General features: G+C 43.4%; 51 protein-coding genes and 1 tRNA gene. 26 read left to right on the top strand and 26 right to left on the bottom strand.

Annotated elements, in window-relative coordinates:
• Positions 1–75: 75 nt before the first annotated feature.
• The 8 genes from alaS to cysP all read right to left on the bottom strand — a co-directional run bounded on the left by alaS (position 76) and on the right by cysP (position 9,078).
• Positions 76–2,658, bottom strand: coding sequence for an alanine--tRNA ligase (alaS, locus tag B5D54_RS14940; RefSeq protein ID WP_078927361.1), 2,583 nt, complete (start codon positions 2,656–2,658; stop codon positions 76–78).
• A 151-nt stretch (positions 2,659–2,809) separates the two neighbouring features.
• Positions 2,810–3,301 (bottom strand): recombination regulator RecX, encoded by a 492-nt coding sequence (gene recX / locus B5D54_RS14935; protein ID WP_078927360.1) that lies wholly within the window; start codon positions 3,299–3,301, stop codon positions 2,810–2,812.
• Positions 3,302–3,361: 60 nt separating this feature from the next.
• The gene (recA, locus tag B5D54_RS14930; RefSeq protein ID WP_078927359.1) at positions 3,362–4,411 is read right to left on the bottom strand and encodes a recombinase RecA; all 1,050 of its coding nucleotides are present in this window, start codon (positions 4,409–4,411) and stop codon (positions 3,362–3,364) included.
• Positions 4,412–4,553: 142 nt separating this feature from the next.
• Entirely contained in the window at positions 4,554–5,045 is a 492-nt protein-coding gene (pncC, locus tag B5D54_RS14925) for a nicotinamide-nucleotide amidase (protein ID WP_078927358.1), read from the bottom strand.
• A 113-nt stretch (positions 5,046–5,158) separates the two neighbouring features.
• Entirely contained in the window at positions 5,159–6,286 is a 1,128-nt protein-coding gene (locus B5D54_RS14920; RefSeq protein WP_078927357.1) for a sulfate/molybdate ABC transporter ATP-binding protein, read from the bottom strand.
• Positions 6,283–7,146, bottom strand: a complete 864-nt coding sequence (gene cysW, locus B5D54_RS14915; RefSeq protein WP_078927356.1) for a sulfate ABC transporter permease subunit CysW — start codon at positions 7,144–7,146, stop codon at positions 6,283–6,285. Before cysW ends, B5D54_RS14920 begins: the two co-directional genes overlap by 4 nt.
• 11 nt (positions 7,147–7,157) lie before the next feature.
• Positions 7,158–8,015, bottom strand: coding sequence for a sulfate/thiosulfate ABC transporter permease CysT (cysT, locus tag B5D54_RS14910; RefSeq protein WP_078927355.1), 858 nt, complete (start codon positions 8,013–8,015; stop codon positions 7,158–7,160).
• Positions 8,016–8,076: 61 nt separating this feature from the next.
• Positions 8,077–9,078 carry a thiosulfate ABC transporter substrate-binding protein CysP gene (gene cysP / locus B5D54_RS14905; RefSeq protein WP_078927354.1) on the bottom strand — a complete coding sequence of 334 codons (1,002 nt, stop codon included), beginning with the start codon at positions 9,076–9,078 and terminating at the stop codon, positions 8,077–8,079.
• Between the two features lie 215 nt (positions 9,079–9,293).
• On the opposite strand from cysP, the gene cysM reads away from it, so the two are divergent.
• Both cysM and mutS read left to right on the top strand, forming a co-directional pair.
• On the top strand, positions 9,294–10,184 hold the full coding sequence (gene cysM, locus B5D54_RS14900) for a cysteine synthase CysM (protein WP_078927353.1): 891 nt from the start codon (positions 9,294–9,296) through the stop codon (positions 10,182–10,184).
• A 223-nt stretch (positions 10,185–10,407) separates the two neighbouring features.
• Positions 10,408–12,990: a DNA mismatch repair protein MutS gene (mutS, locus tag B5D54_RS14895; RefSeq protein ID WP_078927352.1), complete on the top strand. Its 2,583-nt coding sequence runs from the start codon at positions 10,408–10,410 to the stop codon at positions 12,988–12,990.
• 63 nt (positions 12,991–13,053) lie between these two features.
• Here mutS and rpoS read toward each other — a convergent pair whose 3' ends face one another.
• The 11 genes from rpoS to folB all read right to left on the bottom strand — a co-directional run bounded on the left by rpoS (position 13,054) and on the right by folB (position 20,785).
• On the bottom strand, positions 13,054–14,043 hold the full coding sequence (gene rpoS, locus B5D54_RS14890; RefSeq protein WP_078927351.1) for an RNA polymerase sigma factor RpoS: 990 nt from the start codon (positions 14,041–14,043) through the stop codon (positions 13,054–13,056).
• 66 nt (positions 14,044–14,109) lie between these two features.
• Positions 14,110–15,006, bottom strand: coding sequence for a murein hydrolase activator NlpD (gene nlpD / locus B5D54_RS14885; protein WP_422398704.1), 897 nt, complete (start codon positions 15,004–15,006; stop codon positions 14,110–14,112).
• Between the two features lie 50 nt (positions 15,007–15,056).
• Positions 15,057–15,683: a protein-L-isoaspartate(D-aspartate) O-methyltransferase gene (locus B5D54_RS14880; RefSeq protein WP_078927349.1), complete on the bottom strand. Its 627-nt coding sequence runs from the start codon at positions 15,681–15,683 to the stop codon at positions 15,057–15,059.
• Positions 15,684–15,687: 4 nt separating this feature from the next.
• Entirely contained in the window at positions 15,688–16,443 is a 756-nt protein-coding gene (surE, locus tag B5D54_RS14875) for a 5'/3'-nucleotidase SurE (protein WP_078927348.1), read from the bottom strand.
• Positions 16,436–17,482, bottom strand: coding sequence for a tRNA pseudouridine(13) synthase TruD (gene truD / locus B5D54_RS14870; protein WP_078927347.1), 1,047 nt, complete (start codon positions 17,480–17,482; stop codon positions 16,436–16,438). The genes surE and truD overlap by 8 nt, the downstream gene beginning before the upstream one ends.
• 44 nt (positions 17,483–17,526) lie before the next feature.
• Positions 17,527–18,006: a 2-C-methyl-D-erythritol 2,4-cyclodiphosphate synthase gene (gene ispF / locus B5D54_RS14865; protein ID WP_078927346.1), complete on the bottom strand. Its 480-nt coding sequence runs from the start codon at positions 18,004–18,006 to the stop codon at positions 17,527–17,529.
• Positions 18,003–18,704 carry a 2-C-methyl-D-erythritol 4-phosphate cytidylyltransferase gene (gene ispD / locus B5D54_RS14860; protein ID WP_078927345.1) on the bottom strand — a complete coding sequence of 234 codons (702 nt, stop codon included), beginning with the start codon at positions 18,702–18,704 and terminating at the stop codon, positions 18,003–18,005. Before ispD ends, ispF begins: the two co-directional genes overlap by 4 nt.
• Positions 18,704–18,985 carry a cell division protein FtsB gene (gene ftsB / locus B5D54_RS14855; protein WP_078927364.1) on the bottom strand — a complete coding sequence of 94 codons (282 nt, stop codon included), beginning with the start codon at positions 18,983–18,985 and terminating at the stop codon, positions 18,704–18,706. Before ftsB ends, ispD begins: the two co-directional genes overlap by 1 nt.
• A 140-nt stretch (positions 18,986–19,125) precedes the next feature.
• A complete protein-coding gene (locus tag B5D54_RS14850; RefSeq protein WP_078927344.1) occupies positions 19,126–19,929 on the bottom strand; it encodes an undecaprenyl-diphosphate phosphatase in 804 nt (267 codons plus the stop codon).
• 11 nt (positions 19,930–19,940) lie between these two features.
• The gene (gene folK, locus B5D54_RS14845; protein ID WP_078927343.1) at positions 19,941–20,435 is read right to left on the bottom strand and encodes a 2-amino-4-hydroxy-6-hydroxymethyldihydropteridine diphosphokinase; all 495 of its coding nucleotides are present in this window, start codon (positions 20,433–20,435) and stop codon (positions 19,941–19,943) included.
• Positions 20,432–20,785 carry a bifunctional dihydroneopterin aldolase/7,8-dihydroneopterin epimerase gene (gene folB, locus B5D54_RS14840; protein WP_078927342.1) on the bottom strand — a complete coding sequence of 118 codons (354 nt, stop codon included), beginning with the start codon at positions 20,783–20,785 and terminating at the stop codon, positions 20,432–20,434. The genes folK and folB overlap by 4 nt, the downstream gene beginning before the upstream one ends.
• A gap of 189 nt (positions 20,786–20,974) precedes the next feature.
• On the opposite strand from folB, the gene plsY reads away from it, so the two are divergent.
• Complete coding sequence (gene plsY / locus B5D54_RS14835) at positions 20,975–21,577, top strand: glycerol-3-phosphate 1-O-acyltransferase PlsY (protein ID WP_078927341.1); 603 nt, start codon at positions 20,975–20,977, stop codon at positions 21,575–21,577.
• 117 nt (positions 21,578–21,694) lie between these two features.
• Here plsY and tsaD read toward each other — a convergent pair whose 3' ends face one another.
• Complete coding sequence (tsaD, locus tag B5D54_RS14830) at positions 21,695–22,711, bottom strand: tRNA (adenosine(37)-N6)-threonylcarbamoyltransferase complex transferase subunit TsaD (RefSeq protein ID WP_078927363.1); 1,017 nt, start codon at positions 22,709–22,711, stop codon at positions 21,695–21,697.
• 241 nt (positions 22,712–22,952) lie between these two features.
• On the opposite strand from tsaD, the gene rpsU reads away from it, so the two are divergent.
• The 9 genes from rpsU (at position 22,953) to B5D54_RS14785 (ending at position 30,925) form a co-directional block, all read left to right on the top strand.
• Positions 22,953–23,168 (top strand): 30S ribosomal protein S21, encoded by a 216-nt coding sequence (gene rpsU, locus B5D54_RS14825; protein WP_004396009.1) that lies wholly within the window; start codon positions 22,953–22,955, stop codon positions 23,166–23,168.
• A 27-nt stretch (positions 23,169–23,195) separates the two neighbouring features.
• Positions 23,196–23,639, top strand: coding sequence for a GatB/YqeY domain-containing protein (locus B5D54_RS14820; protein ID WP_078927340.1), 444 nt, complete (start codon positions 23,196–23,198; stop codon positions 23,637–23,639).
• Between the two features lie 95 nt (positions 23,640–23,734).
• Positions 23,735–25,489, top strand: coding sequence for a DNA primase (gene dnaG, locus B5D54_RS14815; protein ID WP_078927339.1), 1,755 nt, complete (start codon positions 23,735–23,737; stop codon positions 25,487–25,489).
• Positions 25,490–25,586: 97 nt separating this feature from the next.
• Positions 25,587–27,458 (top strand): RNA polymerase sigma factor RpoD, encoded by a 1,872-nt coding sequence (gene rpoD / locus B5D54_RS14810; protein ID WP_078927338.1) that lies wholly within the window; start codon positions 25,587–25,589, stop codon positions 27,456–27,458.
• Positions 27,459–27,600: 142 nt separating this feature from the next.
• Positions 27,601–27,676 (top strand) — tRNA-Ile (locus tag B5D54_RS14805).
• Positions 27,677–27,774: 98 nt separating this feature from the next.
• A complete protein-coding gene (locus tag B5D54_RS14800) occupies positions 27,775–28,866 on the top strand; it encodes a site-specific integrase (protein ID WP_078927337.1) in 1,092 nt (363 codons plus the stop codon).
• Between the two features lie 397 nt (positions 28,867–29,263).
• Positions 29,264–29,584 (top strand): helix-turn-helix domain-containing protein, encoded by a 321-nt coding sequence (locus tag B5D54_RS14795; RefSeq protein WP_078927336.1) that lies wholly within the window; start codon positions 29,264–29,266, stop codon positions 29,582–29,584.
• Positions 29,569–29,895 carry a HipA N-terminal domain-containing protein gene (locus B5D54_RS14790; RefSeq protein ID WP_078927335.1) on the top strand — a complete coding sequence of 109 codons (327 nt, stop codon included), beginning with the start codon at positions 29,569–29,571 and terminating at the stop codon, positions 29,893–29,895. Before B5D54_RS14795 ends, B5D54_RS14790 begins: the two co-directional genes overlap by 16 nt.
• Complete coding sequence (locus tag B5D54_RS14785; RefSeq protein WP_078927334.1) at positions 29,879–30,925, top strand: type II toxin-antitoxin system HipA family toxin; 1,047 nt, start codon at positions 29,879–29,881, stop codon at positions 30,923–30,925. Before B5D54_RS14790 ends, B5D54_RS14785 begins: the two co-directional genes overlap by 17 nt.
• Before the next feature lie 47 nt (positions 30,926–30,972).
• Here B5D54_RS14785 and B5D54_RS14780 read toward each other — a convergent pair whose 3' ends face one another.
• Both B5D54_RS14780 and B5D54_RS14775 read right to left on the bottom strand, forming a co-directional pair.
• Entirely contained in the window at positions 30,973–31,803 is an 831-nt protein-coding gene (locus tag B5D54_RS14780) for a hypothetical protein (RefSeq protein WP_078927333.1), read from the bottom strand.
• A gap of 86 nt (positions 31,804–31,889) precedes the next feature.
• Entirely contained in the window at positions 31,890–32,843 is a 954-nt protein-coding gene (locus tag B5D54_RS14775) for a toll/interleukin-1 receptor domain-containing protein (protein WP_078927332.1), read from the bottom strand.
• A 937-nt stretch (positions 32,844–33,780) separates the two neighbouring features.
• Here B5D54_RS14775 and B5D54_RS14770 point away from each other — a divergent pair.
• The 13 genes from B5D54_RS14770 (at position 33,781) to B5D54_RS14705 (ending at position 47,511) form a co-directional block, all read left to right on the top strand.
• Complete coding sequence (locus tag B5D54_RS14770; RefSeq protein WP_078927331.1) at positions 33,781–34,020, top strand: plasmid-related protein; 240 nt, start codon at positions 33,781–33,783, stop codon at positions 34,018–34,020.
• A gap of 1 nt (position 34,021) precedes the next feature.
• Positions 34,022–34,366: a TraK family protein gene (locus B5D54_RS14765; RefSeq protein WP_078927330.1), complete on the top strand. Its 345-nt coding sequence runs from the start codon at positions 34,022–34,024 to the stop codon at positions 34,364–34,366.
• Positions 34,367–34,706: 340 nt separating this feature from the next.
• Positions 34,707–35,069: a conjugal transfer transcriptional regulator TraJ gene (gene traJ / locus B5D54_RS14760; RefSeq protein ID WP_078927329.1), complete on the top strand. Its 363-nt coding sequence runs from the start codon at positions 34,707–34,709 to the stop codon at positions 35,067–35,069.
• A gap of 5 nt (positions 35,070–35,074) precedes the next feature.
• Positions 35,075–36,847 carry a TraI/MobA(P) family conjugative relaxase gene (gene traI / locus B5D54_RS14755; protein ID WP_078927328.1) on the top strand — a complete coding sequence of 591 codons (1,773 nt, stop codon included), beginning with the start codon at positions 35,075–35,077 and terminating at the stop codon, positions 36,845–36,847.
• Positions 36,848–36,876: 29 nt separating this feature from the next.
• A complete protein-coding gene (gene trbJ, locus B5D54_RS14750; RefSeq protein WP_078927327.1) occupies positions 36,877–37,653 on the top strand; it encodes a P-type conjugative transfer protein TrbJ in 777 nt (258 codons plus the stop codon).
• A 193-nt stretch (positions 37,654–37,846) separates the two neighbouring features.
• Positions 37,847–38,938: a P-type conjugative transfer protein TrbL gene (gene trbL, locus B5D54_RS14740; RefSeq protein ID WP_078927325.1), complete on the top strand. Its 1,092-nt coding sequence runs from the start codon at positions 37,847–37,849 to the stop codon at positions 38,936–38,938.
• Between the two features lie 100 nt (positions 38,939–39,038).
• Positions 39,039–39,284, top strand: coding sequence for a hypothetical protein (locus tag B5D54_RS14735; protein WP_060658345.1), 246 nt, complete (start codon positions 39,039–39,041; stop codon positions 39,282–39,284).
• Between the two features lie 168 nt (positions 39,285–39,452).
• Positions 39,453–40,115: a hypothetical protein gene (locus B5D54_RS14730; protein ID WP_078927324.1), complete on the top strand. Its 663-nt coding sequence runs from the start codon at positions 39,453–39,455 to the stop codon at positions 40,113–40,115.
• Between the two features lie 948 nt (positions 40,116–41,063).
• Positions 41,064–42,131, top strand: coding sequence for an ABC-three component system protein (locus B5D54_RS14725; RefSeq protein ID WP_078927323.1), 1,068 nt, complete (start codon positions 41,064–41,066; stop codon positions 42,129–42,131).
• Entirely contained in the window at positions 42,128–42,574 is a 447-nt protein-coding gene (locus B5D54_RS14720; protein WP_139364791.1) for an ABC-three component system middle component 2, read from the top strand. The genes B5D54_RS14725 and B5D54_RS14720 overlap by 4 nt, the downstream gene beginning before the upstream one ends.
• The gene (locus B5D54_RS14715; RefSeq protein WP_078927321.1) at positions 42,564–44,387 is read left to right on the top strand and encodes an AAA family ATPase; all 1,824 of its coding nucleotides are present in this window, start codon (positions 42,564–42,566) and stop codon (positions 44,385–44,387) included. Before B5D54_RS14720 ends, B5D54_RS14715 begins: the two co-directional genes overlap by 11 nt.
• A 530-nt stretch (positions 44,388–44,917) precedes the next feature.
• Positions 44,918–46,159, top strand: a complete 1,242-nt coding sequence (locus B5D54_RS14710) for an integrase domain-containing protein (protein WP_078927320.1) — start codon at positions 44,918–44,920, stop codon at positions 46,157–46,159.
• Between the two features lie 347 nt (positions 46,160–46,506).
• On the top strand, positions 46,507–47,511 hold the full coding sequence (locus tag B5D54_RS14705) for a hypothetical protein (protein ID WP_078927319.1): 1,005 nt from the start codon (positions 46,507–46,509) through the stop codon (positions 47,509–47,511).
• Between the two features lie 149 nt (positions 47,512–47,660).
• Here the strand turns inward: B5D54_RS14705 and B5D54_RS14700 are convergent, their stop codons facing one another.
• Genes B5D54_RS14700 through B5D54_RS14690 form a run of 3 tightly spaced genes read right to left on the bottom strand, consistent with a single transcriptional unit; the run spans position 47,661 to position 55,404 of the window.
• On the bottom strand, positions 47,661–51,497 hold the full coding sequence (locus B5D54_RS14700; RefSeq protein WP_078927318.1) for a type I restriction endonuclease subunit R: 3,837 nt from the start codon (positions 51,495–51,497) through the stop codon (positions 47,661–47,663).
• Positions 51,498–51,509: 12 nt separating this feature from the next.
• Positions 51,510–52,793: a restriction endonuclease subunit S gene (locus B5D54_RS14695; RefSeq protein ID WP_078927317.1), complete on the bottom strand. Its 1,284-nt coding sequence runs from the start codon at positions 52,791–52,793 to the stop codon at positions 51,510–51,512.
• 1 nt (position 52,794) lies between these two features.
• Entirely contained in the window at positions 52,795–55,404 is a 2,610-nt protein-coding gene (locus B5D54_RS14690; RefSeq protein ID WP_078927316.1) for a type I restriction-modification system subunit M, read from the bottom strand.
• Positions 55,405–56,011: 607 nt separating this feature from the next.
• On the opposite strand from B5D54_RS14690, the gene B5D54_RS14685 reads away from it, so the two are divergent.
• The gene (locus B5D54_RS14685; protein ID WP_078927315.1) at positions 56,012–56,956 is read left to right on the top strand and encodes an LPD25 domain-containing protein; all 945 of its coding nucleotides are present in this window, start codon (positions 56,012–56,014) and stop codon (positions 56,954–56,956) included.
• A gap of 109 nt (positions 56,957–57,065) precedes the next feature.
• Here B5D54_RS14685 and tnpA read toward each other — a convergent pair whose 3' ends face one another.
• On the bottom strand, positions 57,066–57,524 hold the full coding sequence (tnpA, locus tag B5D54_RS14680) for an IS200/IS605 family transposase (RefSeq protein WP_032468702.1): 459 nt from the start codon (positions 57,522–57,524) through the stop codon (positions 57,066–57,068).
• Positions 57,525–57,671 lie beyond the last annotated feature (147 nt).

Genomic DNA, 57,671 nt, shown 5'->3' with positions numbered 1-57,671 from the left:
TACACCACTTGGTTAACTACATAAAATTACGCTCAATCAAAAGATAATTGATTGAGCGTAATTTATCACTATTTTTTATAGACGTTCAGCAATCCAAGCCTCAACGGAGGCTAAGGCCGAAGGTAATGCTTTTGCATCACTCCCTCCGGCTTGGGCCATATCAGGGCGACCACCGCCCTTACCGCCGACTTGCAATGCAACCATGTTCACCAATTCACCCGCTTTGATTTTTGCGGTTAAATCTTTGGTCACACCCGCGATTAGACCCACTTTATCATCCTCAACATTACCCAGCATGATAATACCGCTACCTAGTTGATTTTTCAGTTCATCAACCATACCGCGTAGAGCTTTATTATCAGCCCCTTCTAACTGAGCAACGAGAACTTTAACGCCCGAGATCTCTTTAACGCTATTCGTTAAACTGGCACTCGCTTGCGAGGCTAATTTATCTTTCAGATGTTGAATCTCTTTCTCTAACTGCTTCGCTTTTTGTGCCGCTTCTGAGAGTTTTTCTTCAAATTTATGTTGCTGTGTATCTAAAGCATCCAATGCGGTTTCACCGGTCACCGCTTCAATGCGGCGGATTCCAGCTGCGATCCCACCTTCAGAAAGAATCTTAAACAAGCCAATATCACCCGTATGTGAGGCATGAATACCGCCACATAATTCGGTTGAAAAATCCCCCATTGAAAGGACGCGCACTTGATCATCATATTTTTCACCGAACAGTGCCATCGCCCCTTTTTGTTTCGCCGACTCAATATCCATGATCGCTGTTTCAATTACATGGTTACGACGAATCTCGGCATTAACTAAGCGCTCAACTTCTTTTACTTCAGCAGCGGTCATTGCTTCAAGGTGAGAGAAGTCAAAGCGTAACCCTTCCGCTCTCACTAACGACCCTTTTTGAGCCACATGTTCGCCTAGCACTTGGCGAAGGGCGGCATGCAATAAGTGCGTTGCAGAGTGGTTAAGTGAAATCGCAGTACGGCGTTTAGCATCAACGATCGCTTCAACGTGATCTTCTTTGGCCATAACACCATCTTGCATCAAACCATGATGAGCAATGGCATTACCTAATTTCTGTGTGTCTTCAACTTTAAATATGCCTGATACTGTTTTTAATACACCAGTATCACCACATTGGCCGCCGGATTCCGCATAAAATGGGGTTTTCTCCAGTACGACAATCGCCTTATCACCAGCAGATAGAGCACTGACTTCTTCACCATCAATGAACATGGCGAGCACTGGGCTGCTCTCTTGCACCGCATGATAGCCACAGAATTCAGACTGGCCCTCAACCTTAATCAAACTGTTGTAGTCTGTACCAAAGTGTCCTGCTTCACGAGCACGCTGACGCTGCTCTTCCATTGCGGTTTCAAAACCCGCTTCATCAATGGTAAAACCACGCTCACGAGCCACATCATTGGTTAAATCGGCAGGAAAACCGTAAGTATCGTATAACTTGAAGACCGTTTCACCATCCAGCTCTTGTCCGGTTAACCCATCTAATGCTTCATTAAGAATAGCCATTCCCCGATCAAGAGTGCGGCCAAAGTTTTCTTCTTCGATGCGAAGGATTTTCTCAACCAAGGCTTGCTGTTTATGTAATTCTTTACCAGCACTGCCCATCACTTCAATCAGTGGGGTGACAAGTTTGTAGAAAAAGGCTCCTTGAGCGCCCAATTTATTACCATGGCGTACCGCTCGGCGAATAATGCGGCGTAATACATAGCCACGACCTTCGTTAGAAGGCATGACGCCATCGACGATCAAGAAAGCACACGAACGAATATGGTCAGCTAACACTCGCAATGATTGATTGGTCAGATCTTGATAACCAATCACTTCCGCTGCAGCTTTTATCAAGGTTTGGAAAACGTCGATCTCATAGTTGGAGTGCACACCTTGGGTGATCGCTGAGATACGTTCAATGCCCATTCCTGTATCAACTGAAGGTTTCGGTAAAGCTTCCATCTTTCCGTCGGCATGGCGATTAAACTGCATAAACACCACATTCCAGATTTCAATAAAACGGTCACCATCTTCTTCTGCCGATCCAGGAGGTCCACCCCAAATATGTTCGCCATGATCATAAAAGATCTCGGTGCAAGGGCCACAAGGTCCTGTATCCCCCATTTGCCAAAAGTTGTCAGACTCATACGCTTTACCACCGGGTTTATCACCGATACGGATGATACGATCTTGTGGAATACCGATGTTTTGATGCCAGATATCAAAGGCTTCATCATCCGTTTGATACACGGTGACAAGTAAGCGCTCTTTTGGCAACTGAAGCACTTCAGTTAGAAACTCCCATGCATATTGAATTGCATCTTCTTTGAAATAGTCACCAAAACTGAAGTTACCTAACATTTCAAAAAAGGTATGGTGACGAGCAGTAAAGCCGACATTTTCTAGATCGTTATGCTTACCCCCGGCACGCACACAGCGTTGGGCCGTTGTTGCACGCGTATAGGCGCGTTTCTCTAAGCCAAGAAAACAATCTTTAAACTGGTTCATCCCTGCGTTGGTAAATAACAGGGTCGGGTCATTAGCAGGCACCAATGATGAACTATCAACGATCTGGTGCCCTTTACTTTCAAAGAATGAGAGGAACGCGTGGCGAACCTCATCGGTGCTCATATACATGCAGCTCTTCCTGAATAACTCAAGTTAGAATTTTGCGCTATTGTAAAGCATGGATAAGACTTCGACTAGTTTTCTTAATTAAAAGCAGGAAATTGAAAGGCCCGAGATAAAAATGAGTGAAGGTAAGATGGCTTACTGGAAAAAACATTCATCAAGCAGATTCATTCTGGCCTTGATCGGATAACGCGTACTGGATTTGCTCAAAACTAAACCCACGGTACTGTAAAAAACGAATCCGCTTTGCTTGCTCTTTTCTATCGATATCAACCAAAGAATGAAATTTTTTCTCTGCCGTCTGTTTTGCTAGTTCAAACCAATCCACATCTATTTGCGTAAAAGCTGTCGAAATAACATCATCTCTCACTCGGTTTTGTTGTAAAGATTGACGAATCCGCCTCTCACCATGCCCCTTGCTTATATGCTGACGAATAACACTGAAGGTATAACGTAAATCATCGACATACCCATATTGTTGGCAATATAAGATGGCTTGCTCAACATCACGGCTTGAAAACCCTTTGCTCAGAAGCTTTTGCGAGAGTTCATATTGACTATGATCGCGGCGAGCCAATAACCCTAACGCATTCTCTTGGCAACGTCTCTTTGGCTTAGTTCCAGCCTCTCTTGGTGGGTGAAAAAACATCCAATGCTCCAATAAGAAAAAAGCCCTGCAATGCAGGGCCAGATAAACTGAGTGAACCGCTTATAACTCTTCTTCTTGCTCAGGCACAATACCGAACTCTGGCTCTTCAACTGCCACTTGTTCAGGGCTTAACAACATTTCGCGCAATTTGCTATCAATTGCTTTGGCTGACTCAGGATTTTCACGCAAGAATTTGCAAGCATTGGCTTTCCCTTGACCTATTTTATCACCGTTATAGCTATACCATGCGCCCGCTTTTTCAATCAGCTTATGTTTCACTCCCAGATCAACGAGCTCACCTTCACGGTTAAAACCTTGGCCATACATAATTTGGGTATTCGCTTCTTTAAACGGAGCCGCAATTTTATTTTTAACCACTTTAATACGAGTTTCATTCCCGACAACTTCATCTCCTTCTTTAATCGCACCCGTACGGCGGATATCAAGACGAACCGAAGCATAAAATTTTAGTGCGTTACCACCGGTTGTGGTTTCTGGGTTACCGAACATCACACCAATTTTCATCCGAATCTGGTTGATGAAGATACACATACAGTTAGACTGTTTGAGGTTGCCCGTTAATTTACGCATCGCTTGGGAAAGCATACGAGCCTGTAGCCCCATATGGCTATCGCCCATTTCCCCTTCAATTTCAGCTTTTGGTGTTAATGCAGCCACGGAGTCAACAACGATAACATCGACAGCCCCAGAGCGTGCTAACGCATCACATATTTCCAGTGCTTGTTCACCGGTATCTGGCTGAGACACAAGGAGCTCATCAATATTGACCCCCAGTTTGCGAGCATAAACGGGATCGAGAGCGTGTTCTGCATCGATAAAGGCACACGTTTTACCTTCTCGCTGCGCAGACGCAATCAATTCAAGGGTTAATGTAGTTTTACCTGACGATTCAGGGCCAAACACTTCCACGATTCGCCCCATTGGCAAACCGCCCGCGCCTAATGCGATATCCAGAGAAAGAGAACCCGTTGAAATGGTTTCAACATCCATGGCTCGGTTATCACCGAGGCGCATGATCGAGCCTTTACCGAATTGCTTTTCAATTTGACCAAGCGCGGCGGCCAATGCTTTTTGTTTATTCTCGTCCATTACTTTCTCCAGACTGTCACCCAAATGGTGAGCGGTGAATGCTTAGATAGTGTGTCGACAGGATCGTCAAGTTGCCGCCCATTATACTGTTGATTCATACAGTGTCTAGACCTGTATGAAAAAAATTGCGCTTAATATTAAGTTAACCGAGCCGTGGTAAATAATCTGCTAAGGTTTGCAAAGCATGAATAATGGCTTGCTGGCGAACTTGCGCTCGGTCCCCCAAAAAATGCCTTGTCTCAATTTTTTGCCAACCTTTGGTATCCGCCCAAGCAAAACAAACCGTTCCGACGGGCTTCTCTTCATTGCCACCATCCGGGCCAGCAATTCCACTGATCGCGACCCCGATTGTCGCTCGTGAATGCGCCAGTGCTCCTTGTACCATCTCTTGCACCACCGGCTCAGAAACAGCGCCAAATTCAACTAATGTTTCACTTTGAACGCCTATCATCTCTTGTTTCGCATCATTACTGTATGTCACAAAAGCACGCTCAAACCATGCAGAGCTGCCCGGAATGTCCGTGATAGCGAAAGCGACCCCGCCTCCTGTACACGACTCGGCACTGGTTAGCACTTGTTGGCTTCGTAATAATTGCAACCCTACTTGCTGGCTTAACGAAAATAGTGTTGTCATGTTCTTCTCCACGGATACCGATTAGGCGTATACCCTTACCACAGTTCGAAGGATGAGAAAATACAATGGGTACATCATCGTACCCATTGTATGTTCAAATTACCGAAAAGCGTTTAAATCTCAAACATCAAACTGTCAGGATCTAAGAATGGCCAGCGAATAACATAAGGAGCACTTTGTTGTTCACCAAAAAAGTAGCCGACTTGGGGGGTTGCAAAGGTGTGGTCTCCACGGGTTATCGAGTACTCACTTAATGCTCGATGAGTTAATTTGGCTTCCCAAAGTTCATCGCTTTTCCATCCGACCGGAGCCAGTTCAATACGCACTTCCGCACCAACCGGATTAACAGAAACGACCTCAAACGGTAACGATGCCTGACTGTTAGGCTTACGAGAAAGCGTTAACTCATGGCTGCGAACGTATAGCTTACCAGAGTAGTCAATGGCTTGTTCTTTTGGCGGTAAAATAAACGCCTGACCATTGGCCCATCGCTCATTTTGCCACTCAGCTTGGAACACATTCACATTACCGAAGAAATCAAATACAAACCGGCTATTAGGCTGCGCATAAAGTTGTACGGGAGAATCAATCTGCTCAATTCGCCCATTACTCATTACTACCACCCGATCTGACAGCTCTAAAGCTTCATCTTGATCATGGGTGACAAAGACACTGGTAAAACCCAATTCATTATGCAGATTGCGTAACCAACGGCGCAACTCTTTACGCACTTTGGCATCTAACGCCCCAAAGGGTTCATCTAACAACAACACTTCAGGTTTGGTCGCTAACGCCCTCGCTAGGGCAATACGCTGCTTCTGACCACCCGAAAGTTGCTCTGGATAACGATCGGCAAGATGCCCTAACTGAACAATCTCTAGTAGTTGTTTCACTCGTTGAGTAATGATCGCTGCCGCCGGTCTTTCGCGTCTATCCATTACTTGCAAACCGAAAGCGACATTATCCGCCACCGTCATATGACGAAAGAGCGCATAATTTTGAAAGACAAATCCGACTCGACGCTCACGAACATGCACATTGGTGACATTTCGATCACGAAAGTGAATCGTGCCGCTATCCGCCCCTTCTAGGCCGGCAATAATACGCAACAACGTCGTTTTTCCTGAACCTGATGGTCCAAGCAGACCGACCATCTCTCCATCGTCAATATGTAAAGAGAGCGGTGAGAGGGCTTGAAATTGACCAAAGTTTTTGGAGATATTATCTAAACGTATACTCATACCGTCTCTTGCTCACTGTTATTTTTTACTTGATTGCGCTCTTGTCGCCATTCCACATAAGCTTTAAAGATAAGGGTCAACAATGCGATAAAGGCTAATAATGAGGCGCTAGCAAACGCTGCTTCTGATTGATAATCTTCATAAAGGAGTTGTACATGCAGTGGCAAGGTATTCGTTTCACCACGAATATTCCCCGAGACAACTGCCACTGCCCCAAATTCACCAATAGCTCGAGCATTGGTTAGAATCACGCCATAAATGAGGGCCCATTTAATATTCGGTAGAGTGACTCGACGAAAAAGTTGCCACCACGATGCCCCTAAGATCACCGCCGCCTCTTCATCAGAACGCCCTTGCTGTTGCATTAATGGGATCAGCTCACGCGCCACATAAGGACAAGTCACAAAAATGGTCACCAGCAGAATCCCCGGCCAAGCAAACATGACTTGTAAATCCCGTTCAAATAACCATGCGCCTAACCAACCACTGCTGCCATACAATAGTAGATACAACAGCCCTGCGACCACGGGAGAGACTGCAAAAGGAATATCAATTAATGTCACTAGGATTTTTCGACCAGAAAATTCAAAGCGTGTCACAGCCCAAGCCAACAATACGCCAAAGATCAAATTGATCGGTACAGTAAGCAAGGCAACCAGTAATGTTAAACCAATCGCATGGCGAGTATCCGGTTCCAGCAAATTCTCGATATAACGGGATATGCCACTGGCAAATGCTTGCTGAAAGATACTGACTAATGGGATGATCAACAGCAAGGTCACCCAAAAGAGTGCCAGAGCAATCAAACTCCATTTTACCCAAGGGCTTTCACCGACACGTCGGGGTTGATGTCCACTCATCTTTTTATTCCTTAACGTCCATGAATACGACGCAGATACGCGCTTTGCCATACGTTAATGGCAAACAGCAGTAGTAAAGAGGTGATCAACACCACCGAGGCAATGGCACTGGCCGCAGGGAAATCGAACTCTTGCAGACGAACAAAAATCATCAATGACGTAATTTCACTGATATAAGGCATATTGCCTGCAATAAAAATGACCGCGCCAAACTCCCCTAAACTGCGCGTAAAGGATAAAGCCACCCCAACCAGTAGGGCTGGTCGAATAGACGGCATAATCACTTTCCAAAAGATGGCTCGATCTGAGGCACCTAATGTCATGCCTGCCTCTTCTTCTTCCTTAGATATTTCTTCTAATACGGGCTGAACGGTACGAACTACAAATGGAATACTGGTAAAAACCATCGCTAACACAATACCAAGTGGGGTATACGCGATTTTAATTCCCAGTGGTTCAAGAAGACTCCCGACCCAACCGTTTGATGAATAGAGTGTTGCTAACGTAATTCCGGCCACAGCGGTCGGTAGAGCAAAAGGTAAATCCACCAAAGCATCGAGAATTCGTTTACCATAAAAATCATAACGAACCAGTACCCAAGCTAATAGCAAGCCAAGTAACCCATTAAAAAGCGAAGCAATCAACGCCGTACCAGCCGTGACTTTATAACTGGCCACCACACGAGGATCGGCAATCACCTGCCAATATTCACTCAATGACATTTGGCTGGTTTGCATAATCAAGCCACTCGCAGGAAGCAGTAAGATTAAGCTGATAAAAAACAGCGATGTGCCAAGGCTAATACCAAAACCAGGCAAGACCCTTTTATGTCTAGGTCGAACAGCGGCAGCAGTGAGAGAATGACCCATAAACCCTCTAATCTCCATCACACATGAATTCGCCACTTGGTTAACAAGTGGCAATCATCTATTAACGACGTTGCAGTTGGTCTAGCTTTGCCCCATTCGCAAAATGTGTTTTCATTGCGTTATCCCAACCACCAACAATATTTTCAACGGTCAGGAGTTCAACTTCAGGAAAACGATCAGCAAATTCGGCCTTGATCTTTTCATGATGAATTCGGTAGTTAAACCCAGCTAACAGACGTTGAGCATCCTCACTGTATAAGTAGGATAGGTATTCTGAAGCAACTTCATAGGTTCCTTTTCGTTTTGCATTTCGTTCAACAACCGCTACTGGAAACTCAGCCAGAATTGAGGTTTTAGGCACAACAACCTGATAATCATCAACACCGTATTGCTCTCTAATATTATTCACCTCTGATTCAAACGTGATCAATACATCCCCTAATCCTCGTTCAACAAACGATGTGGTAGCCCCTCGGCCACCAGTATCAAACACTGCCACATTTGCCAGAAACTGTCTTAAAAAGGCGTCTTGTTCAGCTTGATTCTGCTTTCCGAAGGTTTTTTGTGCATAACCGAGTGCAGCAAGATAGGTATAACGAGCATTACCTGATGTTTTAGGGTTAGGAAACACCGATGAAACATCTGATCTAACCAAATCGCCCCAATCTTGAATATTTTTGGGATTTCCTTTACGAACTAAAAAAGCGGTGGTGGAGTAATAAGGCGAGCTGGCATTGGGAAATTTATCCTGCCAATTCGCATCAATCAGATTGCCACGATCATGTAGTACTTGAACATCTGTCACCTGATTAAACGTCACAACATCAGCAGATAAGCCTTGTAGAATTGAACGTGCTTGTGCAGAAGAACCGCCATGCGATTGGCGAATCTCGATATTTTTGCCCGTCTTTTCTTGCCAATGCTGTACAAATAATGGGTTATATGCGCTAAACAACTCTCGTGAAATGTCATAAGAGGAATTAAGGATGGTTTGCTCAGAGGCGGATACACTCAGAGAACCCGCCATAAATAGCGTTACTAACGCTGACTTGATAACTTTCATTTTTCCAACTCCGTAATCACTGCGCCATCATGGCTTGTTTAACGCTAGATTATGGGGAAAATGAATTATAACAAAGCGCATAACTAGAACTTTTTGGAATAACCTCTAGCAATAAATTGTATGCCCCTTTGATCGACATCCTTGTACTATAGAAATCAACCTGTTTATTTCATCACCATTACGGATCCACCCATCATTGTTTTAAGGATAAGCACGTGGCTGACTTTCCCACTATCGAAGCCTATGTCGGGCAAACCCCTCTGGTGCGTTTACAACGGCTCACCTCGCAGACGTCCAGTACAGTCTTAGTCAAACTTGAAGGCAATAACCCTGCTGGCTCTGTCAAGGATCGCCCTGCTCTCAACATGATCGTACAAGCAGAGCGCCGCGGCGACATTCAACCCGGTGATACCCTCATTGAAGCTACCAGTGGCAATACCGGCATTGCTTTAGCTATGGCGGCGGCGATTAAAGGTTACAAAATGATTTTAATCATGCCGGATAATGCAACCCAAGAGCGCAAAGATGCAATGCAAGCGTATGGTTGTGAACTGATCCTTGTCAGTAAAGAACAGGGAATGGAAGGTGCTAGAGATTTAGCCCTACAGATGCAAAGTGAAGGAAGAGGCAAGGTACTGGATCAATTTAATAACCCCGATAATCCCGATGCTCACTTTCATTCTACAGGGCCGGAAATCTGGCAACAAAGCCAAGGAAAAATCACCCACTTTGTTTCAAGCATGGGGACAACGGGCACCATCATGGGCACCTCACGCTACTTAAAATCACAAAACCCTGACATTACCATTGTCGGGCTTCAACCGGCTGAGGGAAGTGCAATTCCAGGGATCCGTCGCTGGCCAAAAGAGTACCTCCCTGGCATTTTTGAGCAGTCTCGTGTCGATGTGGTGCTCGATATTGAAGAACAAGATGCAATCAATACCGCTCGCGCCTTAGCCACACAAGAAGGGATCTGTGCGGGAGTAAGTTCTGGAGGGGCCGTTTTTGCTGCTCTACAAGTCGCCGAAGCAAACCCTGGCTCTGTCGTCGTCGCCATTATCTGCGATCGCGGTGATCGCTACCTCTCTTCCGGGCTCTTTTCTTAATCGCCATTATCGACCCAAGAGTGGTATCTCTTGACCACTCTTCTTTTCTTCTGCACGGCTTGATTGCTCAGCAATAGCGAAATTTGTTATTCTCTCTAGCTATTTTCAAGTTCGGATCAGAGATTACCCCGAGATCGGAACACAACTACTCCAGCGGCTTTCTCTCACAGTGAAAACGCTTTTACTGTCAGCAACACGACTTGGTAACCGAGTGACAAATAACATGAGTATATCCAGCGCTTCTTCAGTAGAGTCTGAGCAACAACACACCCCGATGATGCGACAATATCTGAAGCTCAAAGCAGAAAACCCAGATATTTTACTGTTTTATCGCATGGGGGATTTTTACGAACTGTTTTACGATGACGCCAAGCGAGCTTCACAGCTGTTGGATATTTCGCTGACAAAACGTGGCGCTTCCGCAGGTGAACCCATTCCAATGGCAGGCGTACCCTATCATGCTGTTGAAGGCTACCTTGCCAAGCTGGTTCATCTTGGTGAATCAGTGGCTATCTGTGAGCAGATTGGCGATCCGGCCACCAGCAAAGGCCCAGTAGAAAGAAAGGTGGTACGAATTGTCACTCCCGGCACCATTACCGATGAAGCCTTACTTTCAGAACGAAGTGATAATCTGATTGCTGCCATTTACCATCAAGAAGGTAAATTTGGTTATGCTACTCTCGACATAACTTCAGGTCGTTTTCAACTCTGTGAGCCAGCATCATTCGAATCAATGACGGCAGAATTGCAGCGCACCTCTCCGAGAGAATTGCTGTTTCCTGAAGACTTTTCCCCCGTTCAATTAATGGCAAACCGAAAAGGCAATCGCCGCCGCCCAATATGGGAGTTTGAACTCGATACCGCCAAACAGCAGCTTAATCAACAATTTGGCACTCGTGATTTAATCGGGTTTGGTGTTGAACAAGCCAAATTGGGGCTGTGCGCCGCTGGATGTTTAATTCAATACGTCAAAGATACCCAGCGCACCGCACTGCCGCATATCCGTTCGCTCACTTTCGATAGCCAAGATCAGTCCGTGATTCTTGATGCCGCCACTCGCCGTAATTTGGAACTCACACAAAACTTATCGGGCAGTAGTGACAACACGCTAGCAGAAATTTTAGATCATTGCGCAACGCCAATGGGTAGCCGTATGCTCAAGCGCTGGATTCATCAACCCATGCGCTGTATCGAGAGTTTAAATCAGCGACTAGATGCCATTGGTGAAATTAAGCAGCAAGCCCTTTTTGCCGATTTACACCCCATACTCAAACAAATTGGTGATATTGAACGGATTTTGGCTCGTCTAGCCCTACGTTCGGCTCGGCCACGCGATCTCGCTCGCCTACGTAATGCGCTACAACAGCTGCCAGAACTCAATGAATGGTTGTCTTCGCTCTCACTCCCTTATTTACAACAACTTCGCCAAGATGCACAGCCGATGGATGAGCTGTGTCAATTACTTGAGCGAGCCATCAAAGATAACCCTCCGGTCGTTATCCGAGATGGTGGAGTACTAGCGGATGGATACAATGCCGAATTGGATGAGTGGCGTAACTTAGCGGCAGGAGCAACCGAATACCTTGAACAGTTAGAAGCCGAAGAGCGTGAACGTCACGGTATTGATACGCTCAAAGTCGGTTATAACAACGTACATGGTTTTTATATTCAGGTCAGCCGAGGGCAAAGCCACTTGGTGCCACCACACTATGTGCGTCGTCAAACATTAAAAAATGCCGAACGTTATATCATTCCTGAGCTGAAAGAGCATGAAGACAAAGTATTGAACTCCAAGTCAAAAGCTCTGGCATTAGAAAAACAGCTATGGGATGAATTATTCGATCTCTTACTTCCTGATTTAGAGCGTATGCAAAATTTAGCCTCTGCTCTCTCTCAGTTAGATGTGTTACAAAACTTAGCGGAAAGAGCAGAAAGTTTAGATTACTGCCGTCCAACATTAAGCCAAGAAGTAGGGCTACATATTCAAGCCGGTCGCCACCCTGTGGTTGAACAAGTGATGGATGCTCCTTTTATTGCCAACCCTGTTGAGCTGCACCCACAGCGGAAAATGTTAATCATTACCGGTCCCAATATGGGGGGAAAATCCACCTATATGCGTCAAACAGCTTTAATTGCGTTAATGGCACATATTGGAAGTTATGTCCCCGCGGAATCTGCTCAAATTGGAGTGCTGGATCGTATTTTTACTCGTATTGGCGCATCCGATGATCTCGCCTCGGGTCGTTCTACTTTTATGGTTGAAATGACAGAAACTGCCAATATTTTGCACAATGCAACCCAGCGTAGCCTTGTATTGATGGATGAAATAGGTCGAGGCACCAGCACCTATGACGGTCTGTCACTTGCCTGGGCAAGCGCGGAATGGTTAGCAAAAAAAATTGGGGCTCTGACCCTATTTGCTACTCATTACTTTGAGTTAACCGAGCTCCCCAATAGTTTACCGCATTTAGCCAATGTTCATTTAGATGCGGTTGAACATGGTGATAGCATCGCGTTTATGCATGCCGTACAAGAAGGCGCCGCTAGTAAATCCTATGGATTGGCGGTTGCTGGTTTAGCAGGAGTTCCGAAGGCTGTGATCACACAAGCTCGAGCCAAACTCTCTCAGCTAGAACAACTGAGTTTGCCATCAGAGAGAAAAGCAACCCATGTTGATATTGCCAATCAACTGAGTTTGATCCCTGAACCCAGTGAAGTAGAACAAGCCTTGTCTAGTATTGACCCTGATGATCTAACCCCTCGCCAAGCGCTAGAAGCTTTATATCGTTTAAAGAAAATGCTGTAGCAAAATATCCAAAGAATTCAGGCACTCAACGAGTGCCTGAATGGGGGAATAGCGGGAAAGTGGTTATCCATCATTCTCAATAGTAAACAAAGCTTCCATATTCAACCCTTGTTTGAGTAAGATTTCGCGTAAACGGCGCAGCCCCTCAACTTGGATCTGCCTCACTCGCTCACGAGTTAGGCTTATTTCTCTCCCAACTTCTTCAAGAGTTGATGGTTCATAGCCCAGTAAACCGAAACGCCGCGCAAGCACCTCTTTTTGTTTCGGATTAAGTTCATCTAGCCAGTTAACCAGCGAATCTCTAATATCATCATCTTGTATCGAAAATTCAGGATCAGAATTATTTGCATCCGGTAAAATATCCAGCAACGCTTTGTCTCCATCCCCACCAATGGGGGTGTCTACCGAACTAATACGTTCATTTAAGCGCAGCATTTTATTGACATCATCCACGGGTTTATCCAGTTCTGCCGCAATTTCTTCTGCGGTCGGTTCATGATCCAATCGTTGGGAAAGTTCACGCGCTGTACGTAAGTAAATATTCAGCTCTTTAACCACATGAATGGGTAGACGGATCGTACGAGTTTGGTTCATCAATGCACGTTCTATCGTTTGCCGAATCCACCAAGTCGCATAGGTTGAAAAACGAAAACCACGTTCTGGATCAAATTTTTCTACCGCTCGGATTAACCCTAAGTTACCTTCTTCAATTAAATCCAATAAAGCGAGCCCTCGGTTACTGTATCGGCGGGAAATTTTCACCACTAACCGTAGGTTACTTTCAATCATACGTTTACGAGCGGCATCATCGCCCCGCAATGCTCGCCGTGCGTAGAGAACTTCTTCTTCAGCCGTCAGCAAAGGCGAAAAACCGATTTCACTTAGGTACATTTGTGTTGCATCTAAGCTTTTGCTTGATGCGTCATACTCTTCTCGGAGGTTAGTGTGGGTAGGTGGTTGTTCAATCACAGAGTCAGACTCTAGAGCATTGAAAACCTCGGGGTCAAAATCAAAATCTTCGACTTTAGTTACTGTTGTATTGCTGATACTCATAACGCCTCCCCTGGCGAGCTAGCAAGACATTAAAACATCAAATGTCAGATATCACTCTTAACTAGTTTATGGTAAATAGCGTTGTGGATTCACAGGTTTCCCTTGATAACGAATTTCAAAGTGTAAACGGACACTGTTGGTTCCTGAGCTCCCCATGGTAGCAATTTTCTGACCCGCTTTAATACTTTGCCCTTCTTTTACCAGCAGTTGATCATTATGGGCATAAGCGCTTAAGTAATGATCATTGTGCTTGATAATAATCAGGTTTCCATAGCCTCGTAGGGCATTACCTGAATACACAACACTTCCGGCGGCAGTTGAAATAATAGGCTGACCACGTTGCCCTGCTATATCAATCCCTTTATTTCCTTGATCACCAGCCGAGAAGCTTTTAATGACTCTTCCTTTCGTTGGCCACAACCATTTAGCTACCTTATCATTAGGTTGTTTCGACTTAATTACAGTTTTGTTATTAACATTTTCTTTACTTTCACCACCAACATACGCTTTTGTTTTTTCCGGATCAATAGGTTTTGTTGCGGTTTGGCTCACAGAGGAAGGGACTTTTTTATTATTTTGAGACGTTGATACAGGATTAGAGTTCTTACTCGTACTCGGGGTCGGTGGAGAGACGACAGGCACACTTGCCGTATTAGAACGAGCAGGAGCAGTAGACGTAGATACAACAGCAGCGCCAGCGCCAGTACCACCATAAGCTGGAGGCGTATAAGCTGGGATCCAGAGACGTATTTTCTGACCTGGATGGATGGTGTAAGGAGGCTGCAACTGGTTGTAACGAATCAGATCATTAACATCTTTGTCTGTAATATAAGATATAAAGTAGAGCGTATCCCCCTTCTTTACTTCGTAGTAACTCCCCCGATAGCTGCCTCTAGAGATGGAATTATAATCTTTATTCAGCCCCGAGACAGGAGCAGGAGTTAGCGATGTGCAGCCTAACATAAAGCCACACACTCCTACTATCCAAGCATATCGAAGCAGAAACTTGATCATTATGCTAATTCACCCGCCACTAAAGGAACAAAACGCACCATTTCGACCACATCCGTTATCCACGTATCCCCTTGACGAATAATTTTTAGTAATTGCTGCTCATCTCCCCCAACAGGGATAACGAGACGCCCACCATCATTGAGCTGTTCAAGCAGTGCTTGCGGGATCTCTTGTGCAGCCGCAGTAACGATAATGGCATCAAAAGGGGCTTTAGCAGACCAACCTTGCCAACCATCGCCATGCTTGGTGGAAACATTATAAATATCCAGTTGTTTCAAACGACGTTTGGCTTCCCACTGTAACGTTTTAATCCGCTCAATAGAAAAGACATGATCCACAAGTTGAGCCAGTATTGCCGTTTGATACCCCGAGCCCGTTCCTACTTCTAATACTCGACTAGTCGGAGTCAGCCCCAATATCTGGGTCATTTTTGCTACAATATAGGGCTGAGAGATGGTTTGCCCAAGCCCGATAGGTAAAGCGTTATTATCATACGCTTGATGCATCATGGCTTGAGAAACAAAGCATTCACGGGGCAAGGCATGAATAGCCGACAAGACTTGATGATCATCAATACCTTGGCTGATTAAAAATTCAATTAATTTATCCGCTTTCGGGTTTGCCATCGATTTATTCCTTCACCCACTCAGCCATCGCAGTCAGAGACTCATGTGCCGTAAGATCCACCAAAATGGGCGTAATGGAGACCAATTTATGCTCCACAGCATGAAAATCTGTCCCTCTTCCGGCATCTTGTTCCCGCCCTGGAGGACCTAACCAATAAATAGCATGACCACGAGGATCTTGTTGCTTAATCATGTTTTCAGCATGATGCCGCGCACCTAAACGAGTGACTTGAATTCCCTCAACTTGTTCAAATGGCAGATCGGGAATATTCACATTAATTAAACGATTCGTCGGGATCGGAGAGGACAAATGCTGCAAAACCAATTGACGAGCAATTTTTCCCGCTGTAGCAAAATGTCGCTTGCCGACGAGTGAAAAGGCTATCGACTGAACCCCTAAGAAATGCCCTTCCATTGCTGCCGCGACAGTGCCTGAATACAGTACATCATCACCAAGATTTGCTCCGTGATTAATACCACTAAGCACTAAATCAGGTAAATCATCTTTGAGTAACTCATTGAGCGCAAAATGAACACAGTCCGTTGGCGTGCCTTGCACCGAATACGTATTCGGTTCAATATTAGTCACTCGTAATGGCTGATCTAAGGTTAATGAGTTTGATGCCCCAGAGCGATTCCGGTCAGGAGCCACAATCACAATCTCCGCCAAATCCGCTAAAGCATATGCGAGAGCATGTATCCCTTCGGCATACACTCCATCATCATTACTTAGTAATACTTTTAGTTTTTTTCTACTCATAGACTCGTTCAACGGGGATCTCTTCAACTAACTCACGAATAATAGAAGTAGCAAAACTACCCGCGTCTAACGTAAATTTGAGTTTGATGGTATTGCCTTCAACTTCCCAACTGAAATGTTGAGGAATAAGCGAAATCGCACGTCGTTCATGACGCATACGATTACCTCGAATTAAAGCCATGAGCTCAGGCTCAGCATCCAGCTCTCGTTGCTCAATCAGTAATGCTTCTTTTTCGGTAGGTAAAGCATTATCTCCAGCTAGTGCCGCTGAAACTTGCACTTGTTGCAGAGCAAGCTGCTGATTAAATTCGGCTAATTGTTCAGCTGAGATCAAAATGGCTTGTCCTTCTTTTAAAGCGATATCCCCTTCAATAAAGCGATCAAAGCAACCGACTTGAATTCGCTGAGAAACAATATGGTTGAAGATCCATGAACGGGCCGCCGAGAGATACAAGCTGCGTTGATTTTGATTACGAGAACGAACGTTATCTCGCCCCCAACGACGCGCTTCCGTAACATTATTCCCATCTCGACCAAAACGCTGTTGACCAAAATAGTTGGGAACCCCTTGTTGGGCAATAATGGGTAAACGTCGCATGACCTCGTCCATGTCACTGACTTCACTCAACAACAACTCAAAGTGATTACCACGTAGATCGCCTGGACGCAGTTTCTTGTGATGCCGAGTCATCGCTAGCACTTCAATGCTGGGATATTGCGCTTCAAATGCCGCTAAATTAGGAAATTTTCCATCCGGAAGATAAACACTCAGCCACTGCTCGGTGACAGCATGACGATCTTTTAAGCCTGCCCAGCCCACGTCTTTAGACTTGACGCCACAGGCCTTTGCCAACTCATTGGCAACAAAACTGGTATTTTCACCTGTTTTGCGAATACAGACCATGACATGTTCACCTTGCCCAGAAAACTCATAGCCTAAGTCTTCAACCACTTTAAAATGCTCTGGGGCAGCTTTAATTTTTGCTTTTGCGATAGGTTGACCACACAAGTAGGCCAACGGGGAGAGAAGATCGCTCATTTAATAATCTCGTTATTTAGGCGTAAGCTCAGGGTGAGTAGTATTTATTCGACTTTAACCAATAAAACAACCGCTTCACAGGCTATGCCTTCTTTACGCCCAGTAAACCCTAAACGCTCAGTCGTAGTGGCTTTGACATTAATATTGCCAAGCTCAGTTTGTAAATCTTCACTAATGGTACGACACATTGCATCAATGTGCGGAGCCATTTTTGGTGCTTGAGCTAAAAGGGTGATGTCAGCGTTACCTAATTGGTAACCTTGTTGTTTGACACGCTGATATACATCTCTTAGCAAAACACGACTGTCTGCCCCTTTCCACTCTTCATCCGTATCTGGAAAGTGGCGGCCAATATCGCCTGCTGCAATCGCACCGAGTAAAGCGTCACATAACGCATGCAGTGCAACATCACCATCGGAATGAGCAATAAGACCTTGTTCATAAGGAATGGCCACGCCGCCAATCATTATCGGGCCCTCTCCCCCAAATTTATGTACATCAAAACCATGACCAATGCGTATCATCTTTTTTCCTTACTCCGATTTAAATAGAACTCGGCGAGAGCGAGATCTTCAGGCTGGGTAATTTTAATGTTGTCCGCACGCCCAGAAACTAATGCTGGTTTTTGCCCTATCCACTCTAATGCAGAAGCCTCATCAGTAATGATAGCTTGCTCAGTCAGGGCGTTTTCCAGTGCCGACAACAATGATTCAACAGGGAACATTTGCGGCGTTAAGGCATGCCAAAGTGCTTCTCTATCTACCGTCTGCTCAATCGTATTGGTTAGATTCCCTCGTTTCATGGTGTCACGTACAGGAGAAGCTAAAATCGCCCCGACAGGATGAGACTGAGCACACTCAATTAATTGAGTAATATCACCTTGGGTAATACAAGGGCGAGCTGCATCATGCACCATCACCCATGAACTCAATTTTTTTTGGCTGACTAAACGCAAAGCATTCAGCACTGAGTCGGCTCGCTCTTTGCCACCATTAGTACGAATCACTCTTGGATGATGAGCCAGCGGAAGGGCGCAGAAATAAGGATCGTCTTCACTGACAGCGACCACGACATTACCGATGCGAGGATGAGCCAGCAAAGCCGAAACGGTATGCTCAAGCACGGTGTGCTCTCCTAGCATGAGATATTGTTTAGGGCGATCAGCTTGCATACGTTTCCCAACACCTGCAGCCGGAACAATGGCGGTGATCAATGTCGTCATTAACGCGACTCCTCACCGATGACCCGAAAAAAAGTTTCCCCTTCTTTCACCATTCCCAGCTCATGTCGAGCCCGCTCTTCAATGGCATCTAATCCTTGACGCAAATCATCAATTTCCGCAAACATTTCTTGATTTCTCTGCTGTAAATTGCTGTTCACTTGCTCTTGAACGACGATTTCACTGGCGACTAATCGATAGTCTGCAATCCCGTTTTTTCCTAGCCATAAATGGTATTGGAGCCAACCAAATAACAACAATAACGTTATTGCAAATACTCGCATCACATCCACACTTACGGGCCATGACTGCACCATACCAGCAGCACAGTAGGCGTTATTTAATAAGAAAATGGCCTACTTATACCATAAGCACAAAACTCAGGCGAGTAAGCATACACCCTGCTTCGTCATGATATCGTCATTTACTGGCTTAGCAGAAAAAGAAACAACCCCCCGCCTAAAATCAGCCGATAAATCACAAAGGGGGTCATTCCCATTCGTGAAATCAGTTTTAAAAAAAAGAAAATACACAGATAAGCACTCACAAAAGAAGTGATAATGCCTGTGAGTAAAAAATTCACCTCAACCGGCTCACCACTCGCTACTAACTGTAAGCCTAAGTAGCCACCTGCAAGCGTAATAATAGGAATCGACATCAGAAAAGAAAAACGAGCCGCCGCTTCACGGGTGAAACCAAGATAAAGAGCCGCCGTAATGGTTGCCCCTGAACGCGAGGTGCCGGGAATAATCGCCAACGCTTGAGCCAATCCGACAAACAATGCTTGCTTCCACCCAGCTTGATATTCATCACTGACTAAGCGCGCTCGTTTATCCACAAACCACAGCAGTAAACCAAAAATGATCGTTGTGATGGCGATAACCCACGCACTGCGTAGATATAGCTCAACAATATCTTTCATTAATAAACCCAAAATACACGCCGGAATCGTAGCTAGAACGATCAACCACGCCAATTTCGCTTCTTTACTACGATCACCTTTAAAAATGGAAAGAGTAAAAGCATGAAGCAGTGTCACCACTTCATGACGAAAATATATCACCACCGCAGCCAGAGTGCCGACATGCACCGCCACATCAAAAGCTAAACCTTGGTCTTCCCACCCTAAAATAGCCGAAGGTAAAATTAAATGAGCAGAACTGGAAATAGGCAAAAATTCTGTTAACCCTTGAATAAGAGCCAGCATAAACGCTTCAAAATAATTCATTTTTTTCTCTACTAACGATTAATCGAAAACCATAATGGAACAGGCGTAAGTGATGACAAATTTGAAGCAGTAAGCCATACCTGCTCAATCGTTTGTCCATCTCCAGGAATAGATAACTGTGGACACAATTCATACAAAGGTTGAATCACAAAAGGGTAGTGATAAATGTCTGATCGTGGAATTATCGGAGTGTCAACAGAGACTACATCACCATACAAAATCAAGTCCAAATCTAACGTTCGGTCTTGGAACTTCTTTGCTTCGACCGCTCTTCCCCAGCGCAGTTCAATCTCACGCAGTTTTTTCACCAGCGCCGCTAAAGACAATGAAGTGTGTAGCTCAACCACAAGGTTATAAAAAGCATGGCTATCAAACCCCAACGAGTCACACTCATAAATGGTGGATAACCGCAGTTGCTCCCCGATTTGTGCTAATTCACGACAAGCCGCTTCAATATGCTTATGCCTCTGAAGGTTAGAACCAATGCCAATGTAGCTGGTGATCATGCCTGCCCTCGTTCAATGACGACACCTACCCCTTTAGCATGAGAAACAGCACCTGGCTTGGTTAATCGAATGCGTATCCAAGGAACAGAAAAACGGCGCATAATCAACTCTGCGACCTCTTCAGCCACGCGTTCCACCAATAAGAATCGCCCCTGTTCAATATGTTCAATCACCGCTTGGCTCACTTGCGCATAATCTAATGCCTCTGCGACATCATCACTTTTTCCTGCTGGGCGATTATCGTGTGCCATCTCCAGATCGAGCATTAATTTTTGCTTAATGGTTTGTTCCCAATCATAAACACCAATGGTGGTGATCACAGTTAACTGCTCGATAAAGACTTTATCCATGGTTGTATTACATCCTTTTTACAGGTCGGATACCCAAATTGAGTAAAAAAACGTACTATTGTGGTTAATCGAGATATCATATACCTAAACCACCTCTTGATGCGAAATTCACGTGAGAATTTTTATTTTTGAGCTTGGTTAACAAGGACTTGTAAACCTCGCCTAGCAAAATCACCATTTGAGGGTTCTATGACGCCATTGGTACTGACTATGATCATTTGCGCCTATTTACTGGGTTCCATATCCAGTGCGGTGTTGATTTGTCGCGTACTACGCTTACCAGATCCTCGCGCAGTCGGCTCACACAATCCAGGAGCGACCAATGTCTTACGTATTGGAGGGAAAAAAGCCGCAATAGCCGTTTTACTGTGTGACATGCTAAAAGGAACCCTTCCTGTCTGGGGAGGATATTACTTAAGTATCGATCCATTAATGCTTGGTTTAGTGGGCATAGCGGCTTGTCTTGGTCATATGTACCCACTCTTCTTTCATTTTAAAGGTGGAAAAGGCGTCGCTACCGCATTAGGGGCCATCGCCCCCATTGGATTCGATTTAACAGGAATGGTCATAGCAACGTGGTTAGCCGTTGCCGTCATTTTTCGTTACTCATCACTGGCCGCTCTTATTACCGTCCTTTTGACCCCTTTTTACACTTGGATGGTCAAACCACAATATACCTTACCCGTTGCCATGCTCTGCTGTTTGATAGTCCTTCGCCATCAGCAAAACATTAAACGTCTTTTCACTGGTACTGAGCCCAAAGTGGGAGAAGGCAAACCCTCTAACGATTAGTTTTAGTAAGCTAGTCGACTTGCTCACCCGCCTTAAATTCAACATGAATATCTTTGCCGCTAGCAGAGCGATTTAGGTAGGAAAAATATACGGCCACCAAAGGTGACCGTCGTATGATTAAACAATTGCGGAAAGTTGATCAATCGGCCAACGAGGTTTTGCTTCAATACTGAGATCTGTCACATCGCCATTTTTTAAACGTTGCATACCTGCATAAGCGATCATTGCACCATTATCAGTACAAAATTCGGTACGAGGGTAATACACTTCACCCCCAACTTTTTTCGCTAACTTCGCCAATTCTTCACGCAGTTGTTTGTTAGCACTCACCCCACCAGCAATCACAATGCGCGTCATTCCCGTTTGCTCCAATGCACGTTTACACTTAATCACTAACGTGTCACATACCGCCTCTTGGAAAGCGTAAGCAATATCCGCCCGCGTTTGTTCATCCTCTCCATTAGCCGCAATCGTATTGGCTGTGAAAGTTTTTAGCCCAGAAAAACTCATATCTAACCCCGGGCGATCCGTCATTGGACGAGGAAATTTAAAACGCCCTGGCGTCCCTTTTTCAGCCAAGCGAGCTAATAATGGCCCACCGGGGTAATCAAGCCCCATCAACTTAGCCGTTTTATCAAAAGCCTCACCCGCTGCATCATCAATCGACTCACCCAAAATGGTATAATCACCAATGCCTTTCACTTCCACCATCATGGAATGTCCACCAGAAACCAATACGGCGACAAATGGAAATGGGGGCGGATTATCTTCCAACATCGGAGCCAGTAAATGCCCTTCCATATGATGAACAGCTACCGCAGGCACATTCCAAGCGTAAGCCAAACTGCGTCCAATGGTTGCACCAACTAATAAGGCCCCCACCAAACCCGGCCCTGCAGTATAAGCCACACCATCAATATCATCAGGGGTGATATTCGCCTCAGCCATCGCGGCTTTAATTAAAGAAATGGTTTTTTTTACATGGTCACGCGAAGCAAGTTCAGGAACCACACCACCATAATCGGCATGCAGTTTAACTTGGCTATAGAGCTTATGAGCCAACAAGCCTTGTTGGTCGTCATAAATCGCAATTCCTGTTTCATCACAAGACGTTTCAATTCCAATAATGCGCATAGTCTTCTCAGCACGCTGTCTGCTATCAATCAAAATTGTGCTCATGTTACCTCGCCTTCACGCCACAAACAAATGTTGTGCAGACAGTAAACAACAAAGTGCTTTACAAAAGGATAGCGATCGGATTAAAATTCGGCACCATTTTTGATCAAGCTGGTTCTCGTCCTAGTTAACAGATTATCTTGTTACTTTGGTCACAAAATGCCAGCGTTAACGAATTAACCCCTGAGGTGAAAGGCATATGCCAATAGTTAAAGTACGTGAAAACGAACCGTTCGACGTAGCACTACGTCGTTTTAAGCGCTCTTGCGAAAAAGCAGGTATCCTTTCTGAAGTGCGTCGTCGTGAGCACTACGAAAAACCAACTACTGTTCGCAAACGTGCTAAAGCAGCTGCTCAAAAGCGTCACGCTAAGAAGCTAGCTCGTGAAAACGCTCGTCGCGTTCGCCTGTACTAATAACTGACTCTCAAAAAGGAATCAGTTATGGCTCTGATTGACACTCTCAAAGAAGAGCAAAAATTAGCGATGAAAGCCAAGGACAAAGCGCGCCTTGGCACTATTCGTTTAGCCCTCTCAGCCATTAAGCAACGAGAAGTTGACGAGCAGATCACTCTGAACGATGACGACATTATTGCTGTGCTCACTAAGATGGTTAAACAACGTCGTGACTCTGTTGCGCAGTACGAAGCAGCGAATCGTCAAGATCTCGCTGATGTGGAAACAGCAGAAATCACTGTCCTTGAGGAATTTATGCCTCAACCTTTGACTGAAGAAGAAATCAAGGCATTCATTGAAGATGCAATGACGGAATCTGAAGCCTCAGGTATGCAAGACATGGGCAAAGTGATGGCTATCCTGAAACCACAAATTCAAGGGCGTGCAGATATGGGTAAAGTGAGCGGTTTGGTTCGCGCTAAACTCGTTTAATCCCACACCCAATTGCATCAAGCCGTGCTATCTTTTGGTAAGCACGGCTTGTTCGTATCTACACTTTTTGTTTTTTTATCTCTTTTTTAGGTTGTATGGCAGGACAAATTCCCCGTAGTTTCATTGATGATCTGCTTGCTCGACTCGATATTGTCGACATCATTGACGCACGCGTAAAACTTAAAAAAAAGGGAAAAAACTACAGCGCTTGTTGCCCTTTTCATAATGAGAAAACCCCTTCTTTTAGCGTTAGCCAAGAAAAACAGTTCTACCACTGCTTTGGCTGTGGCGTACACGGCAATGCGATCGACTTTCTCATGGAATATGAACGGCTTGAGTTTCCAGAAGCGATTGAAGAACTCGCTTCATCACTTGGGCTAGAAGTTCCCCGAGAAGAACGCTCCGGTGGCCCTTTTAATAAACAAGCCCCTCGCACGAATAGTGAAGAAAAACGGACTCTCTATGATCTCATGGGCAGCATTGCGCAGTTCTATCGCCAACAATTAAAAGCACCGACTAGCCGCCAAGCCATTGAATATTTAAAAAATCGAGGCTTATCCGGCGAGATAGTCCAAAAATTTGGCATCGGTTATGTCGCCGATGAATGGGATCTCGTTCGTAAAAACTTTGGCCAAAGTCAACAAAATCAAGATATGCTCGTCACTGGCGGTATGCTGATCGAAAACGACAAAGGCAACCGCTATGATCGCTTTCGTGGTCGAATCATGTTCCCCATACGAGATCGCCGTGGACGCGTGATCGGCTTTGGTGGCCGAGTTATTGGAGATGGAACGCCTAAATACCTGAACTCACCAGAAACACCCATTTTTCATAAAGGGAAAGAACTTTATGGGCTCTACGAAGTCTTAGAAGCCTACAGAGAGCCAGAACAGATTTTAGTGGTAGAAGGCTATATGGATGTGGTTGCGCTCGCGCAATATGGGGTTGATTACTCTGTAGCCTCATTGGGCACTTCAACAACGGGCGATCATCTCCAACTGTTATTTAGACAAACCAATACCGTTGTTTGCTGCTACGATGGTGACCGAGCAGGAAGAGAAGCCGCTTGGCGAGCTTTAGAAAATGCGCTCAGTTATTTAAAAACGGGCAACATTCTTAAATTTCTCTTTCTACCGGATGGTGAAGACCCAGACAGCTATATCCGAACCCAAGGTAGAGCACGTTTTGAACAAGCAGTAAAAGAAGCCAAGCCGCTTTCAAGTTACCTCTTTGATAACTTAATTGAGACCCACGCCATTAATTTAGGTACGGTTGAAGGGAAATCGACCTTACGCACTTTATCAGGTGAGTTAATCGAGAAAATTCCCGATCCCGGTTTTCAGCAAGAACTGGATGAAAAACTAGACAAATTAACGGGGTTTATGGGCCATAAACGGCAACGCAGCTCGTCACAAAACACTCGCCCTCAGCCACACAAGAAGATAACACTCACCCCCATGCGTGCAGTTATCGCTTTGCTTGTGCAAAATCCGAGCTATGCTGAAATGGTTCCCGATCTTTCTAGCGTGAAAGAATTAGCCCTACCGGGACTGAGTTTATTGGTTGAGGTGCTTGAAAATTGCCAACAATACCCCCATATCACTACGGGCCAATTACTTGAACATTGGCGTAATAGTAAAAATGAGGCACTGCTGTCTCGTCTGGCAAGTTGGGAAATCCCTCTTGTCGAAGACAACCAAGAAGAACTATTTTTAGACTCATTGGACAAAATTCTTGCCCAGTGCGTAGAAAAACAAATTGAAAACTTGCAGGCGAAAGAAAGAAGCGTCGGCTTATCAGCCGATGAAAGAAGGGAGCTAGTAGCATTAATGCTAGAATTAAAAGCGTAACCCAGTTTAAATAGTCAGCAACGAATAAATTTGTTAATATACATGGTTTGCATTTCGCATACTATTCCTTCACCAGATACGAAGTTGGATACCGTCTATGGATCAAAATCCGCAGTCACAGCTAAAATTACTTGTCATTAAAGGCAAGGAACAAGGCTATCTGACCTACGCCGAAGTAAATGACCACCTACCTGCTGAAATCGTCGATTCCGAGCAAGTAGAAGATATTATTCAGATGATCAACGACATGGGCATCAAAGTCGTGGAAACGGCCCCTGATGCTGATGATCTCGCCTTAAGCGATGACAATACGATCACTGATGAAGATGCGGCTGAAGCCGCTGCCGCAGCGCTTTCAAGCGTAGAAAGCGAGATTGGTCGAACTACCGATCCTGTACGCATGTATATGCGTGAAATGGGAACGGTCGAACTACTGACTCGTGAAGGTGAGATTGATATTGCTAAGCGCATTGAAGATGGTATCAACCAAGTTCAAAGCGCTGTTGCTGAATATCCAGGCACAATTCCTTATATCCTTGAACAATTCGATAAAGTTCAAGCAGAAGAGCTACGCCTAACCGACCTAATTTCCGGTTTCATCGATCCTAATGAAGATGGAGCAACGGCTCCAACTGCAACTCACATCGGCTCAGAGCTTACCGGCGCTGATCTCGATGATGACAAAGATCTTGATGATGAAGACGAAGATGAGGACGAAGACGGTGATAGCAGCGATGATGATGCTGAAGAAGAAACCGGCATCGATCCTGAACTTGCTCTAGAAAAATTTACCGAATTACGCAATAAGTACCAAGACTTACAGCTAGCGATCAATGAACACGGTAACGATAGCAATAAAACTCAGCAAGCATCTGAGTTAATGCTCGATATTTTCCGTGAGTTCCGCTTAACACCGAAACAGTTTGATCATCTCGTTGATACACTTCGTACCTCAATGGATCGCGTGCGCACTCAAGAACGTTTGATCATGAAATCGGTTGTTGAAGTAGCGAAGATGCCTAAAAAATCATTTATCGCACTCTTTACCGGTAATGAATCAAGCGAAGCATGGCTTGATCAAGTACTCGCTTCAGATAAGCCTTATGTTGAAAAAATTCGCGCCAATGAAGAGGCGATTCGTCGCTCAATCCAAAAGCTACAAATCATTGAGCAAGAAACCTCACTCGATGTGAGCCGCATCAAAGATATCAGCCGCCGCATGTCTATCGGTGAAGCTAAAGCTCGCCGTGCGAAGAAAGAAATGGTCGAAGCAAACTTACGTTTGGTTATTTCTATTGCTAAAAAATACACCAACCGCGGTCTACAATTCTTGGATTTAATTCAAGAAGGTAACATTGGCCTAATGAAAGCCGTTGATAAATTTGAATATCGTCGCGGTTATAAATTTTCAACCTATGCAACATGGTGGATTCGTCAGGCAATCACACGTTCCATTGCAGACCAAGCTCGTACCATTCGAATTCCGGTTCATATGATCGAAACGATCAATAAACTGAATCGAATCTCACGACAAATGCTGCAGGAAATGGGCCGAGAGCCTCTGCCAGAAGAATTGGCAGAACGCATGCAAATGCCAGAAGACAAAATCCGTAAAGTATTAAAAATTGCCAAAGAACCCATCTCCATGGAAACCCCCATCGGTGACGATGAAGATTCACATCTCGGTGATTTTATTGAAGATACAACACTTGAGCTACCGCTAGACTCAGCAACAGCAACCAGTCTAAGAGCAGCCACTCGTGATGTACTTGCAGGCCTTACCCCTCGTGAAGCAAAAGTACTCCGTATGCGCTTTGGTATCGACATGAATACAGACCACACTCTGGAAGAAGTCGGAAAACAATTTGATGTCACACGTGAACGTATCCGTCAAATTGAAGCCAAAGCACTGCGTAAACTTCGTCACCCAAGCCGCTCAGAAACCCTGCGCAGCTTCCTTGATGAATAAGTATTAAGTATGAACTAAAAAGGTGAGCAAAAGCTCACCTTTTTTTATCGCACAAGTGGCTAAGTGAATAAAAACTAAGCGCTATTACCCTATTTTGCGGCTAGACAGACACTCAGCCTTCCCCTATAATCACACACCTATCGGCCCCTTAGCTCAGTGGTTAGAGCAGTCGACTCATAATCGATTGGTCCGCAGTTCAAGTCTGCGAGGGGCCACCATTCAAATCAAGCACTTATCGCTTACTCTCCTTTGAATGTTGCCTTTTATTCCGTCCCGAGGTACAAAATCAGTACAGTACGCATTCGGGAGTACTCACATGGCAACTTTAGTTAAAACTACTTCAGGCACCTGGAAAGCAGTTATTCGAAAAACAGGCTGGCCGACGACGTCCAAAACTTTTCGTCTTAAACGCGATGCCGAGGATTGGGCAAGACGCACTGAAGATGAAATTGTGCGTGGCGTCTACATCAAACGTTCCTCGTCTGAACGACTCACCATTGAAGAAGCATTGAAACGCTACCTGGCAGAAATCTCACCGACCAAACGACCAGCGACCGCTGCCTGTGATGCAAGACATTCCAAACCGATTATCAAAGCACTGGGGAAATACTCCCTGGCCGCCCTGACTCCAGAAATCATTGCCAAGTATCGAGACGACCGGTTAGCTGGCCTAGACCGTTGCGACGCCAGAGGTAACCCAGCACCCAAGCCACGCTCACCTAATACCGTTCGCATTGACCTTGCCCTGCTCAGTCACCTGTACAACATTGCGATTAAAGAATGGGGTATCGGCCTGGCAATTAACCCGGTTCAGAATATTCGTAAGCCCTCACCGCCTTCTGGCCGGGAACGACGCTTGACCGAGGAAGAAGAGCTACAGCTCCTAGAAGCCGTTGAGGCACACACCAATCCGATGCTGGCCTGGATTGTTCGTATCGCGCTGGAAACTGGTATGCGTTCATCTGAAATCACTTCTCTGCGCCGCTCTCAGGTCGATTTAAAAAAGCGTGTGGTTTTCCTGGTCGAAACCAAAAACACCATGCCGAGAACCGTTCCGCTTTCTCTCCTGGCGTTAGAATCCTTTAAGCAGGCAATTAATAATCCGGTACGGCCCATTGATACCGACCTGATTTTCTTTGGCGAACCAGGCAAAGACGGCAAGCGACGCCCGTATAACTTCAACAAGGTGTGGATGAAGATTAAGGCTAAGATTGGCCTGAAGGATTTTAAATTCCACGACCTGCGCCACGAGAGCGTCAGCCGCTTGGTTGAAGGCGGGCTAAGTGATCAGCAAGTCGCCGCCATCAGCGGTCACAAATCCATGCAGATGCTACGCCGCTACACTCACCTCAGAGCAGAAGACCTGGTTGAAGAGCTGGACGCAATTGCGAAAGGGAAAAAGGCTTAGCTAAACCGCCCCTCAAGTGTCAATGAAATGAGGATTAGTGCTGTGTAACCTGGCTATGAGCAGTGGACAGGGCTGATTTATTGACACTTGGGGGGCATCAATATCGATACAACCTCAGAAGTGCTGGGGAGTTGGGTCACCGATATAGTATCTTTATCTTATACAGCACAGTTTATCTTTTAATTAAGTAGACTAGCCTAACGCATATGCCTTAGATGATTAAATCCCCAATTTATCAAACTGAACAGCACCAAAGGGTCACAAACAAGCCATTAAACAATCAAAAACAACCTTTAGGTCATTAATGGCACAAAAGTGATTTACATAGTCTACTTTTGAGCTTATATTTATATAAAGTTGACATACGGCTCATATTTGACACATTTAAGGCAACACTATGAATCCTAAAGTGCTACAACTTCGAAATCTCACAAGTAAGCTTGAGTCCGAAATTCACGAAGTTTTCGAAGAGATGCTTAACAACGTTGAAACCTCAAGCAACCGCCCTATTTCAAGTTACTCTATTTACGAAACGAACACTCTGATTGATGATATGCAATCACGAAAGAAAAGTATCTCATTAGAAGACCTTGAATTGCAGACGGATATTTCTAGATCAACGATAAAACGAATGCTTAAAGACCCAAGTAAGACTTCGCTAGAAAACTTTTTAGCCGTTGCTAACGAACTAGGAATGAAAATATGGATCGAAAAGTAAAAGTTCTTTTGTACGGAAAGTTTTGCGGTGTTTTGTCTCAAAATGAACAAGGTTTTACATTCGAATATGAGCCTAGCTACAAAGGCCGTAGCTTATCGCTGAGTATGCCTGTCGAAGATGGACCATTTGAGAGTACAGAGCTACATCCTTTCTTCCTAAGTCTTGCACCCGAAGGATGGCTGAAGAAGCGCTACTCAGAACTACAAAAAATTGATGAAAACGATCCGCTAGGTATGCTTTTGTCCAACGGCAAAAATTTACTTGGTGCAGTCCAACTGTTGAGATTAGAAGACCATGTATCCGAGCAATAGAAGTCTTATTAGCCTCGATGAGCTCAATGAACAAAATAGAGAACAAGTCGAGTATAAAAAAGGTGAAATCAAAACCCTACTAGGTTCAAATAGATTTCAGATCCAATTACCTTTTTCGCGAGCTGAATTTGTTACTGAGTTGCCAAAGAAACAAAAAGGCATGAGTATTTCCGGTTATCAACCAAAGCTTTCTCTTGCGATTAATGAAGAGAATCAGCTAGGGGTAGTGGAGGACAAGGCTCTATTTATTCTCAAGCCTTCACCCGAAGAATTTCCTAATCTTGCTGAAAACGAGCACGCGACAATGTTAGTAATGAAATCCCTCGGTTTCGATACGCCTCCATTTGGATTAGTTCGATTTAATGATAAGAACGGAGAAGGTGAACTCGCATTTATTATTAGGCGCTATGACCGCTTAAACGCAGGCGAAGAAGCTATTCATCAAGAGCAATTGGATGCCGCAATGGACGTGCGTGAAAAGTACGGGAAGACAAAAGGCGATACTGAGGGATACGTTAGTTACGAGCAAGCCTGTAAGTTCTTAATTGATAAAGTAGACGGCAGCTTAAACTTTAAGAAAGAGTTATTTAACCGAATACTAGTAGCCTACTTTCTCGGTAATAATGACCTACACCTTAGAAATATTGGTTTGCTGCTACCGGAGCAAGAGGCCACTCGGCTAGCGCCAATCTATGATTACGTATCTATAGCACCTTATCCAGACTACATCGCAAACGAGAACCCATTAGCATTACCCTTACTCGCTAGTGAAGAAGGCGACAATGGCAATACAAGTGGCTATCAGTCACATTGTACCTACACCGGCTATGACTTCCTAACCTTCGCACAAAATATTGGCCTCAAGCCTAAATTAGCTACCAAAATGATCAATGATTTGTGCGCTAAGCAAGAGGCTATTATTGATATCTACCGTAATAGTTTTATGCCGCAAGAACACGTAGAGAAAGTAGCTGAATGGATATTGAGTCGAATTAACTATCTGAGTCAATTAGAGCATGTGACCATTTAGCATATAGAAGCCCTAGCTTTCTAGGGCTTTTTGATACTTGAACATTTTTAGCTTTTCTCGCAACTACCTAAATCAAACGATGGGCCTTCATCGGTGTAGGTAAGTATTATCGTTTTATCTTTATGCACCAGATATCTTTGATCCGCCTCTAGGTTCACACAATCTTCCCCATTGTAAAAAGATGACCAAACAATTATTTCCGACTTAACTGACTGAAGAGTAATATGTTTGTAACTAGGAGGAAACGTAAGAAACGCCACGAATACTACCATCGAAATGATTGCTGCCATAGGACGTGTATCAGAATCAAATCCTAGGTTTCGAGTCAGTTTCAAAAGAAATCCTATCTGGGGAGTCCCTAGTAAGATTCTGCTTAATGGATAGCGATTAAGGCGAATAAGCCCCCCCACAATTAACTGTCCCACCATAAAAATCAATGACATTGTCATAGCAATGAAAGTTAAAATGGTAACTGTTAATAAAGGTACATTTACTATTGCAATTAGCAATTGAGCCTCAGTAAGCTCATTTAAGCTAAATCCTGTAATAGCATATATGTCTTTTTTAGCTAATACATTTGAAGTAACAACTAGAGCAGAAAAAACTAAAGCAAACAACCACTTGAAAACAAGAAACTTATAGAGAACTTTACCTAACACATACAAATCAGTGAGAAAACCTAAAATAATGCAAATCACACTGATCCACAAAGAGGACTTTATAATTCCTGGGTCATGGCCCATTTCTTGAGCTACTTTCATAGCAACCAATGTGAACAATAAAAGGAAAAAACCAAAGTAATACAATCTTTCCGGTACAGGTTTTCTATAAAACTTTCTTCTTATTTTGAACCAAAACTTGTGCGCTTTATTAGCCAATGGGCAATCCTGTAGTAGATAACGCCTGCATTTTCGGCAGGCTTGGAGGGCAGTCCGAAAGACAACATACAATCGCTATAAACACGCTAAACCAATGCTCGACGTAGACTTGCTGAAACTTCGTAAATTTGAACCCTATCATCAATGGTTTTGGATAGTTTCACATGGTTATTTGATTCTAATACATTCAATATGTGGTTGATAATTACAATCGATTTATCGATTTTTTCTTGGATTTTAGAATTTGAATTTATGCCTTCATTAACAATAAGACTAATGACCTTCTCCAACGTTTCGGAGTAATCTACAATATATGAACGAGCATAGTTATCTAGACCATATGTCGTTACTCTGAAGTGGCATGAATAATTGTCTCCACTACCTCCAATAAATCGAGATACATCAAGGTATCCATTCTGTTCGAGTACCTCAATGCAGTCTTTGATTTCTGCTCGACTAAATCCCAACTTTTCTCCACTTCCGAACAATGACTCTGGATCAATCATAGTGTCTTCATGTTCAATAGCGTATTCACAAGACTCTTTTAAAACCAAGTTATCTGCTTTGGTTAAGCCTCCAATCTCATTATATACAGTTGTCGTATGCGCCGGAGCTTTACCTAAAGCTGGTTTATCGGTGGCACCAAAAATTGAAGACAAGACTCGCTTAAAATTTTGCTCGTAATTTTTTAAGTCAGGAATTGATTCCCAAAGAGTTGATGTAAGCGATTGAGGGACTTCACAATTATCTAATACAATTGGAATTATCTTTGTACCTTTAGACAACTTAGCAACAATGCTTGCGTTTAGCTCCTCGCGAACCCAAGGTTTTTTTATACTGTAACTTGAAAGCACTATGATAACTGCTTGAGCTTCTTTTAAACCTTCTTCAAAGATCTTATCAACTAAGCTATCACCAGGTAGCATCTCCCACTTATCTAACCAAGCATCTACACCATTTTCTCTCAACTTTGTTGCGAACTTGGTTACGAATCTTTCTTTATCTTCACTCGCATGACTTACAAAAACTTTAGGGTGCATAAATACTCCATATTTGCATATAAAAGCGTCTTGTCAGCAGACAATGTCTATTTGTAGCTTAGTTAAACACAGACATGAGAACCGCAATACACTGCTTTACCAACTTAATACTTCCACACTTACAGATTATGTATGACTACTCGCCAATAGACATTCAGGTTCATAATCTGCCATTAGAAAAAGTAGGTCAAGAACTGACTCTAGAATGCAGTTAAAAGTCTCAGGTTAGATGACTTTGGAGAGTTTTCGAGTTAAAAGTTACAGTTTGCGAACGTATCTATGTCGAAAGACAGTTCAAAAAAACCTTTCATATGTTAACAACACAGTCAGTGCGCCAGCGTTACTGAACCAATACCTTCAGAAGTACATACTTATTGACATTTGAGGGGCACGATCATTAGGACTGAAGATTTAGCTCCTATTTAGTAAAAATATCAGATCTTAATTTCACAAAAATTTAGAACATTTAGGAATAAACAGGGTTAATTTAAGAACCTACAGTAATTTAACTACAACTATTCTTATTCTAGTCACTATCCCTATCAATTCACCGTCTAGCCCCTAAACCTTCTATCTTCCCTTCCCTTTTAAATTATTAAAAACCAACATGAAAATAAAATAGCCTAATAAAAACAATTTATTAAATAAACAAAACTGCTAATAACTCATTTAATTTCGATATACCGAAATTAGTATATCCCTCGGACGAATTTTAGCGGCTAAAAAACTATTAAAAAATGGTGAAAACAAAAGATCAAACAAGCAAAAGTATAGCTAAACTTCGGCTAAAATCACCGAAAAAGCAGAAAAAAGCACGATTTGACGACTTCAACCATTTGTGATTACCTCAAAACAGTTCCCCCCACGCCATCACCTTAGACGCGGTCATAAAATAGTGTCCTGGTGAGCCGTTACGAACGTTAGGAAGGAGATCAACATGACTACTGAAGAATGGTTGTACAGCAAATACGGAAATTCACCGCTGCTTTCGTTTACCCAGGTTGCGGAGATCCTGCATCGCAGTCCTGAAGGACTGAGAATTACTCTTCGCACTAACTGCGATTTAGCCAATAAGCTGAAACCTAATCGACTCAAAATTGGCAGACGCGTCTATTTCAAAGTCTCCGATATAGCCAACTTAATTGACCAAGCCACACCGGAAAACATGGAGGCTTGATATGTCGGATTACGTCAAAGAGCTACAAGCCTGGATTATTAAGCGCCAGCCCAATACTCGCCCACCCACCAAGCAGGAAGTCCTGGCGACCTTCCTTGGCGTTCAATCCTTCGTCGAGGAAAGTATTGAGGCCGGATATAACCTCAAAACCATTTGGGAGTACCTGACGGAGCAGAAATATATCTCGTTCCGCTATGAAACATTTCTACGCTACGTAAAGCAGTACATCACGACAGTCCCCAAGCCCTGCACAACCAATAAGCCAGTGGAAGAGAAGCAAAACGTTTCTCGCAAAATCAGCGGATTTTCGTTTGATGCCAAGCCAAGTAAGCAGGACTTGATATGAATACGCAAGCACTCAGCTTACCCGCTGTCAGCTCGCAGTCGCTGCGCTACCAACGCGCAACACCGACACAACTTTGTGTGTTTTTCGCTGGTATTGATGCGGTTTGTTCGTGTTTTTGCCTGCTTTTGGGCTGGTTTACGCGCAGTTGCGCGACAGCAGCGCAGCATACTTGCGGTATCCAAAACACAGTTGCGGGTGATATTACGGGCAGGATAGGTGAAGTGGTCCCCCCGACAAGTCGGCGGTTACCTCTTCACTTCCCTTATTCGCGCCAGGGCGCTCAACGGTAATCCTGCCCTGCGGGGCCGAGTCAGTAACAGACGGTTCGCGGAGACAACACATGAATCATTCACAGAAAGTCACCAGGAAGAATACGACGCCAATTAAAGTCTATTGCCTGCCGGAAGAGCGTGAACGGATTGAAGCCAACGCCAAACAAGCCGGGCTGAGCGTATCCACTTACCTGCGCAGAATTGGTCAGGGACGCCAAGTGAAAAGCGTCGTCGATGCTGAGCAAGTTCGAGAGCTGGTTAAGGTAAACGGCGATCTTGGCCGTCTTGGCGGTTTACTCAAACTCTGGCTGACCAATGATGTTAAAGCAGCGCAAATCGGTGTGCCGACTATCAAAGCCGTGCTGAACCGGATTGATACCACCAAAGACCAGATGAGCACCATCATGGAGTCGGTCCTGCGCCAAAGGTGATAGTCATGATTGTTAAACACATTCCGATGCGTTCCACGCACAAATCTGATTTTGCCGGCTTAATCAATTACCTCACCGATGCTCAAAGCAAAGAGCACCGCTTGGGGCACGTAAAGCTGACGAACTGCCACGCCGTTTCCATCAGGGACGCAATCAGCGAAGTACTTGCCACTCAGCAGTCGAACACCCGGGCAAAGAACGATAAAACCTATCACCTGATCATCAGCTTCAGAGCCGGTGAACAGCTTGAGCAAGACGTACTTTCAGAGATTGAAAAACGTGTGTGTGACAGCCTTGGATTTAACGATCATCAACGTATCAGCGCCGTGCACAACGACACGGACAATCTGCATATCCATGTTGCCATCAATAAGATTCATCCCACGCGCCACACCATGCATGAACCGTATGCCGCCTATCGAACCTTGGCCGAACAATGTGAACAGTTAGAAAAAGCGTTTGGACTCCAGCAGGACAATCACACGCCGCAGCAAACTCACAACGCTGCGCGCGCGGCTGACATGGAGCGACACTCTGGTATTGAAAGTCTGGCTGGCTGGATTAAACGTGAGTGTATAGACGAGATTAAAGCTGCCCAGACCTGGGCTGAACTGCACGATACCTGCCGCGCACATGGCCTAACGCTATCGGCCAAAGGTAATGGCTTGGTTTTCTCGGCTAATAATGGCATCACGATCAAAGCCAGTACCGTTGCCCGAGATCTTTCAAAACCCAAGTTAGAAGCTCGATTCGGCGTTTTCCAATCGGCTCAGTTCGATAGCAATCACTCCGGCCAAGCCGCGCAGAGCAATTACCAAAAGCAACCGCTAAAAACACGCATCGATACCAGCGAACTGTATTCACGCTATCAGCGTGAGCAAAAGGCTCTCGCAACTCATAAGGCCACCGCTTTAGAGCAGCTTCGCCACAAGAAAAACCAGCAAATCATCAACGCCAAAAATAACAACAAGGTTCGCCGCGCCGCTATCAAGCTGACTGGCAGCGGTCGATTTACCAAACGCGTACTGTATTCCCAGGCGAGTCAGGCACTGCAAAGCCGCTTGGCCGCTATTCATAAACAATACCGACAAGAACGCCAACAGGTTTATCAAACTCACAGCAAGCGCACCTGGGCCGATTGGCTGAAACACCAAGCGCAACACGGCGACCAAACAGCATTAGCCGCGTTGCGAGCGCGAGAAGCAGCTCAGGCACTGAATGGCAACACGCTCCAGGGAAACGGACAGACACGAAAAGACCACGGCAGTGTGATCGATTCAATCACCAAAACCGGCACCGTTCTGTTTCGCTCCAAAAATGGCGCGGTCCGTGACGATGGTCAGCGCCTTCAGGTTTCAACTCAATCCGACTCCGAAGCGATAACTCAGGCGCTAAAAATAGCCCTGGAGCGTTATGGCAATCAAATCAGTGTCAATGGTTCTCCGGAATTTAAAGCTCGCGTGATCCGCGCAGCGGCAGACACCGGCCTGCCCCTCACTTTCAGCGATACAGGTCTGGAACAACGCCGACTCGCACTGCTGTCTGCCAATCATCAGGCCACACCGGCTAAGGCTCTACGCCGTGGTGTTCCACCGATTGGCAAAGCGCCGCCTGGCATCAGGCGCAACACGCTCAGCACTCTTGCTCAGCTTGATGTCATGCGTTTTGATAAACCTCAGGAGCAAAGGCCATCGGCGCTGGAACAACGCAAAACGCAACTGCGCGCTGAAATGGCTCAGAAAAAACAGAAACAAGCCAAGAAGAGCAGAAGTCGATAAACCACTTAAACGTCAGTAAGGAATACACGATGAAAATCAGCACAAAAATTTTAGCGGCTAAAATTCGTCTTTTAGCACTCGGCGGGATCATGGCACACGCTAGCCCTGTTTGGTCCGGTATACCGGTGGCCGATGGCGTTAACCTGCAACAAAACATCATTTCAGCAATGGAAGCCGTGACGCAGACCGCCAAACAAATCCAGCAGTATCAGTCCCAATTGCAGCAATATGAAAACATGCTGCAAAACACTATGGCTCCGGCTTCCTACATCTGGGACCAGGCTCAATCCACGATTCATGATCTGACTCAGGCGACCAATACACTCGCCTACTATCAGAATCAGCTCGGCAGTCTGGACGAGTATCTAGGCAAATTTCAGGATGTGGCCTACTACCGCAGTTCACCTTGCTTTTCCTCGTCAGGATGCAGTGAAACGGAAAGAACTGCCATGATCCAAAACCGTCGCTTGGCCTCTGAGTCTCAGAAAAAGGCCAACGATGCGTTATTCAACAACCTGGCACTCCAACAAGACAACTTACAAACCGATGCCCGCCAGCTTCAGCGATTGCAGTCAGCCGCTCAGGGAGCCGATGGTCAGATGGCCGCCATCGGTTATGCCAATCAGCTCGCCAGTAACCAGGCTAACCAACTGCTGCAAATCCGCAGTTTATTGATTGCTCAGCAAAACGCTGTGGGCGCTCGGATGCAGGCAGACGCCGATAAAGAGGCACTGCAACAGGCGGCCCACGAAGCACTTTTTGATTTTGGTTCGCCAACCGATCGTTCTCAAAACAGAGGGTTTTAAGCATGAAAATCACTTCATCTATCACTTTGTGCCTGTTCACGTCATTACTTCTGCTTGGCTGTGACCAGTCTCAAGACATCAAAGATATCGATTGCGACTCACCGAACCTGACCAAAGCCGAAAAACAACAAGCCAACTGCTTTTGGAACATGGGTGACCCTACCGATCGTAGCCAAAATAAGGGGTTCTGATCATGAAGGTTCGTCAGGTAATTTCCTTGGGCTTGATTATCCCTTCAGCAACCGCCCATGCTGCCATTGATAACAACGGTGTGCTGGATGAAGTCGCATTACAGTTCATGACGGTCGCCAGCACCTGGACTGACGTGATAACCAACTATTCCAGTTGGCTGTTCTGGCTGCTTGGTACTATCTCTCTGGTTTGGACCGGAGGAACCCTCCTCCTCCGTCAAGCGGATATCAGGGAATTCTTTGCCGAGTTTATCCGCTTCATAATGACCTTCGGCTTCTTTCTGTGGCTGCTACGTAATGGCCCTGTATTTGCCACATCCATCATCGATTCACTGAGAATCATTGGTGCAGAAGCTGCGGGGTTACCCCGTGAGCTGACGCCATCTGAGCCAATCAGTATCGCCCTGGATATTGTGGCTAAATCAGGCAATGCCTACAGTTTTTCCAGCCCCTTCGACAGCCTGGCAATCTTTATCATAACCCTGCTGATTGTCGTTTGTATGACGATTGTTTCTGCCAACGTGTTAGTTGCCTTGGTGTCGGCCTGGGTACTTTGCTATGCAGGAATCTTTGTCCTTGGATTTGGCGGCTCTCGCTGGACTTCCGATATCGCGATTAACTATTTCCGCAACGTCCTTGGCCTGGCGTTAAAACTCATGACGATGACACTCATGATCGGCATTGCGATGTCCATCATGGATTCATTCCTAGTCAACCTTTCTGATGACGCACCCATGCGAGAGCTGCTGGTTATTTTCATTGTTGCTCTGGTCCTGGTGCTACTGATCCATTCCGTTCCCAATATCGTTGCCAGTCTAATCCCTGGCGCAGGGGCCGCCGCCAGTTCGGGCAACATCAGTGCTGGAGCAATGGCCGGGGCCGCAATGACTACCGGGGGAATGGCCGCTGGTGCAGTCATGAGTACTGCCGGTGGCGCATCCGCCCTTCAAGCCGCGTTTAAGTCGGCTACCAACTCAGACATGGCCGACATGATGACAGGCTCAATTGGCAGCGATTCTGCAAAGTCCGAAGAACCAGGTACAGGTGACACACCGTTTGCCAGAGCCGCAGGTATGGGGCGTGAGTCGAGTTGAGTTTCACTGGCCGGTAGACGGTTAGCGAAAGAATCACACACCGAAGTTCTGAGAGAACAGGTCTCCAGGATTTCACCATTAGGCATAGAGGAGAACAAGCATGGAACTACATTTTCCACCTCAAAACTGGACCGACTTTGGCGCATTTTTCGCGGTCATGTTCCTGGTGATGCTGGCGTTTTATTTTGCAGGTCAGTGGGCACACTCCACCAAATACAGTAAGCAGCTTTATCGATTAGCTGACGTGCTGGAAGGGATTCAAAACAAAGTGGCAAACAAGGCGTATCGAGGAATGATGTCGTTGAATAAGCAAACCAATAAAACCAAAGGTTGGCCGTTCAAGTAACGCAAATCATAAAGACACACAGGCCGGTGCTCGCAACACCGGCCCGCATTTTCACATTAAGACTTCACAGAGAAATTAACATGACAGTTACTCATTATAGTGCACGCTTTAAAGATATAAAGTGCTCATTTTTCACCCTTACATGTTCTATCTTCAAAGGGTGATCCCATGACCAACAAAACCAATAGAAGCCCCCGACAAAATAAGCACCGTTTTAACAAGTATCGAGGAAAAAGGCTCAAAGCAGTACCAGAAACCACTCGTATAGTCTCAGACAGAGTTGCTAAATTCCCGGTACGTAGCTTTATGCTCAAATCGCTGGATATATGCCGAAAAGACGCTCGCCTCCGAATGTATCGAATACTCGAAACCTTAATTGATGCGGTAGATTGGTCGACTTTGCGTATCGGCGTAGCCAAAAAAGAGTTCTTGGATCCGATTACATATAAAGCCTTCATGAAACGCCATGAACGACTGCACAACGAAACGATTCCCCGTTCCACTTGGTACAGGTACATCAAAAAGATTACCGATGCGGGCTACTTAAATAGTATCACTGCAAGAATGAGTACGAGTGAAGGAAAGGTCTTCAACAAGCCCGCTTATAAATGGTTCACGAAAAAATTCGTGACTGAACTCGGGTTCAAAAAAGATTGGCTTTGTCAGCAACAAGAGCACGCGCTGAAATCTCTCAAAGCTAAAGGGCTAAGTAATCAATGGCGAGTATTTAAAGGCCACAGTGCTCGCATAGCTCATTCTATGGCGATATCGCTGCAAACAACGCAGGACTATCGTTATTGCGAAGCAGAGCCTTTTAGCCACGAGAGCTGACAGTACCTAAATCAAGCTCAACACTTCAATACAACACGCCGGTTTACTCCGGTCATGTTCGCACGTCTGAAATCTAGAAATGTTCAATTTTGCGCCACTAATGAGCAATTCTGCCCCCACCCCAAACTCCAATTTCGACTGATTTACTCATCAATCACTGTTCGGTTGCCCTTCAAACGAAGCAATTTAACTCGTACAAACCAGATCGTCACTAAAGTAGGACTCTAAAACGGGACCACGGAAAGCACGAGAAGTGAGAACTGTACTAACTTCCTAAACTACTACTTCATGCATTGATTCATGCCTCGTACCTCCCCATGAATCAATGTCTTCGCGAACTTAAGTTCGAATAGAATTTGAAAGTTTACGCTGCGCTATGCCCAAAGGGGCAAGCCCCTCTGGACTCCCATTGGAAGCTTGGTCACCTGCTGTCGGTATAGGTTACTTATTGAGCATTAGTGCACATAGTGAGATGATGGTTTGAACGCCAAGAAGGGAATGAATTAAACCACTGAGATCAACGTAGCTCGATCAATAGAGGTAACATGAAAAGAAAAGAACCCAATACAGAGCCACCACGCCCCCTTACAGAGGCCGAAAAGGAAAACTTGAGGAAAGATATGCAGGAGTCGTCCAAATGGGCCAGAGAGGTATTGAGAAAGCGCAGAGCAAATAAAAAAGCATTACCTAACTAGCTCTCGGACAGAAAGTGCAGTCACTTTTCTAAATAAACAAATATTGAATAAATTTTGTAAGGTGCATTCTGCCTATTTACACCAAAACCGACTTATATCAACACCTTACATAACCACCTCTATATCATAAGGAAAGGTATGTATCAGACTTAGTTAATCAAGCCATGATCTCTATATTTGAATATGCAACAGTGTATACTACTAGGTATAGCTTACTAATTAAACTACAAAAATTCTATCAAGAGGTTAGGTTTTGGAAGTTCACGAACTAGAAATAGAGGATGTTGATTTAAGTGCTCTACAGTTGACCGCAATAAACTTTCAAACAGGCACTCCTGTCTCACCATTAGATCGTATGAGAATTATGGATGACGGAACATGGGAAGATTTCACTTTAGAGTTAGTGAGTTACTGGAAAACACAATATGACAAGGTTGTCCGCTGTGGCGGCGGAGGCGATTTAGGTAGAGACATAATAGCTTATAGTGGTGATGAGTGGGAAAACTTCCAATGTAAACATTACGGAAAGAAATTGAGTGTTGCAGATGCAATACTAGAAATAGGCAAAGTTCTATTCTACAGCTACCGCGGAGACTATTCGTGGCCAAGAAAGTTCTACTTTGTCTCTCCAGAGGGTAACAGCAATGACTTAATGAAAATGTTGCGCTCTCCAGAAAATATCAAGAAAGAGCTACTGGAAAGATGGGATACAACCTGTAAGAAAAAGATAACAAAGACTCAAGAGGTACCTCTAGAAAGTGAATTTAAGGACTATGTTCTTAACACTGATTTTGAAATCTTTGACGATATACCTCCCATGATGCTTTTAGATCTGCACTCGAAGACTCGATTTTATGACTTTAGGTTTGGCCACACCACTAGAGTAAGACCTAGGGTGCCCAAAGCTCCGACGACTGTTGAAGCCCATGAAAAATTATACTTGGACGAATTACTTGACGCATTTTCTGAGATATCTGGTAAGCAAATTAACCTATCAAATGTAACGGATGACTTTGACTATAATTCAGAGTTTAGAAGTGCTAGAAATAACTATTTTTCGGCTGATGCTTTAGAAAAGTTCTCTCGAGATTGGTTACCAAATGGCTTTGAGGATCTTAAAGATGAGTGTTACGAAGCTATATCGCCAACATTTAGGCAGAAACATAGTGATGGCTATGAAAAATATTTAAAGACGTCGGAAACCGCCGTTAATATAAACTATACATCTCATCCGCTAGTTCATTATATAAAAACTCAAGATAAGAAAGGCTTATGTCATCACTTAGTCAATGATCAAATTATTCGATGGGTAAAAAAATGAAAAACTCGACAATGATATATAATAATCCTATTGAGATTGGTTCTAGGATAGCAATGATTTTGAATTGTCTCGAAGGTAAAAAACTGGACCTAGATGAGTTAGCTTTTTTAGACTTTGTTCTTATATATTCGGAAGAGTTTGAAGGACCAAGAAATCTACACCCAGTTGTTCCAAATTACTTAGCCGAACTTCCCCATAAACGGTCGACGTTACACGAGTCTTTGGACTTATTTATTAGTCGTGGCCTAATTAATAAATTATATGATAGTGACGGTATAGTATATGAAGCTAACGATTTAACTCATGAGTTTGTTTCGTGTTTGAAATCAAACTATTACAAATTGGCTTGGAAAAACTTAATTTGGATAGAAGATAATTTATATAATTTAAAATTTAAGTATAGAAGTAATATTAACCTTGTTAGGCTTAGCGATGATTATTAGTAAAATTGAAGTTTTGGGTGACAACAAGCCAACCGCATACTTAGAATTTAAAAAAGGTCTTAACGTAGTCGTTGGTCCATCTAATACCGGCAAGTCATATGTTATTCAATGTTTTAAATATGCTTTTGGTGCAACCAAACCTCCTAAAAAAATAAAACAATCCAATGGATATACAAATTTAAAGTTAACGTTAGAGAATAACGGAAATTTAACAGTTATAACTCGCAGTCTAATAGATGGGAAGACTGTTATTATTGAAGAAATTGACCAAAATGGTCATATTACAACTGAAGAACTAAAGATAAAGCATGCAAACGGATTTAGTAATCTATCCAATTATTTATTGAGAAAGTTTGGCCTTAACGATAAGTTATTACTAAAAGGTAAAGAAAAGCTGACTAATTCATCAATGAGCCTACGTGTCCTCGAACAAGTACTGATTATGGATGAAGCAAGGATTGTAGGAGAGCATTCTCCCCTTGGAACTGGTGACAAAGGTGAAAGAACCCTTGAAACCTCTTTTTTGAGGACATTACTAACAAACTTAGATGACAAAGAAATAAAAAGCCTAATTCCAAAAGCTAAAGAGTTCAACAAGAACAACTCGAAGATTTACGAATTACAGGGTATAATCGACACAATTTATCCTTATGACACTGATGAATTAATGGGACAAAAAAACGAATTAGAAAAAGAAATAGAAAACTTAGAAGAAAAATATTCATTATTAAGCTATAAATTTGAAAATTACTTTTCCAATAGCAAAGAACAAATTAAATTAAAAGAAAAAATATTAAAAGACATTGATATAACTTCAAATAAAATTAGAGAAGACAAAGTACTAAAATCTCGATTCGAACTATTAACTTCCAAGTATAACTCTGATAAAGATAGATTGATTGCCATCAATGAATCCACGAGGCAATTTCAAAATTACAGCTATGCTTCATGCCCTACATGTGAGCAAAAAATACCTGAGAATACCGGGTTTGGCTCTGAAAAAATGTCCTCCGTCTTAAATGGCACACTTGCAGAAATAAACAAAATTGATTTGAAAATTGAAGATCTAAAATTGGCAACTTTGGATATTGTAAACAACATAAAGTTAAACGAAGATAGTTTAAAGGAGTTAAATTCAGAACTTGAAAATATTGATGGTAAAAAAAATTATTTAACTTTCGATATTTCAGACTTTAATGAAATACACACAGATATTATTAAAAACAAAAGAGATCTATATAATATTGAACATAAAGTTAAAGACAAATCTAGAATTACTGATGAAATAAATTCATTATCTATAAAAAACACAACATTGGATGTTGATTATTTCCAGTCAGATTATTCAGATGAAATATTTAAATTATCAAAAAATGTTGAGGCAATTCTTAATCGCTGGGGATTTCCTGACTATAAACCTACCGAATACGACAAGTCAACACGAGATTTAATTATTGGAGGAAGTCCAAGAGTAGATTTTGGTAAGGGTTATCGAGCTGTAAGTTGTTCTGCTTATATCATTGGGCTAATGGAGACAATGGCGGAACGACATCCAAAGTTTGTAGTATTAGACTCCCCGATCACAACATTTAAAGATGCAGATAGAGATGCGGGTGAGGTTGCTGATCCAGAGGATGAAATCTCAGAAGATGTAATATACTCATTTTATAGGGATTTATGTGATTCTTATCTAGACAAGCAAATCATTGTTTTTGAAAACAGAGAACCTGACACAGACTTAATTAACAAAATGAAATATATAAAGTTCACAAGAAAAAATAATGAAGGTCGCTATGGTTTTTTCCCTTTATGATAATTTTGAGTATAACGAACGAGAATTAAACCTAAAGTTCAACAAGATCCACCGCACGTTAGAGCTCTTCCCATGAGCTCTACGGGGATTAATAAAAAAGTGCGTTCATAATGACATAAAAAACACTAAACATGAGCCATTATCACCGCAATCTTGCTAGATTCCTGAATACTCTAGAAACGGTACAATAGCGGTACAGTCACTAGTTTTGACACTTTTACCAAAACTACGCTAAACTACTGTTTAGTAAATACTTTAAGGTATTTTTAGTTACGCTTAATTTACCTCGGTTTTCCTAGACTTCCTGCGTTAGTGGCTAACTCATAATCGATTGGTCCCCAGTTCAAGTCTGGGAGGGGCCACCACTTTCTCTTCTACATATGTCTACCAACGTCTATCTACCCCAATAAAATCAATACTTAGCAAGCAATCTTTGTCTATAGCTGTCTATGCTCATCTTGTAACATCCACGTTTTAATGTACCATCGAATGTACCAACGGCTAAATATCGACTATTTTGGTGGTACATCATGGCAAAAAGAGTGGTCCCTTTAACTAACACTCAAGTTAAACAAGCTAAAGAATCCGACAAAGAATACACTCTCTCTGATGGTGATGGCCTTCAATTGCGTGTTAAAACGAATGGCACAAAGTTATGGATTCTGAAATACACTCATCCAATAACAAAAAAAAGAAACAACATAAGCTTTGGCAGTTTTCCTGATGTCTCTCTTGCCGAGGCAAGGAAAAGACGTTCTGAAGCAAAAACTCTTTTAGCTCTAAATATCGATCCCAAGCAGCATAAAGATGAACAGCTCTTAAAAGAAAGAGCCGAGCTTGAAAATACCTTTAGTAAATTTTCTGATAGATGGTTAGCACTCAAAAAAGAAAGCGTAAAACCAGAAACAGCAGATAAAGCTTATCGTGCTCTTGAGAAACATATCCTACCTAAACTTGGGAATGTCCCCATTCAAGACATCAAACCCAGAACAGTACTCAGTATTCTTGAGCCAGTAAAAGCACAAGGAACTTTAGAAACAGTTAAAAGACTGTGTCGTATAATCAATGAGGTTATGCGCCTTGCTGTGGCATCCGGTGACATTGAAGTAAACTACCTAGCAGACATCACCAAGCTCTTTCCGGCCCCTAAACGCCAGCATATGGTAACTATCGAACCAGAAAGACTACCAGAGTTGATGCAAGCTATAGCTGGTGCAAACATTACACTATCTACTCGTTGCTTGCTTGAGTGGCAGCTACACACGATGACAAGGCCAATTGAAAGCGCTACAGCACGTTGGCAGGACATTGATTTTGAAAATAAAGTGTGGGTTGTTCCTGAAGAAAGAATGAAGATGAAGCGTCCCCACACAATCCCTCTCACAGAGCAAACTTTGGCACTTTTAGAAATAATGAAGCCCATCAGTGGTCATAGAGAATTCATTTTTCCAAGTAACAAAAATCCCAAAAGCCATGTAAATAGTCAGAGCGCTAATATGGCACTGAAAAGAATGGGGTTTGAAGGACAGTTGGTTTCTCACGGGCTAAGAGCATTAGCAAGTACCACTCTTAACGAGCAAGGATTCAATCCTGACGTTATTGAAGCTGCATTAGCTCATGTTGATAAGAATGAAGTTAGGAAAGCTTATAATCGTGCTGAATATCTTGAGCAACGCAGAAAGCTCATGTGCTGGTGGAGCGATCATATCACCGCTTCTGCTGAGGGAAATGTATCACTCGCGAGAAGAAAAGGGCTTAAACTTGCAGGTTGATTACCATATAACTCTATGCCTATACCCACCACATGGAAGCGGATGTACTTCTAGATCGCATTAAATAAGGCATTTAACGAGTTATACAATCAATAAAAATCAATCTGGGTACGGCAACATTAAAAACCAACTTCACGCCATTCATGACCAAAAAGTTTAATGAAGGGGCTTATTAGTAAACGTTAATTCTCTACATATCAGGAACTTGTTCCAATAATAGATGAATTGGACTTTTTATGTGAAGCTAAAAGACCTTTCCGTTTACAGTGATTCCTTTCTCTTGCGTATCATTGTCAAACTGCGGTTAAATGCTCAACAATAAGAAAATGAAATGCAGGCTGAAGCATATGGATTATACTATTTCGAATGAAGAAGAAGCATTTGAATACCTCCGTAAATTGGTAGACAAAGAGATTCAAGGAGAGCAATGTCACGTTACGTTTGATGGATGGCCGTCACTTAACATTCATGTTGTTGGCGAAAAATTTGATTCTTCATTAACGCCATCATTAATGAAAGGCTTTCTTGAGATCCAAAAAGGGATTAACCGCTCATATTGTTTGGTAAAATACGGTACACCAAATACCAATGTACTGACAAACCAAGAACGACAAGATCTAGAAATTCAAGTCAAAGTGGGGAAAGGCAGTACAACTACAAGCATTGACTTACAGTCTCTTCTAACAAACATCGGTTCAAAGGTAATTGATAAAATGGATCCTACAACACTTGCTATTACATTGGTGAGTCTTGGTCTGATCTGGGCAGGCAAGACAAGCTATGCTCAATACCTAGAACATCGCCGTCAAATCCGAGAAACCGAAGTAAAGAGTGAAGAAACTCGTGAAATGCTAACCAACCAACGTTTCCTATCTGAACAGGAAACAGAGAGAACTAGGTTGCTAACTAAAACCTTAGCAAGCAATATACAAATCTCAGCGCTAAATAATGTAGCAACTGATTCTAAATCAGCTCTTATCAAAGAATTGGGTACATCGAGTAAAAGTACTATCCAAGGTATTGAGATAGAGGGAGAAACCGCAACAGAATTAAGCAAAAATGCTCGTCGCAAATCCATTGATGTAGCATTTAATGCTTTATTTCGAATTCTTCTAGTTGACTCCTCTGACCCTGACTGTTTTAAAGTTCGTCTAAAGAATATTGAGACAAAAGACGAATTCACGGCCAAGGTACAAGACTACTCTCTAGATTCAAAATTTATCCGAGCATTGCAGTACGGAGAGTGGAGTAAAACATCAATTCAGTTAGTCGTATCTGCTAAATCAATTGATAATGACATCAAAAACGCAGTGGTGCTTGAAGCTACGATACCTGAGCAAACAAATAAATAGGGCGATGAAAAATCGCCCCAATTAGCACTCTGCTTTAAACCTAAAATCAGCATCAGTAGAGGAGGAAAACCTCCTCTAAGGTTGAATTAATTCAATCAATAAAACATCCTAGGTTTACGCATTCAGCACGTGCTCGATTATTTTCAAATCTAATGCTGAGTGCCTTTCCATTTTTCAGCTAGTTTCTTATTCATTTTGAAATCAATGACGTTTGGCGAACTTTCAATTGCAGCCTTTTCAGCATTACGCTCTTTTTGTTGTTCATGCTTAGCTTTTAGTTTGCTGTATGCCATTTTGGGCAATACAACAAAGCTGGCAAACAGAGCACTTTTGGCACCATCGTAAATTATGTTATCAATAAATGGTTTATAACTTTCATCACCTGCATATTGAATGGCAACCGCAATGAATTCATCAACGACACTTCCTTCTCGCGCCTCTTTGAGAGCCCAAACAATGCCACTCTGACCTTCTTGATAAAGGGGAAGATCAAGCTCTTTGGTTACTTGTTCAAGCTCTAAAAGTGCTGTAAGCGTCGTATCTAAAACATGAGAAGATACCACACCAAGTTGTTTAAGCTCATTGTAGTAACCAGTTGATAATAGTGACGCCGGATTATCTTCATACAAAGTATCTGTTTTAAAGGTAACTGAACCCAACTCAACAGCGTTTTCAAGCTCTAGAACTTGGTTTGCTTGATAGAGCTTAATATCACCAAAAACAAGCGGCTTAGGGAAAACATGTTGACTCTCTTCATGAGTGTCTATTCGACTATCTTCCAGAAAATCCTCCGCTTGCCCAAAGATAAACTCTTGAAGGTATTTATCAATGCGCATGTTCAGTTTGAACGGGGGGATCGTCGCGCCTTCAATGCGCTCAAAGTAGACTTTTGCCTTACTTCTATCGACCGTTGATTTCAGTGTATCAAAGCGACCAAAGCGGTTAATGTTCTGCTCATTCACATCACCAGTCATCAACTGAAGAAGTAAATCCTTATCTAAACCAAGAGCCTCAACAATAGCGGCTATTCGTAACTGTTCTTTCTGATTTTGATAGTCATTGATGTAGTCTCTAAAAGTATGTCCTTCAATTAACTTTGCATCTCCACGTTGTAAATCGTGTAAAAAGAGCTTGGCATACTTTTGTTCGCTTTGGTTCAATGACGCAAATGTCTTATGTAACTCATTGAGTGTGACTTCAACGCTAGTAGAGTCTTGGTGTTGATTAAGCTCTTTTAGATATTTATCAAAGCGGCTATTCATGTAATCGGCGTCGATTTTACCGGTGTCTATTTCAGTTAAATAACCACTGATATCAAAAGGAACATCACTACCTGAACCGTCACCATTGCCGTCCCTTTTACCAGCAAGCTCTTTATAACGTTGAACTAAGCTCATGTAAGTGAGTTCATCTATAGCCAGAGTGACCTCACGCTCAACACCGCTCTCGCCTTCTAATGAGTCAGTATAGGTAGACTGCTCCCAATTCAGACCTTGTACTTTGGCTGCTTCTAGGTGCTTGTTAAAGGTATTAAATAATTCGGTAAACTTAGCACAGAGTTCTACATCGTCTGGCAGTGTTTCAAAATTTTCAATACCCGCACTAGCAAACAGTTCAGAGATATCCGCTGACAACCGATTCATAAGTTCAATGTTACTTACCAGCCTATCAACAAACAGTCCAATAGGTTTATCGCCGGAGTAAAGTTTGACTGCATCGTTAATGTGCTGCTCCATGGTATGTGGATAGCGATAATAACGAATAATACCGTGGGGTTTATCGGGACCAAACAAACGATTGGTACGCGAGAAAGCCTGAATGATATTCTGGTACTTAATCACCTTATCTAAATACAAAGTATTCACCCACTTGGAATCAAATCCAGTCAGCATTTGATCGACCACGATCAGTAAGTCCAGCTGCTTTGAAGGTTCTTTGTGAATATTCTTATATTGTTCTTTATGAGCAAGCCGCGCGGCGATATCTTTTTTAAAGGCCGAATGACGGGCAAAATCAAACTCTAGGCCATAGCGGGCGTTATAATCGGCCATAATCTCTTCGAGACCATCACCTTTAAATGTTGGACCTCGTTCGCCACTACCATCGTTATCAATGTTAGGGTCAAATAGGGCTGATATTTTTAGTTCAGGTTTTTCTGCTTTTAAACGGTGATAATAATCAATCGCCTCAGCGATACTATTCGTGGCAAAAATGGCGTGAAATTTACTGCCTTGGCTCAGCACATCCCATTTATCCAAGATGTCAGCGACGACTTTTTCTTGGTGGGCATCCGTCAAATACTGGCTTTTAGGGACATAGTCTTCAATGCCTTTATGATATTTGCCAGTGGCATCTTTATAACCCGCCATCGGCACATCATTCATAAAGTGATTAAACTTTTTCTTTTTGGCAGGATCTGCCATCGCATCAGTAACCGAGTTGGCCTTAGCTTGCTGTAAGGCGATTTCTTTTCTTAGTTCGCCGTCCTTGAAAGTAGACACTTTGTAAGGGTCAAAACCCAACACGTTTCCATCACGGATACCATCAGCAATACTGTAGCGATGCAACTCGTTACCAAACACATCAGTGGTCGTATTACTGTTGACTTGGTTTTCTTCATGAATGGGCGTACCAGTAAAACCAAAGAAAAGTGCTTTAGGGAAGGTTTTTTTTACCCTTACCAGCATGCCTTCTTTATCTTCTTTGCCTCCACTCATCGTTGAGCGGTGCGCCTCATCAATAATAAACACCAAGCGCTTAGCGCGAATCTTTTCAATATCAGCCGAGTTTGTTGCAACTCCCTCATTATCCGTTTCTTCAAAAATATTGCTCATTTTTTGAATAGAACTAACAATTAAGGTATCAGCTGGCGCAGTGCTCTTTAGCTTGGTCACAAGTACATGTGTATTTTCGGTGGCTTGGACCACTTCTCCATCGCTGGCAAACCCTTGATATTCAATTAGAGACTGAGTGCCAAGCTCTATGCGGTCCATTAAGAAAATCACTTTATCGGCGTCTTTTGATTGAGCAATCAACTGCGCTGACTTAAAGCTGGTCATGGTTTTACCCGAGCCTGTGGTATGCCATACATAACCACCAAGCCTGTCTTTGTTGTTTACGCCCCCTAACTGCTTCCAGCTAGTTTTTGCCACTCGGTCCGATATTGCATTCGCAGCGTAGTACTGATAACTGCGCATTACCTTCAGCACGCCATCGGTATCATCGGCAACGGTGTAAAAACCAATCAACTGGTGCGCCATTGGGATGGATAACAGCGTTGAAGCAATATCTTTCCAGTGATTCACAGGCTCGTTATTAAAATCGGCCCAATGAAATTGGTAATCAGGGTTAAACTTGCCATCTAGTCCGGGGTTAGCAAAGTATTTAGCCTCATTTGGTTCCATAGCAACAAAGACTTGGATGAGCGAAAACAGACCGTTAAAAATGCCTTCTTTCGAGTACTTTTCAATTTGATTGACAGCTTGACTTACCGGAACGCCACTTCGTTTTAGCTCAATATGAATAACGGGCATTCCGTTTATTAGCAACAACACATCACCACGACGATCGTTACGTAACGGACTTCCCCGTTCAAACTTTGGTTGCTGCGCAATTTGGTAACGGCTTTGACCCGCTGCAATTTCTTGGCGGTCATAAATTTTTAAGCTGACTTCTTTGCCATAGTGCAGCAAGTCATCAGGGTTATCGCGCTTAATGGCTACAGTTTTGCCATTTATTAGCCCATTGAGCTTGAGTGGTGTTTTCAGCTCTTTGATTTGCTCAATAATCTGCTGCATTTCCGTTGCAGTCAGTGGCACATCGTTTAAGCGATCTTGTTGGCGATTGTTTTCAAACAAAATGTTTGCCCAGTTTTGCAGCAACTCCGCTTCTGTTTTGTTTTTGAGCACTTCTGGTTCCCACCCTTTTTGGGTGAGAACTTCAATAAAAGTCTGCTCAAATTGTGCTTCGGTTTTAAAGGTAGTCATACACGCTCCCTGCTAGACAAACATTTTGCTCAAGCAGGCCTGCTTGATGTTATTGAGTTTAGTGATCTGTTGTTGGTGTTGATTGATCAGTGCATCAAGTTTTTGGAAATAATTACCTATAGCAGCTTGCTCTTCAACGTTATTTGGAAATACGACAAGAGTGTTCTGTATTGCGGTCTTTGATATTGATAGTACTTTTGTTCCTTGCATCAATGATGAAAGCTGGTCATGGTATGAAGCTGAGTTTAAGTAGTAACCAAGATACTTAGAACCAAAAGGCAGGGTTGGCCTAACAGCAATAGTGTGCAATCCAGAAAAAACCAACAGATCACCTACATTGATTAATTCTACACACTTACCAACAGTATTATCTTCGGCAGCATCAGCAATCACTATGTCACCACTCTGCAAAGCGGTATGTTTCAGCTTATTAGCAACATCATTATTTGTAATAAACGGTATCAGTTCACTATCTGCATCTAAAGTTTCACCAAATTTAATTAATACGTCTCCATAGTGAATGTTTTTTGCCAATCCAGTTCGGTAGTTTAGCTCAGCTCGAGAAAGGGTATTGTTTGGTACGTTAGCAAAGCATGTTCCAAAGGGCTTCTCTTCCCACTCCCCACTAAATCCTTTAAAGCGGATTTCTGGAACGGTTTCACCTTGTTTGGGGAACATCCTTTCCAGCATGGCTGTTTTGATGTTACTGAGCTTGTCATGCTTTTGTTGGTGCTGATTGATTAGGTTGTCGAGCTTTTGGAAGGTGTTGCCAATGGCTGTTTGTTCTGCTCTTTCACAGTTATTTATCGGCGTCGATTTGGCCTGCTCAATGGTGTAGTGTGCAATCGTACCTATATGCGAGATACTTTTGATGTACTTTTTAAATGTTTCACTAAACAGGAATGTATAAAGAAAATAACCATCGAATTTCTGGTCATTCTTAAACCATAGTAGATCGGCATCCTTAAAATATAACGGGTTGTCATTTGGAACTAAAAAGGGGATACCAATAGATCCGCCACCAGTAACAAGTAGGTCGCCACTTGAGACCTTACCAATTTTTCCAGTTAGCTCTTTATAAACATCATAAGAAATAAAAGCCTTAGCGTTTTCTTGACCTTTATATATAGATACGACATCACTGGTTCTAAAAAATGGAACCCCAGTTTCAGTCCATTGTTCTTTATGAACTCGTGCGGCAGAACGAATATCTATGAGTTCACCAAGGTTGTGTTGCTTCCACTCCCCACTAAATCTCTTAAAGCGAATCTCAGGCTCTTTTTTTTCAACACTCATCTTATGCGCCCTTCAATAAGTTGGTGAGCTCATTCAAGCCCTGCATATCAAACTCATTGCCAGTCAATTCGCCCATCATTTCTGCCAAATTTTGTTCCGTGATTTTGATTTCATTAGCCACTTGTGAGTAGGTCACGGCATATTTGTCGGTAAGGGCTTGCACCTTGCTGGTGAGCTCGGTAATCACACTATTTGGCCTAGCAGCAAGCTCGCTGCTTAATGGTGCAATCCATTTTAGGTGCAGCAAGTTATTCACTTGCTCGTCGCCCAAGCCCTCGATGGTTGACTTCGTTTTTAGGTGTAGTTGAGTAGCCGCTTCTTTAACTGCTTTTTTCAAGGCTTTTTCTTCATCAATCAGTTTGTTCGCACGAATAATTTTGGCCTTATAACTGACGTCTGGATCCAAGCTGTCTTCGGCAAATTTGACCTTGCTGTCTTTTTGTTCTTTTAAGAAGACCTTAGCTGCTTTTGCCACTTCCGCATTGGCAAAGGCGTCTTTACTTTCTTTAACCGTATCTTGCTCTTTGTCTTCTTCGCTGAGTGAGTCCAAAATTTCTTCAAGTGTGCTGGCAATTTCAGCCAAACGATTCTCTTGTTTAGCTAGTGCTGCTAGGTCATCGCTTAAGAGAACCTTTTGTACTAAAGCAAAAGGTAAGATGTGACCTTTCCAGCCATCTTGTACCTCAGTATCTTTACCATCTTTTTTCTTGATGACAATATTTGCATCAACTTGCTTCGTTGCGTCAAAACCTTCCGTTTGCATCATTTCTAAATCGGCGCTAATGATTTGCCATTGGTTGTTTAGAAGCTGATAGGCTTGGTATTTGTCGATTAAAGTAATGGGACTTAATCGGTTAAAGAGATCAGCACTTAATGAAGCCTCTTGTTGATTGCGGTTAACCCCTTGCCAACCTTTAATAAGCTTGGTGTTTAAGTCGTCATCAAACCCAGTAAAAGCCTGTTTATAAGTCGCGATAAACTCAACTACTTGTGGATGACTGCTAATACTTGTATTGACAGCGTCTTTAGCAATAGCTAACTCACTGTACGCAGAAGATTTAGCCGCAAACAAAGCGCTGCGTAGCTGTGGAAAAGCAAGCCAGTATGAATTGAGTTCATCAATTTCACTGTTAGGAATACCGCCTAACATGGTAGCGTGTAAGTCCCAACTTTCAGCCGCTGCTGAAGAATCTACATAGCGTGGTATGTTTAAGTTGTAGCCGTTGCTGCGCAGGGTTTCTTTACTCACGACTTGTGAGAATTTATCGATACTTTCACGATTGATAACAACATCAACGATACGCTTAATATCACTCGCTTGTAGCTTGTTGTTTTTACCTTCTTTAATAAAGTGCTTAGACGCATCAACAACCAATACATCGGTATTCTGACGCTTTTGCTTAAGTACTAAAATCACGGTTGGAATACCCGTACCAAAAAAGATGTTACTCGGCAAACCAATAATGGCATCAATGTGGTTCTGCTCAATAAGCTGCTTACGGATCTCCCCCTCTTCACCACCACGGAACAACACACCATGAGGTAAGACAATGGTCATAATGCCATCAGGTTTTAGGTGATAGAGATCGTGTAATAAAAAGGCAAAATCAGCTTTGGTTTTTGGGGCGAGACCAAAACGAGAATAACGAGGATCGCTATCTTTATAGCTAGGGTCCCATTGTTGTGAATAAGGTGGGTTAGAAACAACGGCGTCCACGTATAGAGCATCGTAAGTGCCTTGTGGATCGTTCTCATCGAAGTACGGCCAATCGTCTTCTAAAGTATCGCCATTACGAGTTTTAATGTTGCTGGCTTTAATACCACGCATGATCAAATTCATACGGGTTAGGTTATAGGTGTTCGCTTTTAACTCTTGAGCATAATAGGTAATGCTGTCTTTGTTTTTAGCGTACTTTTCAACAGCCTCACCGATATTGATAAGGAGTGAGCCAGAGCCAGACGTTGGATCGTAAATCTCAATGGTGTCTTTATTTTTGAGTTCATGAGCAACGATGTGCGACATGAGAACCGAGACCTCATGAGGTGTGTAAAACTCCCCAGCTTTTTTACCCGCATTAGCCGCAAACTTTTCAATCAGGTACTCGTAAATATAACCCAGAACGTCATAGCCTTGCTTAGAGTTCATTGGAATACTTTTGATTAAGTGCAACAAGTCGCTGATAGCTTTAGTTCGCTTACCCGCACTTTCTCCGAGTTTGCTTAACCCTGTTTCTAAGGTAGTAAAGATGCCTTCAAACAACTTTTTGTAAGTAGGAGAAATCAAACGGCTAAAAGCAGAAAGCGCATCACGTACGTTAGATTCGTCAAAGTCAGACTTTGGATCAACCCATGTTGAAAACAAATTATCGTAAGCGATGAAATACCCAAGGTTATCTTGAATGTATTTAACTGTGTCAGCATCTTCTTCTGTTAGCGCTTTGATTTCATCGGGCGTCATCCCTTCTTTGGTGACGAACTCCACCTGTTGATCGCTGAGATACTTATAAAATATGAAACCTAAGATGTAGTCTTTGTATTCGTTTGCTTCGATCTTTGAACGCATCTGGTTTGCTGATTCCCAGATTTTTGCCGCTAATTGTTGCTTATTCATATTCTACTCAATTCATTTCAACTATTGACCGACATCGTGAAAACAGTCGGCACATGTTCGTAACATTGTGTTCAGGGACTCAGTTCAGCTGAGTTTCTTGCTCTTGTATCCACGCATGGGGAACGTCACTCTTAAACGCCCAAAACCACCGACGTTAAAGCCGATGGGAACCTATTTTCAAAAGGCAAACCCCTAAGTGTTTTTCTAAGCTGGCTTTAACTATGTCGCTGCTTTTTTAACCGCAACTATTTGAGCAACCACCGAATTGTGCTCTCGCGAACTCTTTATCCATTCTGAAACACGGAGAATACGGGAGAATTGAAGAATCAACAATGCGCAAAACCAAACTTCCGCGCTCCGGTTTCATATGTGATTTTTTTGTTTTAGCCCAAATGCTCCACCATTCAGCATCTCCCTTCTGCCCCTACCATCAATTCGAATCCAAATTTTTTCAAATATATTTCATCACTATGCATTACCCCATTAATCGAAAAAGGAACGACTACTCCACCAGCTTAACGACCAAGAAGCACGTTCACCCACCACTCTAGAGGCCACCTTGATAACAAGGTGGTCTTTTTATTTCATTCGTAAAAAGGAACAACCTATGCAAACAACACATCAAGATAACCCAAACAGCTCATCTATAGACCAGTCAGATTCATTACTTACGCTAGAGACAAAAAAAATCAAACCACTCACGGTTCTTGTCCACTGGTCTGAATCCCGCGAGTTCACAGAAGAAACACTTTATGATTTTAGTGAATTTGAAAAGAAAGCTCTGGCGGTGGCTAAACGCAACCCATTAGGCGGGTACGACAAAACAAAAGTAACCGTGACCTTTGATAATGAGCATCAGCATGAATGCCGCCTAGATTTAGGATGTGATGGTAATGACCACGGCTTTGCTGAGCACTGCTTAAGTATGGCTCGTTATTACCACCAACATAAAGGGGACGTTGATAAACCTTGGCTTTATGACAATGACCACCAGCAGTTAATCGAACTCATCCACACTTATGAATTAGATCTCTCATTTGTCGACCTAGGACGTTTACAGGTAAAACAGGTCGAGGAGCAAGCTAAAGCCGAGGAAACCGCGAAAAAAGAGGCAAAAGAACAAGCTTTAGAACAAGCATGGCGTGAACATCAACAAGCGGAGGAGACGTTTCAAGAGACCTTAGTAGTACCACAATGGGCAAAGGGTGTGATTGTTGCAACACTGACTGACTATGACGCTGAAAGCAGTCAGTCGTATGCAGGGGAGTTTCACACCAAAACGTTAAAGACCATCATTCTTGCTTGGTCGAAACACTCTCGAAACCTATTCCCAGAACTACGCAAAGCATGTCTTAATCACCCTGAAACGGCTTTTCTTAACGACCCAGAAAAAAGCGTGGAACACCGTGAACGCATTGCCATGGGAGAGGGTTATTACCTTACTGATACCAAGTACATTCGTTACGGATGGCAAATCAAAAAGAGAAACTTTTACAGAGAGGATAATAAAGCACGTTACGTCCCCTTAGGTGAGATCGCGATACGCGAGTAAAAAAAAGTATCCACCGGCATAGCCGGTGGTTTTTCATATGCGCCTATAAGGCTCTTCTACTGGCAGCGCCCTAACAGGCGCATATCGATCTGACATTTGCATATGATGATTACTTGCGGCCCGTAAACGGGCTTCCTGGATAGGAGATCGACAATTGTTCTCCCATTTTATCCTGCTCCAACTGGTGCTTTATGTAATCTTGGATCTTCTTCGTATTCTTACCGACCGTATCTACGTAATAACCTCGACACCAAAATTCTCGATTCCGATATTTGAACTTCAAATCACCAAAGCGCTCATAAAGCATCAAACTACTTTTACCTTTCAAATAACCCATAAACGCGGAAACACTCATTTTGGGCGGAATTTCCAAAAGCATGTGGATATGGTCGGCACAACACTCCGCTTCAAGAATGTTCACATTCTTCCATTCACATAGCTTCCTTAATATCTCTCCGATGGCTCTACGTTTTTCTCCATAAAACACCTGTCGCCGATACTTCGGTGCAAAGACTATGTGGTATTTACAGTTCCAACGCGTATGCGCTAAGCTCTTTTCGTCCCCCATTGGGACCCCCTTTCAATTCTCGTTTAACTCTTGCAGTTGCCAGACCGCAAAAGTGTTTTAACAAATTGAAAGGGGTTTTATAACTGACTTATAGCTGAAAGCTTTACGGAACCCCCAGCCTAGCTGGGGGTTTTCTCTATACAAAAA

It is taken from the genome of Vibrio cincinnatiensis DSM 19608 (assembly GCF_900167345.1).
Lineage (GTDB): Bacteria > Pseudomonadota > Gammaproteobacteria > Enterobacterales > Vibrionaceae > Vibrio > Vibrio cincinnatiensis.
The sequence above is the reverse complement of the archived record's forward strand: the minus strand, read 5'-3'. Positions and strand labels throughout refer to the sequence as shown.

Excerpts from the sequence above, each read along its gene's own strand:
- B5D54_RS14720 (WP_139364791.1), top strand. The coding sequence starts at position 42,128 with ATGAAAAACTCGACAATGATATATAATAATCCTATTGAGATTGGTTCT.
- B5D54_RS14695 (WP_078927317.1), bottom strand. The coding sequence starts at position 52,793 with ATGAGTGTTGAAAAAAAAGAGCCTGAGATTCGCTTTAAGAGATTTAGT.
- trbL (WP_078927325.1), top strand. The coding sequence starts at position 37,847 with ATGAAGGTTCGTCAGGTAATTTCCTTGGGCTTGATTATCCCTTCAGCA.
- alaS (WP_078927361.1), bottom strand. The coding sequence starts at position 2,658 with ATGTATATGAGCACCGATGAGGTTCGCCACGCGTTCCTCTCATTCTTT.
- surE (WP_078927348.1), bottom strand. The coding sequence starts at position 16,443 with ATGAGTAGAAAAAAACTAAAAGTATTACTAAGTAATGATGATGGAGTG.
- recA (WP_078927359.1), bottom strand. The coding sequence starts at position 4,411 with ATGGACGAGAATAAACAAAAAGCATTGGCCGCCGCGCTTGGTCAAATT.
- B5D54_RS14765 (WP_078927330.1), top strand. The coding sequence starts at position 34,022 with ATGTCGGATTACGTCAAAGAGCTACAAGCCTGGATTATTAAGCGCCAG.
- cysW (WP_078927356.1), bottom strand. The coding sequence starts at position 7,146 with ATGAGTGGACATCAACCCCGACGTGTCGGTGAAAGCCCTTGGGTAAAA.
- B5D54_RS14820 (WP_078927340.1), top strand. The coding sequence starts at position 23,196 with ATGGCTCTGATTGACACTCTCAAAGAAGAGCAAAAATTAGCGATGAAA.
- pncC (WP_078927358.1), bottom strand. The coding sequence starts at position 5,045 with ATGACAACACTATTTTCGTTAAGCCAGCAAGTAGGGTTGCAATTATTA.
- B5D54_RS14920 (WP_078927357.1), bottom strand. The coding sequence starts at position 6,286 with ATGAGTATACGTTTAGATAATATCTCCAAAAACTTTGGTCAATTTCAA.
- ispF (WP_078927346.1), bottom strand. The coding sequence starts at position 18,006 with ATGATACGCATTGGTCATGGTTTTGATGTACATAAATTTGGGGGAGAG.
- traI (WP_078927328.1), top strand. The coding sequence starts at position 35,075 with ATGATTGTTAAACACATTCCGATGCGTTCCACGCACAAATCTGATTTT.
- B5D54_RS14705 (WP_078927319.1), top strand. The coding sequence starts at position 46,507 with ATGGATTATACTATTTCGAATGAAGAAGAAGCATTTGAATACCTCCGT.
- B5D54_RS14800 (WP_078927337.1), top strand. The coding sequence starts at position 27,775 with ATGGCAACTTTAGTTAAAACTACTTCAGGCACCTGGAAAGCAGTTATT.
- B5D54_RS14770 (WP_078927331.1), top strand. The coding sequence starts at position 33,781 with ATGACTACTGAAGAATGGTTGTACAGCAAATACGGAAATTCACCGCTG.
- truD (WP_078927347.1), bottom strand. The coding sequence starts at position 17,482 with ATGAGCGATCTTCTCTCCCCGTTGGCCTACTTGTGTGGTCAACCTATC.
- B5D54_RS14775 (WP_078927332.1), bottom strand. The coding sequence starts at position 32,843 with ATGCACCCTAAAGTTTTTGTAAGTCATGCGAGTGAAGATAAAGAAAGA.
- trbJ (WP_078927327.1), top strand. The coding sequence starts at position 36,877 with ATGAAAATCAGCACAAAAATTTTAGCGGCTAAAATTCGTCTTTTAGCA.
- rpsU (WP_004396009.1), top strand. The coding sequence starts at position 22,953 with ATGCCAATAGTTAAAGTACGTGAAAACGAACCGTTCGACGTAGCACTA.
- folB (WP_078927342.1), bottom strand. The coding sequence starts at position 20,785 with ATGGATAAAGTCTTTATCGAGCAGTTAACTGTGATCACCACCATTGGT.
- B5D54_RS14715 (WP_078927321.1), top strand. The coding sequence starts at position 42,564 with ATGATTATTAGTAAAATTGAAGTTTTGGGTGACAACAAGCCAACCGCA.
- recX (WP_078927360.1), bottom strand. The coding sequence starts at position 3,301 with ATGTTTTTTCACCCACCAAGAGAGGCTGGAACTAAGCCAAAGAGACGT.
- B5D54_RS14710 (WP_078927320.1), top strand. The coding sequence starts at position 44,918 with ATGGCAAAAAGAGTGGTCCCTTTAACTAACACTCAAGTTAAACAAGCT.
- mutS (WP_078927352.1), top strand. The coding sequence starts at position 10,408 with ATGAGTATATCCAGCGCTTCTTCAGTAGAGTCTGAGCAACAACACACC.
- B5D54_RS14850 (WP_078927344.1), bottom strand. The coding sequence starts at position 19,929 with ATGAATTATTTTGAAGCGTTTATGCTGGCTCTTATTCAAGGGTTAACA.
- B5D54_RS14735 (WP_060658345.1), top strand. The coding sequence starts at position 39,039 with ATGGAACTACATTTTCCACCTCAAAACTGGACCGACTTTGGCGCATTT.
- B5D54_RS14790 (WP_078927335.1), top strand. The coding sequence starts at position 29,569 with ATGGATCGAAAAGTAAAAGTTCTTTTGTACGGAAAGTTTTGCGGTGTT.
- ispD (WP_078927345.1), bottom strand. The coding sequence starts at position 18,704 with ATGACGACATTGATCACCGCCATTGTTCCGGCTGCAGGTGTTGGGAAA.
- B5D54_RS14690 (WP_078927316.1), bottom strand. The coding sequence starts at position 55,404 with ATGAATAAGCAACAATTAGCGGCAAAAATCTGGGAATCAGCAAACCAG.
- traJ (WP_078927329.1), top strand. The coding sequence starts at position 34,707 with ATGAATCATTCACAGAAAGTCACCAGGAAGAATACGACGCCAATTAAA.
- ftsB (WP_078927364.1), bottom strand. The coding sequence starts at position 18,985 with ATGCGAGTATTTGCAATAACGTTATTGTTGTTATTTGGTTGGCTCCAA.
- tsaD (WP_078927363.1), bottom strand. The coding sequence starts at position 22,711 with ATGCGCATTATTGGAATTGAAACGTCTTGTGATGAAACAGGAATTGCG.
- rpoD (WP_078927338.1), top strand. The coding sequence starts at position 25,587 with ATGGATCAAAATCCGCAGTCACAGCTAAAATTACTTGTCATTAAAGGC.
- dnaG (WP_078927339.1), top strand. The coding sequence starts at position 23,735 with ATGGCAGGACAAATTCCCCGTAGTTTCATTGATGATCTGCTTGCTCGA.
- B5D54_RS14700 (WP_078927318.1), bottom strand. The coding sequence starts at position 51,497 with ATGACTACCTTTAAAACCGAAGCACAATTTGAGCAGACTTTTATTGAA.
- plsY (WP_078927341.1), top strand. The coding sequence starts at position 20,975 with ATGACGCCATTGGTACTGACTATGATCATTTGCGCCTATTTACTGGGT.
- tnpA (WP_032468702.1), bottom strand. The coding sequence starts at position 57,524 with ATGGGGGACGAAAAGAGCTTAGCGCATACGCGTTGGAACTGTAAATAC.
- rpoS (WP_078927351.1), bottom strand. The coding sequence starts at position 14,043 with ATGAGTATCAGCAATACAACAGTAACTAAAGTCGAAGATTTTGATTTT.
- B5D54_RS14685 (WP_078927315.1), top strand. The coding sequence starts at position 56,012 with ATGCAAACAACACATCAAGATAACCCAAACAGCTCATCTATAGACCAG.
- cysT (WP_078927355.1), bottom strand. The coding sequence starts at position 8,015 with ATGGGTCATTCTCTCACTGCTGCCGCTGTTCGACCTAGACATAAAAGG.
- B5D54_RS14785 (WP_078927334.1), top strand. The coding sequence starts at position 29,879 with ATGTATCCGAGCAATAGAAGTCTTATTAGCCTCGATGAGCTCAATGAA.
- B5D54_RS14730 (WP_078927324.1), top strand. The coding sequence starts at position 39,453 with ATGACCAACAAAACCAATAGAAGCCCCCGACAAAATAAGCACCGTTTT.
- B5D54_RS14795 (WP_078927336.1), top strand. The coding sequence starts at position 29,264 with ATGAATCCTAAAGTGCTACAACTTCGAAATCTCACAAGTAAGCTTGAG.
- folK (WP_078927343.1), bottom strand. The coding sequence starts at position 20,435 with ATGATCACCAGCTACATTGGCATTGGTTCTAACCTTCAGAGGCATAAG.
- nlpD (WP_422398704.1), bottom strand. The coding sequence starts at position 15,006 with ATGTTAGGCTGCACATCGCTAACTCCTGCTCCTGTCTCGGGGCTGAAT.
- B5D54_RS14880 (WP_078927349.1), bottom strand. The coding sequence starts at position 15,683 with ATGGCAAACCCGAAAGCGGATAAATTAATTGAATTTTTAATCAGCCAA.
- cysP (WP_078927354.1), bottom strand. The coding sequence starts at position 9,078 with ATGAAAGTTATCAAGTCAGCGTTAGTAACGCTATTTATGGCGGGTTCT.